55 protein-coding genes and 2 tRNA genes (1 of these 57 only partly in view) are annotated in these 56,673 nt (G+C 62.4%); 35 read left to right on the top strand and 22 right to left on the bottom strand.

Translation table 11 applies throughout. The annotated features are described in order from the left end of the window. Window positions 1–623, top strand: partial view of an aldehyde dehydrogenase family protein gene (locus OCK01_RS14385; RefSeq protein WP_263824528.1) — the 3' end only. 805 nt of this gene lie to the left of the window's left edge; 623 of the gene's 1,428 nt are visible here — the last part of the coding sequence; its start codon lies beyond the left edge, outside the window; it ends in the stop codon at window positions 621–623. Window positions 624–644: 21 nt separating this feature from the next. Here OCK01_RS14385 and OCK01_RS14380 read toward each other — a convergent pair whose 3' ends face one another. Continuing rightward, window positions 645–3,107, bottom strand: a complete 2,463-nt coding sequence (locus OCK01_RS14380) for a bifunctional diguanylate cyclase/phosphodiesterase (RefSeq protein WP_263824527.1) — start codon at window positions 3,105–3,107, stop codon at window positions 645–647. A 244-nt stretch (window positions 3,108–3,351) separates the two neighbouring features. Here OCK01_RS14380 and OCK01_RS14375 point away from each other — a divergent pair, with 244 nt between their 5' ends. The 3 genes from OCK01_RS14375 (at window position 3,352) to OCK01_RS14365 (ending at window position 7,230) form a co-directional block, all read left to right on the top strand. Continuing rightward, entirely contained in the window at window positions 3,352–4,395 is a 1,044-nt protein-coding gene (locus OCK01_RS14375; protein WP_263824526.1) for a LacI family DNA-binding transcriptional regulator, read from the top strand. A gap of 110 nt (window positions 4,396–4,505) precedes the next feature. Continuing rightward, window positions 4,506–5,699, top strand: a complete 1,194-nt coding sequence (locus OCK01_RS14370; RefSeq protein WP_263824525.1) for a CaiB/BaiF CoA transferase family protein — start codon at window positions 4,506–4,508, stop codon at window positions 5,697–5,699. 199 nt (window positions 5,700–5,898) lie between these two features. Beyond that, complete coding sequence (locus OCK01_RS14365; protein ID WP_182827357.1) at window positions 5,899–7,230, top strand: APC family permease; 1,332 nt, start codon at window positions 5,899–5,901, stop codon at window positions 7,228–7,230. An 18-nt stretch (window positions 7,231–7,248) separates the two neighbouring features. On the opposite strand, the gene OCK01_RS14360 is transcribed toward OCK01_RS14365, so the two are convergent. Beyond that, window positions 7,249–8,013 carry a helix-turn-helix transcriptional regulator gene (locus OCK01_RS14360; protein WP_263824524.1) on the bottom strand — a complete coding sequence of 255 codons (765 nt, stop codon included), beginning with the start codon at window positions 8,011–8,013 and terminating at the stop codon, window positions 7,249–7,251. Between the two features lie 59 nt (window positions 8,014–8,072). Here OCK01_RS14360 and OCK01_RS14355 point away from each other — a divergent pair, with 59 nt between their 5' ends. The 3 genes from OCK01_RS14355 to OCK01_RS14345 all read left to right on the top strand — a co-directional run bounded on the left by OCK01_RS14355 (window position 8,073) and on the right by OCK01_RS14345 (window position 11,624). Next, window positions 8,073–9,482: an amidase gene (locus OCK01_RS14355; RefSeq protein WP_263824523.1), complete on the top strand. Its 1,410-nt coding sequence runs from the start codon at window positions 8,073–8,075 to the stop codon at window positions 9,480–9,482. Between the two features lie 171 nt (window positions 9,483–9,653). Further along, complete coding sequence (locus tag OCK01_RS14350) at window positions 9,654–10,634, top strand: SIS domain-containing protein (RefSeq protein WP_263824522.1); 981 nt, start codon at window positions 9,654–9,656, stop codon at window positions 10,632–10,634. A 105-nt stretch (window positions 10,635–10,739) separates the two neighbouring features. After that, a complete protein-coding gene (locus tag OCK01_RS14345; RefSeq protein WP_263824521.1) occupies window positions 10,740–11,624 on the top strand; it encodes a DMT family transporter in 885 nt (294 codons plus the stop codon). 3 nt (window positions 11,625–11,627) lie between these two features. Here OCK01_RS14345 and OCK01_RS14340 read toward each other — a convergent pair whose 3' ends face one another. The 9 genes from OCK01_RS14340 to OCK01_RS14300 all read right to left on the bottom strand — a co-directional run bounded on the left by OCK01_RS14340 (window position 11,628) and on the right by OCK01_RS14300 (window position 19,781). Continuing rightward, window positions 11,628–12,284, bottom strand: coding sequence for a TetR/AcrR family transcriptional regulator (locus tag OCK01_RS14340; protein ID WP_263824520.1), 657 nt, complete (start codon window positions 12,282–12,284; stop codon window positions 11,628–11,630). A 576-nt stretch (window positions 12,285–12,860) separates the two neighbouring features. Further along, window positions 12,861–13,109 (bottom strand): hypothetical protein, encoded by a 249-nt coding sequence (locus OCK01_RS14335; protein WP_263824519.1) that lies wholly within the window; start codon window positions 13,107–13,109, stop codon window positions 12,861–12,863. Window positions 13,110–13,300: 191 nt separating this feature from the next. Then, window positions 13,301–14,719: a PepSY-associated TM helix domain-containing protein gene (locus tag OCK01_RS14330; RefSeq protein ID WP_263824518.1), complete on the bottom strand. Its 1,419-nt coding sequence runs from the start codon at window positions 14,717–14,719 to the stop codon at window positions 13,301–13,303. A 37-nt stretch (window positions 14,720–14,756) separates the two neighbouring features. Continuing rightward, window positions 14,757–15,386, bottom strand: a complete 630-nt coding sequence (locus OCK01_RS14325; RefSeq protein ID WP_263824517.1) for a helix-turn-helix domain-containing protein — start codon at window positions 15,384–15,386, stop codon at window positions 14,757–14,759. 89 nt (window positions 15,387–15,475) lie between these two features. Beyond that, on the bottom strand, window positions 15,476–15,856 hold the full coding sequence (locus tag OCK01_RS14320) for a hypothetical protein (protein ID WP_263824516.1): 381 nt from the start codon (window positions 15,854–15,856) through the stop codon (window positions 15,476–15,478). Window positions 15,857–15,935: 79 nt separating this feature from the next. Further along, complete coding sequence (nagA, locus tag OCK01_RS14315; RefSeq protein ID WP_412179013.1) at window positions 15,936–17,099, bottom strand: N-acetylglucosamine-6-phosphate deacetylase; 1,164 nt, start codon at window positions 17,097–17,099, stop codon at window positions 15,936–15,938. Beyond that, window positions 17,096–18,118, bottom strand: a complete 1,023-nt coding sequence (locus OCK01_RS14310) for an SIS domain-containing protein (RefSeq protein ID WP_263824514.1) — start codon at window positions 18,116–18,118, stop codon at window positions 17,096–17,098. Before OCK01_RS14310 ends, nagA begins: the two co-directional genes overlap by 4 nt. 21 nt (window positions 18,119–18,139) lie before the next feature. Then, window positions 18,140–18,904 carry a GntR family transcriptional regulator gene (locus OCK01_RS14305; protein WP_182827346.1) on the bottom strand — a complete coding sequence of 255 codons (765 nt, stop codon included), beginning with the start codon at window positions 18,902–18,904 and terminating at the stop codon, window positions 18,140–18,142. Then, a complete protein-coding gene (locus OCK01_RS14300) occupies window positions 18,897–19,781 on the bottom strand; it encodes a BadF/BadG/BcrA/BcrD ATPase family protein (protein ID WP_263824513.1) in 885 nt (294 codons plus the stop codon). The genes OCK01_RS14305 and OCK01_RS14300 overlap by 8 nt, the downstream gene beginning before the upstream one ends. Window positions 19,782–19,991: 210 nt before the next feature. Between OCK01_RS14300 and OCK01_RS14295 the strand changes: the two genes are divergently transcribed. From OCK01_RS14295 to OCK01_RS14240, 12 genes are all read left to right on the top strand, one after another. After that, window positions 19,992–20,888 carry an N-acetylmuramic acid 6-phosphate etherase gene (locus tag OCK01_RS14295; RefSeq protein WP_263824512.1) on the top strand — a complete coding sequence of 299 codons (897 nt, stop codon included), beginning with the start codon at window positions 19,992–19,994 and terminating at the stop codon, window positions 20,886–20,888. Window positions 20,889–20,936: 48 nt separating this feature from the next. Next, a complete protein-coding gene (locus OCK01_RS14290; protein ID WP_263824511.1) occupies window positions 20,937–22,196 on the top strand; it encodes an ABC transporter substrate-binding protein in 1,260 nt (419 codons plus the stop codon). A 221-nt stretch (window positions 22,197–22,417) separates the two neighbouring features. Then, on the top strand, window positions 22,418–23,359 hold the full coding sequence (locus tag OCK01_RS14285; protein ID WP_182827342.1) for a carbohydrate ABC transporter permease: 942 nt from the start codon (window positions 22,418–22,420) through the stop codon (window positions 23,357–23,359). 10 nt (window positions 23,360–23,369) lie between these two features. Beyond that, window positions 23,370–24,209 carry a carbohydrate ABC transporter permease gene (locus OCK01_RS14280; protein WP_263824510.1) on the top strand — a complete coding sequence of 280 codons (840 nt, stop codon included), beginning with the start codon at window positions 23,370–23,372 and terminating at the stop codon, window positions 24,207–24,209. After that, window positions 24,206–25,258 (top strand): Gfo/Idh/MocA family protein, encoded by a 1,053-nt coding sequence (locus OCK01_RS14275; RefSeq protein ID WP_263824509.1) that lies wholly within the window; start codon window positions 24,206–24,208, stop codon window positions 25,256–25,258. Before OCK01_RS14280 ends, OCK01_RS14275 begins: the two co-directional genes overlap by 4 nt. A gap of 13 nt (window positions 25,259–25,271) precedes the next feature. Continuing rightward, on the top strand, window positions 25,272–26,273 hold the full coding sequence (locus OCK01_RS14270; protein WP_263824508.1) for an ABC transporter ATP-binding protein: 1,002 nt from the start codon (window positions 25,272–25,274) through the stop codon (window positions 26,271–26,273). Between the two features lie 8 nt (window positions 26,274–26,281). Continuing rightward, complete coding sequence (locus OCK01_RS14265) at window positions 26,282–27,223, top strand: ROK family protein (RefSeq protein ID WP_263824507.1); 942 nt, start codon at window positions 26,282–26,284, stop codon at window positions 27,221–27,223. Further along, window positions 27,189–27,917, top strand: a complete 729-nt coding sequence (locus OCK01_RS14260; protein WP_263824506.1) for a copper homeostasis protein CutC — start codon at window positions 27,189–27,191, stop codon at window positions 27,915–27,917. Before OCK01_RS14265 ends, OCK01_RS14260 begins: the two co-directional genes overlap by 35 nt. Window positions 27,918–27,969: 52 nt before the next feature. Next, the gene (locus OCK01_RS14255; protein WP_182827340.1) at window positions 27,970–28,227 is read left to right on the top strand and encodes a DUF6894 family protein; all 258 of its coding nucleotides are present in this window, start codon (window positions 27,970–27,972) and stop codon (window positions 28,225–28,227) included. Window positions 28,228–28,290: 63 nt separating this feature from the next. Next, window positions 28,291–28,548: a DUF2171 domain-containing protein gene (locus OCK01_RS14250; RefSeq protein WP_263824505.1), complete on the top strand. Its 258-nt coding sequence runs from the start codon at window positions 28,291–28,293 to the stop codon at window positions 28,546–28,548. 148 nt (window positions 28,549–28,696) lie between these two features. Continuing rightward, on the top strand, window positions 28,697–29,866 hold the full coding sequence (locus OCK01_RS14245; protein ID WP_263824504.1) for a zinc-dependent alcohol dehydrogenase: 1,170 nt from the start codon (window positions 28,697–28,699) through the stop codon (window positions 29,864–29,866). Between the two features lie 11 nt (window positions 29,867–29,877). Continuing rightward, entirely contained in the window at window positions 29,878–30,675 is a 798-nt protein-coding gene (locus OCK01_RS14240; protein ID WP_263824503.1) for an SDR family NAD(P)-dependent oxidoreductase, read from the top strand. A 412-nt stretch (window positions 30,676–31,087) separates the two neighbouring features. Here OCK01_RS14240 and OCK01_RS14235 read toward each other — a convergent pair whose 3' ends face one another. Genes OCK01_RS14235 through OCK01_RS14225 form a run of 3 tightly spaced genes read right to left on the bottom strand, consistent with a single transcriptional unit; the run spans window position 31,088 to window position 32,187 of the window. Beyond that, window positions 31,088–31,273, bottom strand: a complete 186-nt coding sequence (locus OCK01_RS14235) for a hypothetical protein (protein WP_263824502.1) — start codon at window positions 31,271–31,273, stop codon at window positions 31,088–31,090. A 39-nt stretch (window positions 31,274–31,312) separates the two neighbouring features. Beyond that, entirely contained in the window at window positions 31,313–31,501 is a 189-nt protein-coding gene (locus OCK01_RS14230; protein WP_263824501.1) for a DUF3008 family protein, read from the bottom strand. Between the two features lie 47 nt (window positions 31,502–31,548). Next, a complete protein-coding gene (locus OCK01_RS14225) occupies window positions 31,549–32,187 on the bottom strand; it encodes a BON domain-containing protein (protein WP_263824500.1) in 639 nt (212 codons plus the stop codon). A 172-nt stretch (window positions 32,188–32,359) separates the two neighbouring features. On the opposite strand from OCK01_RS14225, the gene OCK01_RS14220 reads away from it, so the two are divergent. Continuing rightward, window positions 32,360–32,713, top strand: coding sequence for a hypothetical protein (locus OCK01_RS14220; RefSeq protein WP_263824499.1), 354 nt, complete (start codon window positions 32,360–32,362; stop codon window positions 32,711–32,713). A gap of 413 nt (window positions 32,714–33,126) precedes the next feature. Here OCK01_RS14220 and OCK01_RS14215 read toward each other — a convergent pair whose 3' ends face one another. From OCK01_RS14215 to OCK01_RS14190, 6 genes are all read right to left on the bottom strand, one after another. Beyond that, window positions 33,127–33,534, bottom strand: coding sequence for a hypothetical protein (locus tag OCK01_RS14215; protein ID WP_263824498.1), 408 nt, complete (start codon window positions 33,532–33,534; stop codon window positions 33,127–33,129). A gap of 24 nt (window positions 33,535–33,558) precedes the next feature. Then, window positions 33,559–34,392, bottom strand: coding sequence for a TIGR02587 family membrane protein (locus OCK01_RS14210; RefSeq protein ID WP_263824497.1), 834 nt, complete (start codon window positions 34,390–34,392; stop codon window positions 33,559–33,561). 78 nt (window positions 34,393–34,470) lie between these two features. Then, window positions 34,471–36,678 (bottom strand): 1,4-alpha-glucan branching protein GlgB, encoded by a 2,208-nt coding sequence (glgB, locus tag OCK01_RS14205; RefSeq protein WP_263824496.1) that lies wholly within the window; start codon window positions 36,676–36,678, stop codon window positions 34,471–34,473. Then, entirely contained in the window at window positions 36,675–39,953 is a 3,279-nt protein-coding gene (gene treS / locus OCK01_RS14200) for a maltose alpha-D-glucosyltransferase (RefSeq protein WP_263824495.1), read from the bottom strand. Before treS ends, glgB begins: the two co-directional genes overlap by 4 nt. A gap of 10 nt (window positions 39,954–39,963) precedes the next feature. Then, complete coding sequence (locus OCK01_RS14195; RefSeq protein ID WP_263824494.1) at window positions 39,964–43,197, bottom strand: maltotransferase domain-containing protein; 3,234 nt, start codon at window positions 43,195–43,197, stop codon at window positions 39,964–39,966. A gap of 27 nt (window positions 43,198–43,224) precedes the next feature. Beyond that, window positions 43,225–44,088, bottom strand: a complete 864-nt coding sequence (locus tag OCK01_RS14190; protein ID WP_263824493.1) for an SDR family oxidoreductase — start codon at window positions 44,086–44,088, stop codon at window positions 43,225–43,227. Window positions 44,089–44,199: 111 nt separating this feature from the next. Here OCK01_RS14190 and OCK01_RS14185 point away from each other — a divergent pair, with 111 nt between their 5' ends. Beyond that, window positions 44,200–44,337, top strand: coding sequence for a hypothetical protein (locus OCK01_RS14185; RefSeq protein ID WP_263824492.1), 138 nt, complete (start codon window positions 44,200–44,202; stop codon window positions 44,335–44,337). A gap of 3 nt (window positions 44,338–44,340) precedes the next feature. On the opposite strand, the gene treZ is transcribed toward OCK01_RS14185, so the two are convergent. Beyond that, complete coding sequence (gene treZ, locus OCK01_RS14180) at window positions 44,341–46,119, bottom strand: malto-oligosyltrehalose trehalohydrolase (protein WP_263824491.1); 1,779 nt, start codon at window positions 46,117–46,119, stop codon at window positions 44,341–44,343. A gap of 553 nt (window positions 46,120–46,672) precedes the next feature. On the opposite strand from treZ, the gene OCK01_RS14175 reads away from it, so the two are divergent. Both OCK01_RS14175 and OCK01_RS14170 read left to right on the top strand, forming a co-directional pair. Beyond that, on the top strand, window positions 46,673–47,734 hold the full coding sequence (locus OCK01_RS14175; RefSeq protein ID WP_263824490.1) for a porin: 1,062 nt from the start codon (window positions 46,673–46,675) through the stop codon (window positions 47,732–47,734). A gap of 329 nt (window positions 47,735–48,063) precedes the next feature. Further along, the gene (locus OCK01_RS14170; RefSeq protein WP_182827326.1) at window positions 48,064–49,113 is read left to right on the top strand and encodes a porin; all 1,050 of its coding nucleotides are present in this window, start codon (window positions 48,064–48,066) and stop codon (window positions 49,111–49,113) included. A gap of 252 nt (window positions 49,114–49,365) precedes the next feature. Here OCK01_RS14170 and OCK01_RS14165 read toward each other — a convergent pair. Next, window positions 49,366–49,440 (bottom strand) — tRNA-Thr (locus OCK01_RS14165). Between the two features lie 126 nt (window positions 49,441–49,566). Here OCK01_RS14165 and OCK01_RS14160 point away from each other — a divergent pair. From OCK01_RS14160 to OCK01_RS14105, 12 genes are all read left to right on the top strand, one after another. Further along, on the top strand, window positions 49,567–49,818 hold the full coding sequence (locus OCK01_RS14160) for a hypothetical protein (protein ID WP_263824868.1): 252 nt from the start codon (window positions 49,567–49,569) through the stop codon (window positions 49,816–49,818). A 165-nt stretch (window positions 49,819–49,983) separates the two neighbouring features. Beyond that, window positions 49,984–51,276, top strand: coding sequence for a UDP-N-acetylglucosamine 1-carboxyvinyltransferase (gene murA / locus OCK01_RS14155; protein ID WP_263824489.1), 1,293 nt, complete (start codon window positions 49,984–49,986; stop codon window positions 51,274–51,276). 91 nt (window positions 51,277–51,367) lie between these two features. Then, complete coding sequence (locus OCK01_RS14150; RefSeq protein WP_210275430.1) at window positions 51,368–51,805, top strand: DUF2948 family protein; 438 nt, start codon at window positions 51,368–51,370, stop codon at window positions 51,803–51,805. Between the two features lie 45 nt (window positions 51,806–51,850). Continuing rightward, entirely contained in the window at window positions 51,851–53,149 is a 1,299-nt protein-coding gene (gene hisD, locus OCK01_RS14145; protein WP_263824488.1) for a histidinol dehydrogenase, read from the top strand. 2 nt (window positions 53,150–53,151) lie between these two features. Beyond that, a complete protein-coding gene (locus OCK01_RS14140; RefSeq protein ID WP_263824487.1) occupies window positions 53,152–53,628 on the top strand; it encodes a UPF0262 family protein in 477 nt (158 codons plus the stop codon). 5 nt (window positions 53,629–53,633) lie between these two features. Continuing rightward, window positions 53,634–54,095, top strand: a complete 462-nt coding sequence (locus tag OCK01_RS14135) for a low molecular weight phosphatase family protein (RefSeq protein WP_263824486.1) — start codon at window positions 53,634–53,636, stop codon at window positions 54,093–54,095. A 153-nt stretch (window positions 54,096–54,248) separates the two neighbouring features. After that, window positions 54,249–54,467 (top strand): translation initiation factor IF-1, encoded by a 219-nt coding sequence (gene infA / locus OCK01_RS14130; protein WP_004435948.1) that lies wholly within the window; start codon window positions 54,249–54,251, stop codon window positions 54,465–54,467. Between the two features lie 27 nt (window positions 54,468–54,494). Continuing rightward, the gene (locus tag OCK01_RS14125; RefSeq protein ID WP_263824485.1) at window positions 54,495–55,118 is read left to right on the top strand and encodes a Maf-like protein; all 624 of its coding nucleotides are present in this window, start codon (window positions 54,495–54,497) and stop codon (window positions 55,116–55,118) included. Next, a complete protein-coding gene (yacG, locus tag OCK01_RS14120; RefSeq protein WP_246697332.1) occupies window positions 55,115–55,327 on the top strand; it encodes a DNA gyrase inhibitor YacG in 213 nt (70 codons plus the stop codon). The genes OCK01_RS14125 and yacG overlap by 4 nt, the downstream gene beginning before the upstream one ends. A 144-nt stretch (window positions 55,328–55,471) precedes the next feature. After that, window positions 55,472–55,547: transfer RNA gene (locus OCK01_RS14115), tRNA-Phe, on the top strand. 139 nt (window positions 55,548–55,686) lie between these two features. Then, window positions 55,687–55,914 (top strand): hypothetical protein, encoded by a 228-nt coding sequence (locus tag OCK01_RS14110; RefSeq protein WP_263824484.1) that lies wholly within the window; start codon window positions 55,687–55,689, stop codon window positions 55,912–55,914. A gap of 541 nt (window positions 55,915–56,455) precedes the next feature. After that, the coding region (locus OCK01_RS14105; RefSeq protein WP_263824483.1) for a dTDP-4-dehydrorhamnose 3,5-epimerase family protein at window positions 56,456–56,673 on the top strand (218 nt) is incomplete at its 3' end.

Here is a 56,673-nt window from a genome sequence, read left to right as displayed (position 1 = left end):
AAGGCTGCTTCGGCAACACCGGCCAGTCCTGCGACGCGCCGACCCGCATGCTCGTGCCGGCCGATCGCCATGACGAAGCGCTTGGTTTCGCCAAAGTCGCCGCCGAAGCCTTCAAGACCGGCGATCCCAAGGCCGCCGACACCGATCTCGGCCCCGTGGTCAGCCAACTGCAATATGACAAGATCCAGCGCCTCATCCAGGCGGGCATCGACGAAGGCGCGACGCTGGTCACAGGCGGAACCGGTCGTCCCGAACATCTCAACCGCGGCTACTACATCCGTCCGACCATCTTCGGCGGCGTGACCCGCGACATGACCATCGCCCGTGAGGAAATCTTCGGACCTGTGCTGTCGATCCTGCCCTACAAGGACGAAGCCGAAGCCATCGATATCGCCAATGACACGGTCTACGGCCTCGCAGCCTATATCCAGTCCGGCGATATCGCCCATGCCCGCGCCGTCGCCGCCGAAATGCGCGCCGGTTCGGTCTACCTCAATTATCCGGATTGGGACGTCTTCTCGTCCTTCGGCGGCTACAAGCAATCGGGCAATGGTCGCGAATATGCCGATTTCGGCATTCACGATTTCCTCGAAATCAAATCGATCATCGGCTACGGCGATTGATGATTGTTTTGCTGGCGGCGCTCAGCGCCGCCAGTCTTGCCGCGCGATGAAGCCGCGCAGGTCCGTATAGCTCATCGGCTTGGCGAGGGCGAAGCCCTGGAGCAGGTCGCAATTCATATCGCGCAGCAGATCGATATGAGCGGACGTTTCCACGCCTTCCGCCGTCACCTTCATGCCCAGCGAATGGCCGATCCCGATGATCGCCTCCACCAGTTGGCGTTGTTCCCGATTTTCGACGATCGGCTTGATCAAGGCGCGGTCGACCTTCAGCGTATGCGGCTTGACCTTGAGAAGACCGATGACTGAGGCGTGGCCGGAACCGAAGTCGTCGATTTCAAGGCCGAAGCCACGGCTGCGCAGCGCCTCGATATTGGCGGCGAGATCGCCTTCGCTTTCGTCGAGGAAGATCGTTTCCAGCAATTCGAACGAGATTTTCTCCGGCGGTATCGGCAACCTGTCCAGCTTGGTCATCAGTTCGGGATCGCTCAGCCGCCGGACGGAGATGTTGAAAGAGATCTTCGGCGCCGATGCGCCGAGCGCCTTCATATGGTCGAGCGCTTTTTCCATCACCATCGCATCGATCGCCGAAACAACGTCGAGCTCCTCGGCAATGGCCAGGAAGGAGGCCGGCGGCAAGATGCCCTCGAGCGGATGGGCCCAGCGCGCCAGCGTTTCGAGACCGGCGAGATCGAGGCTCCGCGCATCGAATTGCGGCTGGAAGTAGGGGATGAACTCACCACGTTCCAGCGAAGCGAGGATCTCGTCCGACACCCGCTTCTTGACCACGATCTGGTCCTGCAGTTCGATGGTGAAGAATTCGTAGCGGTTCTTGCCGTTGCTTTTGGCGCGATAGAGCGCCATGTCGGCGTTCTGCAGCAATTGCGTCGCGTCGCAATCCGACCGCGCGTCGAAGGCGATCCCGACGCTGGCCCCGACGCGGCAGGGCGTCTTGTCCACATGAACCGGCGCGCGCAACTGGTCGATGATCCGCGTCGCCATGGCCTGTAGCCGGCAGAGATTGCCTTCGAACGGGGAGACGATGACGAATTCGTCTCCGCCGATCCGGGCGACGAAATCGTCCGGCCCGGCCGTGGATCTGAGAACGGCGCTGGTATGGCCCAGCATGAAGTCGCCGGCGCGATGCCCGAGCGTGTCGTTGATCTGCTTGAAACGGTCGAGATCGATATGAAGGATGGCCAGGCCCGCGGTTCCCGAGCGACGCGCCAGCGTCTCGTCGAGGTAGCGCCGGTTCGGAAGCCCCGTCAGATCGTCGTGAAGCGCATTGAATTCCAGGCGGGTGCGAATGGTTTCGAGCTCGGTGTTGCGGGTCTCCGCGAGAACCTTGGCGCGCTCCAGCTCGTCGCGAACCGAAATGTCGTCGGTCACATCCCAATTGGCGCCGATGATCTTCTGCCGGCCATTGCCGTCCACGAAGCGAGCCGCCCGCGCTCGAATATGCCGCAGGGCTCCGTCGCTGGGGCGAATGATCCGGAAATCATTCGAGAAGTCGGTTCCGGATGCCGTTCCATCGTCAATGCGCTGCGTCGCTGCGACATGATCGTCGGGATGGATGATGTGCAGCCAGTCGTCTCCTCCCATGATGTTCGAGCCGGGAGGGAGCCCAAAAATCTCAAGAAGCGTGTCGTCGAATTGCACGGTCTGGTCGGCGATGTCGGCTTCGAAGACCCCGATTCGCGTGGCCTCCAGCGCCAGTTCGAAACGCTGTTTCAGCCTCTCGATCTGTCCCTCGGCTTCCTTTCGCGCGGTTATGTCGAGGTCGGTGCCGATGATGCGGGCGGCGGTCCCGTCGGAGAAAGTCTCGAAGCAGGCGCCACGGCATTCGATCCACACATATTCGCCGTCGGCGCGCCGCTCCCGATATTCGCAAGACGTGACCGACAGATCGCCCGCCGCCTGTTTTTCGATATAGCTGCGGACACGGTCGCGGTCGTCTGGATGGACGGCGCCGATCCAGGTTTCATAGTCCGCTTCGACGTCGCTATCGCGTTGAAGCCCGCGAATTTCTTTCCATTTGCCGGAATAGAAATAGATGCCGCGCCTAATATCGTGATCCCAGACGCCGAGATCGGAGCCGACCAGAGCCGCGTTCCAGCGTTCTTCCCAGTGGCGCGTTTCGATCTGCGTCGTCTTTGCGGCATGGATATCGAGGATCGTGACGACGAAAAAACCTTGAAATCCGGGGACCGGTTTGGCCTGAAGATTGCGCCACTTGCGCTCCGCGGCCGCCGATCCGAGTTTTAGATCGAGGCCCGCGGCGCTGCGGGGACTATCGAGGCACAGGATGACTAGGTTGCGCAGCTTGTCACCGTCTTCGACGGCCGCCTGGTCCAGAAGTGAAGACGATGCTGATATCGACGGCAGAAGCAGACGCGCCGCTTCATTGGCGCCGGATATTCGCAACCGCTCGTCGACCAAAACCGCAGGCGCCGGCAACAAGTCGAGCGCAGAGAGTATCTCCGTCACGATCCAATCGGGCAATGTGCGTGGCGCAGGCAGTGGTTTCACGCCGTCAACTCGCTGGTTTGTATTGTTCTGCTTGGCATCGAGTCCATTCCGCGCTTTGAAACATGGATCATCGCTGTGCGGCCTAAACAATCCGTTCACATCTTCTATGAAATCTTGGCGGACGCGCGTGAGGTGAGCATTGGCGTATCAATGCTGCATGGCTTGGATCGGTTAGGGAAACAGGACGAGGCGGGAGAACGGAATGGAGAAGGAGACGCCGCAACGCCGGCCGCGCCGCAAGAGCGAGGGCGCGACCATGGCCGATGTCGCCCGCGCCGCCAACGTGTCGATGCAGACCGTGTCGCGGTTTCTGCGCGCTCCCGACACGGTGACCGAAAAGACGGCCGAGGCGATCCGGGCGGCCATCGCCGGCACGCATTATGTGCACAATCTCACCGCCAGTCATCTCGCCTCACAGCGCAGCCATACGGTGGCCGCCATCATTCCCACCATCGCCGCCTCGGTATTCGCCGACACGATCCAGGGCTTTTCAGAGGTTCTCGACGCCGGCGGTTACCAGATTTTTCTCGGCGCCACCAATTACGATCTGGACATGGAAGAGAAAGTCATTCGCGGGCTTCTCGGCCGGCGGCCCGATGGCATCTTCATCGTCGGCGCGCGCCATAGTCGTCAAACTACCGCTTTGTTGAAACGTGCGGCCATTCCCGTTGTCGAGGGATGGGATCTCGTCCAGGATCCACTGGATGGTGTCGTCGGATTTTCGAACCGAGAGCCGATGGGGTTGCTCGTCGAGCATCTGACGCGTCGGGGACGGCGGCGGATCGTGTTCTGCGGCGTCATGACCCGCGGAGATACGCGCGCCGAAGAACGGCGCGCCGGCTTCGTCGAAGCGATGCAGGCGCTCTCGGCGCACCCACAGCCGATGTTGGTCGTAGAGCATGACCGCGGCGCGGACATGGATGCCGGCGCGCGTCTGCTCGAGCGGGCGCTCAAGGAAATTCCCGACGCCGACGCCCTGGTCTTTTCCAGCGATATTCTCGCTTCCGGCGCGTTGCTGGCCAGCCAGCGGAAGGGGATCGCCGTTCCCGAAAGGCTGGCGATTACGGGCTTCGGCGATTTCGAATTGGCGCGTCACCTCAATCCGGCCCTGACCACCATCCGCATCCCTGCCGGCGAGATCGGCCGCAGGGCCGGCAAAATGTTGCTTTCCGCGATGAGCGGACAGCTCGCCGCCGAAAAGCGTATCGATGTCGGCTACGAACTCGTCATCCGGCAGAGCGCCTGACGCCGAACACGAAAGAAAAATCCGATCCAAAATGTTAGCGCTCACTCTTGACCGGATCGGGAATGCGGGTAGGGTAAGGCCAAGCACAAATGCACCTGTGGGAGGAAGATGTGGGCGTACTCAGCGGTTATCGTGTTCTCGATTGCTCGATCGCCATGGCGGGGCCGTTCGCGGCGCAGCGCCTGGGCGATCTCGGCGCCGATGTCGTTAAGGTCGAACCCGTAACGGGCGAATGGCAGCGGCATGTCTCGGCCGGCGGGGCGGGCGGCAACCGGGTCAACGTGTCGTTCCTGTCGCTCAATCGCAACAAGCGGTCGCTTGCGGTGGACCTGAAAGCGCCCGAAGGCAAGGCTGTGCTGATGGACCTGGTGCGCGATTGCGACGTCTTCCTGCAGAACTATAGGCCTGGGGTCGCGAAGCGTCTCGGCGTCGATTACGAAAGCCTGTCTGCGATCAATCCGTCCATCGTCTACGTCTCGATGTCGGGTTATGGCGAGACCGGGCCCTATGTCGATCGTCCGGGCCAGGATCTCGTGCTGCAGGGCATGTCCGGCGCCATGCTATCGGCCGGCCGCGAAGGCGAGCCGCCCACGGCCGCCGGCCAATATCTGGTCGACGCGATCACCGCCTATACAGCCTTCGAGGGCGTGCTCGCGGCATTGCTGCATCGTGAGCGCACCGGCGAGGGGCAGTTGGTGCAGGTCAACATGCTCGACGCCATCACCACCATCCAGATGCAGGAGCTTTCCGTCTTCACGGTCGGCAAGAAGGAGCAGAAGCGCTCCGCCGAGCCGCATGCGCATGTCTATATTCGCGCGCCCTACGGCGCTTTCGCGACGTCCGACGGCTTCATCATCGTCGCTTTCCCCAAGCTCAAAACCTTGGGCGAGGTGATCGGCGAAGACAGCTTCCTGACCATGAACGACGAGGTCGACACCTGGAGCCGCCGCGATGAAATCTTCGCCAAGACGCGCGAGAAGCTGAAGACGAAGTCATCGGCGGAATGGCTGGAACTGTTGCGCGCCGCCGACATCTGGTGTGGCCCGGTCTATGGCTACGCCGATCTCGTCGACGACCCGCAGATCAAGCATAACGGCTCCTTCGTCGAATATGACCATCCGACCGAGGGACGCGTGAAGACGCCGGGCTTTCCGATCCGTTTCTCCAAGACGCCATCCACCGTCGAACGCGGCGCGCCGCTCGCCGGCGAGCACAGCCGCGAGATCCTCAAGGAAGCCGGTTATGACGAGGCGCGCATCGACCAGTTGCTGGCGCAGGGCGTGATCGCCGCGAGCGAGATCTGATCGCGGGCGCTCCTCTTCTCGCGCGTGCAGCGAAGACTGATCGCGTCTCGTGCCGGAATTTTCAGACGGCGACATAACCCCTTGGTGTTATGTCGCCGTCGCCGCATTTTCGACATCATCGTCGCCTGCCTCGCCTAGAAAGTGGCGAGGCCTCAAAGGAAAGCGTCTGACGGCGCCAAGAAAAACTCCGGAGGCGAAGATGAACCAGCCTATCAAACTCGAACGCGCGCTCGGCCTCTGGTCGGTCGTTCTGTTCGGCCTTGCTTACATGACGCCGATGATCGTGTTCGGCACGTTCGGCGCGCTCGCAACCACCAGCGGCGGCACCACGCCGATGGCCTATCTGATCGCCGCCGGCGCCATCCTGCTGACCGCCATCAGCTACGGCGTCATGGCGCGCGTCTATCCCGTTGCGGGCTCCGCCTATACCTATGCGCGCCGCTCGCTGAACGGCCATGTCGGCTTTCTGGTCGGCTGGGCTGTCCTGCTCGACTATTTCTTCCTGCCCATGGTCATCTGGCTGATCGGCGGCGCCTATCTCACCTCCGCCTTTCCCGATGTCCCGGCCTTCGTCTGGATCCTCGCCTTCATTCTCCTGACCACTTTGGTGAATGTCGTCGGCGTCGTCTTCGCGAGCCGCGTCAATCTCATCCTGATGGCCGTTCAGCTTCTCGTGCTCGTCGCCTTCGTGGCGCTGGCGGCGCGCTATGTCATCGCGGCGCAAGGCCCCGGCGGTCTTCTCTCCGTCGAGCCCTTCTTCAAGGCCGACGTGCCTTTCTCGGCCTCCATCGCCGGCGCGGCGATCGCGGCCTATTCCTTCCTGGGTTTCGACGCCGTCTCGACGCTGACCGAGGAGACGCGCGATCCCTCGCGCACCATGCCGAAAGCCATTCTGATAACGGCCGTTGCGGGCGGCGCGATCTTTGTGCTCTCCTCCTATGTCACGCAGCTCGCCCATCCCGGCGCAGTGTTCCAGTCGGTCGATTCCGCCGCCACCGAAATCGCGGCCAAGATCGGCGGCGACGCCTTCGTGGCGATCTTCCTCGCTACCCTCATCGTCGCACAGTTCACCTCGGGTCTCGCCGCACAGGCGAGCGTCGGACGGCTGCTCTTCGCCATGGGCCGCGACGATGTCCTGCCGAAAGCGATCTTCGCGCGGCTTCATCCGCGCTGGCGCACCCCGGTGATCAATCTGGTCATGGTCGGCGTTGTCGGTCTGCTGGCGCTGTTCATGGACATCACCACCTCGACCTCCTTCATCAATTTCGGCGCTTTCCTCGCCTTTACCGCCGTCAATCTCTCGGTGATCGCCCTCTATCTGCGCGGCGAAGCGCAGGTGCGCGCTTCGGGCGTTCTCGTCGGCTTGGTTGTTCCCGCCGTCGCGGCCGTGTGCGATCTCTATCTGCTCGGCAATCTCGACGGCAACGCCAAGATCCTCGGTCTCGTATGGCTAGCCGTCGGCGCCGTCTATCTCGTCTATCTGACGGGTGGTCTGCGCCGCGCCCCGCCGGAGATGGATTTCGCCGAATAATCCGGGATAAGGCTCCCGTCAGGCGAGAAACAGATGGAAAAGCTCGGCCTGACTGGAGATCTTGAGCTTCGCATAGATCTGCCGCCGGTGCACCTTGACCGTATTCGGCGACAGATCGAGAACGGCTGCAATCGAGAGGTTGGAATGGCCTTTGAGGATCAGGGTGACGATCTCCGTCTCCCGCTTGGTCAGAAGCGGATGTTCGATGCGCGCCGCGCCGGCCGCCGCCGCACGGTCTCCCGAACCTTGCCAGTGTCGCCGCGCGACCGCGCAGATCAGCGGCGCGAACAGGCTGAGAAGCCGGATGTCGTCGGCGTTGAACAGCGATTCGCCCTCCATGCGCGAGGCCGAGAGCACGCCGGTCGAGTTGGGACCGAGATCGAGCACGAAACCCACTTCGTCGATGATGCCCGTCGTCCGGTAATGGCGGCGGAAATATTCGCTGTCGAAAAAATCGTCCGGCGCGAGCGCGCGCATGGCCAGAAGCCGCTCGCCGCCATCGCTTCTGACCGCGTCGTAAAAGGGGTCGAGCACATAGGCGCCGTCGAGGTAGTGATCGACGATCACGCCGTGCCGCTCGCGGTCATGCAGATTGTGGAGATCGCCGGCTCCGCCGTCCGCGGTGTAATAGAAGCCGTTCATCATTCCGAAAGGCGAAAGCGCCCGCAAAGCCCTCGCCAGACGTTCTGGAAACGAAGTTTCGCCGATCGCGGTCACCGCCTCGGCGAAAGTCGCAGCGAAGGCGGCGAGCTTCGCCTCATTCATCGTCGCGGATTGATCCATCCGCTTCTCCCCCGACCTCAGAACGCGCTACCGCGTTCACGATGCTTTGGAACGCTCTCATGAAAAAGGCAATGGAAATCAGCTTCGATCGCCATGCGCTGGACCTGCCGGCTCTGGAGATTGCCGAGGGCGTGCGCTCCGGCCGCTTCAAGGCCGTCGACATCATGGTCGAGAGCCTGCGCCGGGCGCGCATCGCTCAAAAAGCTGCCAACTGCTTCGCTTTACTTCGCGAAGAACAGGCTATGGCGGCGGCTGTGGCCGCAGATGCCGCGGTCGCGCGCGGCGACGTCATGGGCGCGCTGATCGGCGTGCCCTTCGCCGCCAAGGATCTCACGCCGACCAAGGGCGATATAACCACGCTCGGCTCATGGTCTTCGGGCGACTGGACACCCGATGAAAGCGCTTTGGTGGTGCGCCGCCTCGAAGCCGCCGGCGCGATCCTGATGGGCAAGACCACGACGCCGGAATTCGCCTTTTCCAGTTTCACCGTGAGCCCGCGCTTCGGCGTCACCCGCAATCCCTGGGATCTTTCGCGGACATCGGGCGGCTCGTCCGGCGGCTCGGCGGTGGCGGTGGCCACGGGCGTCGTACCCTTTGCCGAGGGCACGGACATGGGCGGCTCGGTCCGCATCCCCGCCGCCTTCTGCGGCGTGGTCGGGCTGAAGCCGAGTTTCGGGCGCATTCCCATGACCATCCTGCCGAGCCAGTTGGACGATATCTCGCATTTCGGCCCGCTGGCCCGTCGCACAGAGGACGCCGTCGCCTTCATGGCTGCCGCGTCCGGCCCGAGCGATGAGGACATGTCCTCGGCGCCCATCGGCTTCGACGCCGCACAATGTCAGACGCTCGACCTGCGCGGTCGGCGCTTCGCGCTTTCTTACGACCTAGGCTATTACCGGATCGACGCCGGCGTCCGCCAGGCGATCGCCGAGACGGTGGAGCGCATGCGCCGCGCCGGCGCAATGATCGAAGAAGTGGATCTCGGCTGGACCCGCGCCGTCAATGATCGCTGGTACGATCTCTGGTGCGTGTTCATGGCCGCCTATTTCGGCGAACGGCTGGAAGCCTGGCGCGATCGGATGGATCCGGAAATCGTCAAGCTGATCGAGTGCGGCCTGAGGCTCGGCGCCGTCGACATCAAGCGCATAGAACTTCTGCGCACAGAGATGTGGCGGGGACTCGCGACGATATTGACAGGGCGCGAAGCCTTGCTCTGTCCGACCTGCGCTATTCCCGCGCCGAGCGTTGAGCGTATCGACGACGACTTTGTCGGCGACGACGAACACCACCGTTTTACCGGCCTCGATATGACGTGCCCCTTCAATCTCTTGCCGCAGAGCCCGGCTCTGTCGGTCCCCGCGGGCTTCACGCCCGATGGCCTGCCTGTCGGCCTCCAGATTGTCGGTCATCGTTTCCAGGACGAGCGGGTGCTGGCGATCGGCGGCGCGGTCCAGGCGCTGGGAACCTAGCAAGTCCGGAAAAACCTCGTGGAACCGCAGCCCGAACGGCTGCATTTCCTGCATATGTCACATGCGTCGACGCGCTTTGTGTTCGTCTCGGCTTTCCGCTATTTCTGGCGAAAGCTGGCGGCCCCCGCGTCTTGTCGCCGCTCATGCTCGATATGCAAAGGCCCCGTCTTCATGTCCAGAACGCCCAGAACCGTCGAACGCGATGTCCAGGATCAACCTCAGGCGCTCTCGATCGTTCTGGACCGAATGTTCGGCGAAGGGCGAATGGCGCTCGACGGCGCGCGGGCGACCGTGCTCAGCGGCCGTCCGGTGATCGTGACCGGCATGGGCGCGTCTTTTCATGTCGCCGTGCCGCTCGTCTATCACCTCTCGGCGATGGGCGTGAACGCCAATCTCATCGAAACGGGTGAACTCGTCCGGCATCGTCTCCTCCTTTGCCGCAATGCCGTCGTCGTCGTCATCTCCCAGTCCGGGCAGACGAACGAGACGGTCGAACTGCTGGATGCGATGACCGAGCTCAACGCCATCACCATCGGCGTCACCAACGAGGAGCCGGGCGCGCTCGCCCGCCGCGCGCATCTCCCCTTGATCGTCGGCAGCCCGCGCGACACTGTATTCGCCGTGCAGACCTATATGGGAGCGATGGCGGTGCTGCTGTCGCTGTCGGGGCGTCCCGGCCTGCTGGAGCGCGGCGATTTCGAGCCGGCGTCGCAGGCGGTGCAGGCGCTGGTGTCCGCGCCGATGGAAGGCGATTTCCCCAAGGACGACGGTCCGCTCTATGTGCTCGGACGCGGCCCCTCGGTCGGCTCCGCCCGCGCTGCGGCGCTCTGGTTTCATGAAATCGCGCATATGTCCGCCACGCCGATGACGGGCGGCATTTTCCGCCATGGTCCGATCGAGGCGGTGGGCCGCGCATTCCAAGTCATCGGCTTTGCCCCGAAGGATATCGATCTGACCGCCAATCTCGCCCTCGCCGAGGATATTCGCGGCGCGGGCGGCGCGGTGCGGCTGATCGGACCGGATCGCGACTGGGCTTATCCCGAGATATCGCCGCTGCTGGCCCCGCTGGTGGAAATCGTCCCGGCTCAGCGCGCAGCCCTCGCGGCGGCCCTCGCGCGCGGCGCGCCGCTGGGCGAAACGCGCTTTCGCTGATGCGTTCCCACCGGGGCTTGAGGCCTGGAAATTTTCGCTTGCACAGTCTGTGCCGCCGGGCGTTAATGACGCCCTGCATATGAAACGGGTTATTGCGAGGCCGTCGTGAACAAGACCGTGTTGTCCGGCGTGGCGCTGACCGTCTTCGCGTATTTCTTGTTCTCGCTGCAGGACGCTTCGGTCAAATTCCTGGCCGTCGGCCTGCCCATCGCCCAGATCCTGTTCGTGCGCAGCGTGGTTATCCTGGCGCTGTGTCTTGCTGTGGGCGGCAAGAACTTGCCGGTCGCCATGGCCCGGTCGCCGGTGCTCGTGCCGATGTTGTCGCGAAACGTGCTGCTGCTGCTCGCCTGGCTGACCTTCTACACCGCCTCGCGTGATCTCGGTCTCGCGCAACTCACCACGATCTATTACGCCTCGCCTGTCATCGTGACGCTGCTGGCCGCGCCGATGTTGAAGGAATATGTGCCGCCTCTGCGCTGGCTCGCAGTGGCGGTTGGTTTCTGCGGCGTCTTGCTCGCGAGCGACCCGTTTGCGGATGGATTGGGACTGTCGCGGCCGGTGGCGCTGGCTTTGTCGGCGGCGGTGTTCTGGGCGCTTTCGGCCATTCTGCTTCGCAAGACGGCGATGGCGGAGAGAACGCTGGTGCAGATGGCGATCTCCAGCGGCTTCTTCATCCTGATGACCGGCGCCGCCTGTATTTTTCTGTGGACGCCCGTCAGCCTGGGGCTCCTGGCCTTGCTGGCCGGCGTCGGCATATTTGCCGGCGTCGCGCAGTTCGCCTATTTCGAAAGTATCCGCCGCGCGCCCGTCTCCCTGCTCGCGCCGTTCGAATACACGTCTCTGGTTTGGGCGTTCATCCTCGGCTACGCGATCTGGGGCGATCAGCCGCAATGGCACGTCTTCGGCGGCGCGGCGCTGATCGCGGTTGCCGGCGCTCTGGCTTTGTTGTCGGAGCGTAAGAAGGGGGCGGCCGCGACGAGCCAGGCTTGACGATCAGGCGGCCAATTCGTGCTCGATGACATCCCTGGCCACGGAGAGATACGCCCGGACCTGATCCTTCATCACGATCTCCATGTCGGCCAGCGGCGGCATCTCGTAGATCGAAAACCGGATCCCCGCATAGATCAGCGACGAATGCATGCTCCAGACGAGTTCATATTCCCGTTCGGTCGCGGCGTGATCCGCAGTCGAGGGAAAACCAAACTGACGTCTCGCGCCCTCGACGATTTCGCTGAACAGCTGAACCTTGAATTTGTTGAGATAGGCCTGTGCGAAAGCTGGCTCCGAAAGCGACAGGAACATGAACGCCCGAAACCAGCGGGGCTTGTGAATGTTCGGCAGATAATATGCGTAGAAGGCTTCGAGCCGTTCAGGAAACGGCATGCCGGGGTCGACGAGAATCTCACGCCAGCGCGGATCCCAATGACCGTTCTGCACCACGTCTGAAATCGCCGTCAGCAGGTCCACCTTGGTCGGAAAGTAGCGGTGCACGAGCGGCTGGGTGACATGAACCCGGTCCGCCAGTTCCTGCACCGTGATCGCCATGCCCTTCTGCGCATAAATATCGATCGCAGCGTCCAGCAGTTCCTGCCGACGCTCATGCGCCGGAAGATTTCGCCGGGGACCGGATGGGTTTGGCTTCTTTGTCACTAATTTCGTCATGCGCCCAGCTTTGCACGGAATACCCGGAAAGGAAACTGACTTTTGGTTAGAGAAGGGCGCTCGCTATAGCAATGCGAGAAACAGGCCGATTGATTGAGTTTTTTCGGCTGTGGATAGCGAGTGAAAGCAAAAATATGCTCTTTATAGGTGGAGAGAACATTTCCATGATGCAGTCGTTCGCAGGCTCACTCGCTGGAAGCGGCCCGTCGCTGCTTCGGCTTGACTGCGCGGTAAGCTTAGAATTGTGATCGCGCCTGGAATAATATTCCGCTTCCGCGGAAGGCGGCGGAGCATCGCGCCTGCCGCGAAGCGATTGATGCGGCGTTTTGTCGCGATCGGCGTCTCCGCCACATATCGCTTTCGGGCGGAGCGCGCGCGGATGCCGGTCGCCGAACAGCTTGGCTGCTTATCCCTCGGCAATCTCTGCCGTTGCGCTTTCGCCCTTCATTTCTGCGGCGTCCGAGGAGCACGCGTGTGTATGTCCGACGGGACATACAGTCCCGTCGAAACTCCATCTTCAGTGTCGGTGGCGATGTAACGGCGCCGGCGCGGCGCCGACTTCGGTTAATTGCGATCGAACACGTCGTCGATCTCGTCGACCGGCACCTGCCGATTGGCGGCGTGGTCCTGATACTGATCTGATGCGATCGCCTTGCTGTCGAGCCCTCTTCCCTCGGAATGGCGAGACTTGTCGCGATTGGACAAGATGTCGTTCTCGCCGATCAGCTTCATGTTCATATGCGTCATTGCGCCGGAACCGTCGCCTTTGCCGCTGCTGCCTTCCCCGAAGTGCTTCTTGCTCGCATGGGCCATAATGGTCTCCTTTCGGTCATGCCCGTGTCCAACGGTGGCGTTCGATGAAGGTTCCCCTCTACAGGCAACCTCGCGGGATCGACCCAGGCTGCGGAAATAGCGAGAATACAGCCCGGTTGCAGGTGGGGGCGCGGCTGGGCGCGAGCATGTATCCGTCACGGGCCGGCAAGGACGGCCCGTGACGGCAACGGTCAGTTCAAGGCGGCCTTGAGCCGCGGGATGTTGCTGAGCACGATCACGTCGAGCGCCAGCACCGCAAGCAGGGTCAGGCCCGCGACGGGGAAGATGAAGCTCAGAGCCAGCATCACAAACACGGCGCCTTTCCACATCGGCATTCCTTCCGGCATCGGCGGCGCGCCGAGACGGAGGCTGCCCTGCGGACGACGCTTCCACCAAATGACGATGCCCGAAACGCAGATGGCGATGATGGCGAGACAGAAAAGGGCGTTGAGAGCCAAGTTCCATACGCCCAGTTGCCCTTCGTGAAGGGCGATGCCAACCGCCATCGCTTTTCCGGGAACCGAATAGTCGGCATAGCCCACCGTCGCCAGCACGCGTCCCGAATATTGGTCGATATGGATTGTCCTGTCCGAAGTCGGATCGATGCTGTCATAGCTCATCGAGTCCCGGCTCAGGGTCCAGACGCCGCTCTTATCTGCGGGCGCGTTGACCTGGAAGCGTCCGTCGAAGCCGATCGTCCTGGCATAGGCGACGATGTTCTGCAGCACCACCGGCACTCCTTCCGGCAGGCCCGCAACGCCTGACTGTCCATCCGACAGCGGCATAGGCGTCTGTTCGAGCGCCCAGGGAACATCCTTTTCCGCTCCATGATTCATCTCGGCATGGGTCTTGTCCGAGAGGGGAACGTTATCCCATTTCTCGGCCGGAAACGTGCTCCAGGCCTGCACATATTTGCCGCCCCAGACGCCGGCCCAGGAGAGCCCGGAGATCAGGAAGAACAACAGGATGATCGACATCCAGAAACCGGTCGTCACATGCAGCGACTTCCAGAAAGCGCGGCCGCGCGCCGCCAGATTCAGAACCAGCACATCGCGCCAGCTCTGCCGATTTCGAGGCCACCACAGATAGAGCCCGGTCGCCAGGAGAATGATGCCGAGCGAGGCGGCGATCTCGATCATAAAATCGCCGACGCCGCCGTCCGCGCCGATCAAGAGCGTGCCATGGATGTCGTTGGCGAGTTCATTCCATGTGCCGTCCTGAGCGCGATCCTGCACCACTTTTCCGGTATAGGGATCGAGCGCGACCATCCGGTTTCCGGTTTCGAGATCGACCTGAAACAGCGCCGGATTCGTGGGGCTGTAAGGAGCGATGTATTTGGCGATCCTGCCGTCGGGATGGCCCTGCAACGCCGCCGCGGCCTGATCGGTGACGCTGAGGGCGCGCTGACCGACAGGAATGGCGATGCGTTCGCCATATTCGGGCGCGATGGTGGTGAACCACAGCATGACCATGCCGGTGATCGCGAGCATGATCAGGAAAGGAACTACATAGAGGCCGGCGTAGAAATGCCATCTCCAGGCGGCGAAATAGAATTTTTGTGCGATGGCCCGGTCCTTGGGCGGCGCGCCGTCGAGTGTTCCGATGGTCATGGTGTCCCCTCTGTCTCCGATGGAAAGTTGGTTCCCCTCACGCGGCATGGCCCCCGGCCGTCCGTTCGAGAGCGATTTGGTTGAGAATGGTGATCCGTTCGGGTCGATCGAAGCCGATCAATCCCGTCCGTTTGAAGCTGTTCAGCGTCCGGCTGATCGTTTCGATCGTCAGGCCCAGCCAGTCGGCCAGGTCGGCGCGGGTCGGATAGAGAATGAAGGTGGCGCGCGACGGCCGCGAGGATCGGTCGCGCGGCGCGAATTGTCGCGCGAGATCGAGCACGGCGGTGGCCACCCGCTCTGCCGCAGTCTTCCGACCCAGCAGAAGCGCATGCGCCTGCATGCGCGCCAGCATCAGGCGGCCTTGAGAGGCGTAAGCGTCGCTCGCCATGTCGGCCGGCATGACCGAGCTGTAGGTGAGCGACTCGGCGCGGCAATCCGCCCCGATCGAGAACACGCGTCCGGGTCCGACGATATCGGATATCTGCCGCCGACCGTCCGGGAGATAGTGCGAAAGGGCGAGGCAGCCGCTTTCGAGGGTCAGCAACTCCGTCGTCGCATCGATGGGCAGCGTCTGACGCGGCTCTAGAAAATGATTGTGTTTCGACGCCGCGCGAAGGCGTCGGGTTGCTGGGCTTGCGCCCGGCGTGGCGATAGCGAGCATATGCATGGCTTCATCCGGCTTTGGATGCCGGATTGTGGGCCTAGGCCACGCTTCCGGATCCGAATCTCAGAAATCGGCGCAGAAACGCGCCGGGCTCAAACGAGATCGGATCGGGAAGGCGGTCCGCGCGGGGATGCGGAGGGAGGCAGGAGCAGGCGTTGAAACGCTTCGTCCCACGCGAAGACGGTGGCCTGCAGATCCGGCTTCGGAACATGCATGTCGACATCGACGACGGGAAGGATCGTGCTCGCGGCGAGACGACAGGCGTCGCATCCCTGGCCGAGAGCGTGTTTCTTGGCGCCATCTTCGTCATCGCCGTAGCAGATATCGGCGATGGAGCCGTCAGGCAGCGCATAAATCGCACCGGTGGGCGTCTCGCCGGCGATGGACGGCGCAGGCTTATGCGCAAAGCCGAGCATGACGAGCAGCAGCGCGCACAAAAGGCGCAGAAGCTTTCTCCCCGATCCCGACTTCATGAAATCAACCCGTGCTGTAACGAATTCGTACTGACTATCGCACAATATTTTTATTTGCAACCATGGTCGGCCGGTCGCTTCAGGTCACATGGACGCATGTTCCGGCTATCCATGTCGAGCTCAGTTGCGTGGCGGCGGCGTTCAAGATCACGAAGTCGGCGTCGCATCCGACAGCAATACGTCCCTTGTTTTCACGTACCCCCATGACCTCCGCTGGATAGACGCTCGCCATCCTGACGGCTTCCTCCAGCGACAGTCCGACACTGTCGATCAGAAAGCGGACCGAGGAGAACATGTCGATGTCGGCGCCTGCGAGCGTGCCGTCGGCCAGCGTCAACTTGCCGTCGGTCCGGTAGATCTGGCGGCCGTTCAGGGTGAAGCCCGTCAGGTCGGTGCCGATGGTCGACATTGCATCGGTAACCACGAAGATGCGGCCGGGGCCGCGCTTGGCCCTGAGCGCCGCCGACATCGCGCCCTTGTGGACGTGATGGCCATCGGCGATGATTCCGGCATTGAGCGCGCCGAGATCGAGCGCCGCGCCGACCAGGCCGGGGCTGCGATTCTCCATCTGGCTCATGGCGTTGAAGAGATGCGTCGCGCAGCGCGCGCCCGCCCTCGCATACCGCTCCGCCGTCTCGTAGCTGGCGTTGGTGTGGCCGAGGCTGACGGCGTAGCCGGCGGCCGTCAATCGCGTGACCTGATCTTCCGTGACATTCTCAGGCGCAATCGTGATCATGATGGCGTCGAAACGGCGGCCGACCGCTTCGAGCCGCGTCAGATCCTCTTCCGTCATCAGGCGGATGAGGTTTGGGTCATGGGCGCCCTTGCGTGCGACCGACAGATGGGGCCCCTCGAGATGCAGGCCGAGAAAGCCGGGCACATGCTCCGCCTTCGCTTGAAGACCCGCCTCGATGGCGGCTGCGGTAATGTCGGGCGTATCCGTGATCAGCGTCGGCAGCAGCGAGGTGGCGCCGAAGCGGGCATGGGCGGCGCAGATCCGGCGGATGCCCTCGACGCTCTGGTCGTCATTGAACATCGCCCCGCCGCCGCCATTGACCTGCAGGTCGATGAAGCCGGGAACGATCACGCCGCCCGCTGCGTCCATGCGCTCCGCGTCCGACGTCGCTTGGCCGTCCCCGCAAAAGCCTGCGAAGCGGCCGTCGCGGATGAGGAGCGTCTCGCCTTCATGCCAGGTTTCGCCGTCGAAGATCCGGGCGTTTTCGATCGCGGTCAGGGCCATCAATGGGTCTCCGTCACTTTTTTCAGCGCCGCCGGCGCATCGGGATTGAAGCCGCGCGAGCGTGAAAACGCCTCCACGAAACCGTAGAAGGGAATGATCAGCGCCAGGGCGTCGGTGAGCGGATGGCCGGTTCGCGCCGCCGGCAATTCAGCGGCTGCGTCGGCGCCGTCGCCGGTCACGAAGGCCGCCGCGCCCTTGCGCGCGAGATCGTCGAGGGTGGCGACGGTGGAGGCGGTGGCGGCGTCGCGGGAGGCGAAGCCGACGACCGGGAATTTCTTGCCGACCAGCGCTACTGGTCCATGCAGCACTTCGGCGCTGGAATAGGCTTCGGCGTGAATCTCGGATGTTTCCTTGAATTTCAGCGCCGCCTCCGAGGCGATGGCGAGCGCCGGTCCTCGGCCGAGCATATAGAGCGAATCAGCCCCGCCGAGCGCCGCCTGCAGCGGGCTCCAATCCAGCGCCAGCGCCCGGTTCAGCGTTTCCGGCAGGTCGCGGACGGCGCGGGCGAGATCGACGTCGTCGGTCCATTCACCGAGCACGGCCAGTCCGGCTACGATGGAGCTGACATAGGACTTGGTGGCAGCGACCGCGAGTTCGGGGCCGGCCTGGATGTCGATGGCGTGATCCGAGGCTTCCGACAGCGGCGAGGGCAGGGTGTTGGTGAGCGCGATCGTCACCGCGCCGGCGTCGCGCGCCGATTTGGTCATGGCGACGATGTCGGGGCTCTTGCCGGATTGCGATACGGCGATAGCGGCCGCGCCGTTCAGGCGCAGCGATTTGCCATAGATTGAGGCTAGCGACGGGCCGATCGACGCCACGGCGCGACCGGCATATTGCTCCACGGCATATTTGAGGAAATGGCAGGCATGGTCGGAGGAGCCGCGGGCGATGGTCACCAGGAAGGCGGGGTCGGCCGCCTTCAGCGCCAGTCCGGCGTCGCGCAGGCTCGGGCCCTGCCGGTCGAGAAGCCGGGAAACCGCAGTCGGGATCTCGTTGATTTCCTGGCGCATATGGGTCGTCATCGTGGTCATCCTGTTTGGGGCTCACGCGTCGGTGAGCGTCATTTCGGCGACGAAGTCATAGGCGTCGCCGCGATAGAGGGAGCGGGTGAATTCCACCACCCGGCCCGAAGCGAGATATGAGAGGCGCTCGATCGCAAGCCCGGCGGAGCCTTCCGGCACGCCGAGCAGGCCGGCTTCTTCGCGTCCGACATTGACGGCCCAGATGCGCTGCACGGCGCGCGCCGGGCTGGCGTTGAGCCGCTGCAGTTCGGCGTAGAGCGAGGTGGTCACCTGCATCGGATCGGGTAGAATGTCCGAAGACAGGCAGGCGCGCTCGATGGCGAGCGGCAATTCGTTGGCGATGCGAAGCCGCGCGAGCCGCGCCACCATCATGTCCACCTTGAGCCCGAGTTTCATCATCTCGTCGGGCGAGGGGTGGAAGAGGCCGCGCTCCAGCCATTCCGAGCGGGTGGAATAGCCGCGCCGCGCCATATCTTCCGAGAAAGAGGTCAGTCGCGACAGCGGCTGCTGCATGCGCGCCACCGGCTTCATCACGAATGTGCCGGAGCCATGCTTGCGGCTCAGGAGGCCGTCGCGCACCAGTTCGTCCACCGCCTTGCGCACCGTGACGCGGCTCACTTGCGCATAGTCGGCGAGATCGCGTTCGGGCGGCAGGGCCTGGCCGTGGGCGAGGCGGCCCTCATGGATCGCTTCCTCGAGCCATTGCCGCAGCTTGACGTATAGCGGGCCGGAACCCTCGTTCTGCAGCGCGCCGAGCGGCAGCAGATCCGCCAGTTGCTCACCCATGCGCCGCCTCCGCCTGGAAGCGCCTGACGGCCAGCGCCACGGCGCCGGTCAAAGCGTCCGCTTTGGGTTGGATGAGGCGATCACGATGGCGGGGCGCCAGATGATCCGCATAAAGCGCGGCCAGTCCGCCGAGCAGCGCCAGCCGGCCACCCCGGCTGATCTCGGCCTGCCGGTCGAGACCGGCGTCGATCTGGGCGGCGGCGTTGGCCAAGAGGCGGGACGCCGTCTCGTCGCCCAGTCTCGCGAATTCGAAGATGCGCGGCGCGAATCGGCCGAACTCGCCGGGACTCGCCGTCTTGGCGAAGGCCACCATTCGCGGCGGATTGTGGTCGAACTCAACCAGAATGGAGTTGGTCAGCGGCGAAACCGGCGCTATGCCGTCATAAGCGAGCAACGCTTCCTGCAAGGCTGCATGCCCGAGTCGCGCGCCGGAGCCGAAATCGCCGATCACGAAGCCCCAGCCGCCGAGATAGCGGATCTCCGTCCCGAGCCGGGTGATGAAAATGCTGCCGGTGCCGAGAATGGCGACCGAACCATCCCCCTCGCCGAGCGCGCCCTCGAGCGCGATCAGCCCGTCGGAATCGATCACCGAGCGCGCAAAAGGCAGGCGGGAGGATACTGCGACGACGGCGTCCTCGACATTGTTGCCGGCGAGGCCCAGAAAGGCGGAAGCGTCCGACATGGCGGCTTCCTTCAGTCCGGCGCTGGCGAAAGCTTCGCGGCTGGCGTTGGAAATGCTGGCCAAGGCGATGTCGGCCGAGGTCATGATGTTTGCCGAGCCGCTCTTGCCCATGCCGAGAATGCGGCCTGCCGCATCTGCGACCGCCGCACGGCAACTCGTCCCGCCTCCGTCAATTCCAACGAAATATCTGGCCATCGCTCGCCTCCTGAAGAGACAATACCAAAAAAATACCAATATCCAAGCGGGCTCGGCAAAAAAATCGGCCGTTAAAAATTAACCAAATGATTCAAAGGTGAAATCATGTGGACAGCTGACAGGAGAGCGTGAAATTTTACCTTTCGTAAATTCCTGCTGGACAATTGGTATTTTGTTGGCATTAATTGCCGGCACTGAGGAGACAATTGCATGGCTGAGCGGACGACAGAGGCGCTGCATGAAAAGGCGAATGGGATAGACACCCTTTCCCCGTTCGATGCGCTGTCGCTTCTCGCCGCCGCGCAGGCAGAGGCAGCCAAGTCTCCTGCAGGAGCGCTGGCGGCGATCGCCGAGGCGGCCCGTCTGGCCGCCGAGGCCCTGCGGGACGGGCGTCGTCTCGTCTATGCCGGCGCTGGCAGCTCGGGTTTGATGGCGATGGCCGATGCGCTCGAATTGCCGGGAACCTTCGGCATTCCGCGTGATCGGATAGAGGTGCTGCTGGCCGGCGGCGCCGAAAGCCTGCTCAATCTCGCCGGAGCGCCGGAGGATGATCTCGACGCCGCCCGCGCCGACGCGCGGCGGGCCGTGTCAGAAGGCGACTGCTTGATCTGCGTTTCCGCGAGCGGCTCGACGCCTTACACGTTGGCGCTGGCCGAAGAAGCAAAATCTCTGGGCGCGCGCATCGTCTCCATCGCCAACAATGCCGGCACGCCGCTCCTGGCGCTCGCCGACGCTGCGATCCTTCTGGAGACGCCGCCGGAGATGGTGTCGGGTTCCACCCGCATGGGCGCCGGCACGGCGCAGAAGATCGCGCTCAACATGATCTCGACGCTGATGGCCATTCAGCTCGGCCATGTGCATGATGGACGCATGGTCAATCTATTTGCCGACAACGAAAAATTGCGACAGCGCGCCGCCGGCATCGTGTCGGCCGTCGCCGGTGTCGGCGTCGTCGAGGCCACGGAGGCGATCAAGGCCGCCGGCGGCGCGGTCAAGACCGCGATCGTGCTCGCAGCCGGCGCGAAAGACAAATCTAAAGCCGAGGAAATCCTGAGCCGGACAAGCGCAAATGTGCGCGCCGCGCTCAAACTTCTCGGTCATGCTTAAAACTGGGTTCAAGAACGCCATGGTGGCGTGAAGAAGAGGGAGAACAATATGACCCGCACTGCAATCAAGGCTCTGCTCCTGAGCGCCAGCATTCTCGGCTATGCCGGGGCTGCGAGCGCCGAGGATGTCACGCTCACCATCGAGAGCTGGCGCAATGACGACCTGTCGATCTGGAAGGACAAGCTGATCCCGGCTTTCGAAGCCAAGAATCCCGGCATCAAGGTCGTCTTCTCGCCGATGGCGCCGACCGAATACAATTCCGCCATCAACGCCAAGCTGGAATCCGGCTCGGCCGGCGACCTGATCACCTGCCGCCCGTTCGACGCTTCGCTCGATCTCTACAAGAAGGGCTATCTGGCCGACATCACCAAGAATGCCGGCATGGAGAATTTCTCCGACGTCGCCAAGTCCGCCTGGACCACCGATGACGGCGCGGCCACCTTCTGCGTGCCGATGGCCTCGGTCATCCACGGCTTCATCTACAACAAGGACGCCTTCGACCAGCTCGGCATCACCCCGCCGAAGACCGAAGAGGAGTTCTTCGCCGCCCTCGAAAAGATCAAGGCCGACGGCAACTTCATCCCGATGGCCATGGGCACCAAGGATCTCTGGGAAGCCGCGACCATGGGCTACCAGAACATCGGCCCGAACTACTGGAAGGGCGAAGAAGGTCGTCTGGCGCTGATCAAGGGCGAGCAGAAGCTCACCGACGCCCAGTGGGTCGAGCCCTACAAGACGCTCGCCAAGTGGAAGCCCTATCTCGGCGACGGCTTCGAAGCCCAGACCTATCCGGACAGCCAGAACCTGTTCACGCTCGGCCGCGCCGCCATCTATCCGGCCGGCTCCTGGGAAATCGGCGGCTTCAACACGCAGGCTCAGTTCAAGATGGGCGCCTTCCCGCCGCCGGTGCAGAAGGACGGCGACAAGTGCTACATCTCCGACCACACCGACATCGCCATCGGCATGAACGCCAAGGGCCCGCATGCGGAACAGGCCAAGACCTTTCTGACCTGGGTCGCCTCGCCTGAATTCGCCGATCTCTACGCCAACTCGCTGCCGGGCTTCTTCAGCCTCAACAAGACGGCCGTGAAGATGCAGGATCCGCTCGCCCAGGAATTCGTCTCCTGGCGCGAAAAGTGCCAGTCGACCATCCGCTCGACCTACCAGATCCTGTCGCGCGGCACCCCGAACCTCGAAAACGAGACCTGGGTGGAATCGGCCAATGTGATCAACGGCACCGACATGCCCGAAGTCGCCGCCGAGAAGCTCCAGAAGGGCCTCGACAGCTGGTACAAGCCCGCGAAGTAAGCTTGAGACTGGCGGCTTCGCGCCGCCATCTTTGACGTCTGAGCTCCGCCCCTCATCCGGCTGCCGCCACCTTCTTCCCGCTCGCGGGGAGAAGGCTGATGGAGCGCCGGCCTTGCCACACCCTCTTTCTCCCCGCATTGGGGGAGAAGGTCCCGGCAGGGGGATGAGGGGCGAAGCACGGGCAACCATATCCCCTCTACACCTAGACCTGGACGAGCCAAATGGACGTCGACACACTTCCCGAAGCCCCGCCGCGGCGGCCTGTCCGTTGGCATATCGCCGTCTTTCTCATGCCGGCGGTGTTGATCTACACGGCGGTGATGATCATTCCGCTGGGGAGCACGCTCTGGCTGTCCTTCTTCAACGAAGTCGACGGGCAGAAGGCCTTCGTCGGTCTCGGCAATTTCGCGACGCTGTTCGGCGAGCCCAAATGGGCTGATGGCTTCTGGAACGCGCTGAAGAACAACGTCATATTCTTCATCATCCATATGCTGGTGCAGAACCCGATCGGCGTGGCGCTGGCGGCGCTTCTGTCGATCCCCAGGCTCAGATTCGCGAGCTTCTACCGAACCGCCATCTTCATGCCGACGCTTCTGTCCTTCGTGATCGTCGGCTTCATCTGGAAGCTGATTCTGTCGCCCATCTGGGGCGTCACGCCCTTCCTGCTCGACACGGTCGGCCTGAAATTCATGTTCGGTCCTTGGCTCGGCAAGCCCAACTCCGCGCTCATTGCCGTATCCCTGATCTCGGTCTGGCAATATGTCGGCATCCCGATGATGCTGATCTATGCCGCCCTGCTCAATATTCCGGACGAAGTGATCGAGGCCGCCGAACTCGACGGGATCACCGGATTCAGCCAGTTCTGGAAGATCAAGCTGCCTTTGATCCTACCGTCGATCGGCATCATCTCGATCCTCACGTTTGTTGGCAATTTCAACGCCTTCGACCTGATCTACACGGTGCAGGGCGCGCTTGCCGGGCCGGATGGATCGACGGACATTCTCGGCACTCTGCTCTACCGCACCTTCTTCGGCTTCCAGCTTCAGCTCGGCGACCGCTCGATGGGCGCGACCATCGCCACCGTGATGTTCCTGATCATTCTCGCCGGCGTCGCCTTCTATCTCTTCGCCATCCAGCGTCGCATGCGCCGCTATCAGTTCTGAGGAGATCACGATGTCGAAAACCCGCTCCTCCTTTGGTCGCGCCGCCGCCGCCCATGCCGTGCTGATCGCCTATACGGCCATTGCGCTGTTTCCGGTGGTCCTGACGATCATGAACTCGTTCAAGTCGCGCAACGCCATTTTTCGCAATCCCATGCAGCCGCCGCTGCCGGACACTTTCGATCTCATCGGCTACACCACTGTCTTGAGTGGCGGCAGTTTCCAGATCTATCTGATGAATTCGCTGATCGTCACCGTCGTGTCGATCGCGCTGGTCCTGCTGTTTGGAGCCATGGCGGCCTTCGCGCTGTCGGAATACCGGTTTCGCGGCAACACGTTGCTCGGCCTCTATATGGCGCTCGGCATCATGATCCCGATCCGGCTGGGCACGATCGGAATTCTCCAGGGCATGGTGGCTTTCGACCTCGTCAACACGCGGACGGCGCTGATCCTGGTTTACACTGCCCAGGGACTGCCGCTCGCCATCTTCATCCTGTCGGAATTCATGCGCACCGTGTCCGACGATCTCAAGAACGCCGGCCGCATCGACGGGCTCAGCGAATACAAGATCTTCTTCCGGCTGGTGCTGCCGCTGGTGCGCCCCGCCATGGCCACGGTCGCGGTCTTCACCATGATCCCGATCTGGAACGATCTCTGGTTCCCGCTGATCCTCGCGCCGTCTGAAGCGACCAAGACGATCACACTCGGCGCGCAGATCTTCATCGGCCAGTTCGTCACCAATTGGAACGCGGTGCTCGCGGCGCTGTCGCTCGCCATCGCCCCGGTTCTCGTCCTTTATGTCATCTTCTCGCGCCAGCTCATTCGCGGCATCACGGCAGGAGCAGTCAAATGAACAAGATCAAGGTTCTCGTCGCCGGCCTCGGCAATATGGGGCTCAGCCACGCGCAATCCTACGCTAAGAATGACGGCTTCGAGATTGTCGGCCTCGTCAATCGCTCGCAAGTCGAGCTGCCGGAGCTTCTGGCCGGCCATGCGATCAGGCCGAACTTTGACGACGCGCTGGCCGAGCTGAAGCCCGACCTCTGCTCGATCAACACCTATTCCGACAGCCATGCCGCCTATGCGATCAAGGCGATGGAAGCGGGCTGCCACGTCTTCCTGGAAAAGCCGCTCGCCACCACGGTCGCCGACGCGGAGCGCGTCGTCGCCTGCGCCCGCGCCACCGGCAGAAAACTGGTGATCGGCTATATCCTCCGCCATCACCCCTCCTGGATGAAGCTGATCGAACTCGCCCGCGAGATGGGACCGCCTTACGTCTTCCGCATGAACCTCAACCAGCAGTCCTCCGGCAAGGCCTGGGAAACGCACAAGGCGCTGATGCAGACGACGTCGCCGATCGTCGATTGCGGCGTGCATTATGTCGATGTGATGTGCCAGATCACCGACGCCAAGCCCGTCAGCGTGCGCGGCATGGGCGTGCGGCTCTCGGACGAGATCGCGCCGGACATGTATAATTACGGCCATCTTCAGGTGACCTTCGAGGACGGCTCGGTCGGCTGGTATGAAGCGGGCTGGGGCCCGATGATGTCGGAGACGGCCTTTTTCGTCAAAGACATCATCACCCCCAAGGGCTGCGTCTCCATCGTCATGGATCCCAACGCCAAGTCCGACGATATCGACACCCACACCAAGACCTCGGTCATCCGCCGCCACCCCGCCACGACCGGTCCGGATGGCCGTTTTGTCAGCGGCGACGAATTCCTGCAGATGGCGGGCGAACCCGGCCATCAGGACCTTTGCGATCTCGAACAGGCTTTCGTGCTCAAGGCGATCCGCGAGGATCTCGATCTCGATCGGCATATGCAGGACGCGGTGCAATCGCTGCGCATCTGCCTCGCCGCCGACGAGAGCGTGCGCACCGGCCAGCAGATCGCGCTTTGAACGGAGACTTCCAGTGGGTAATCTGAAACTGAAATCGGTGCGCAAGGCCTATGGCCCGCTCGAAGTGCTCAAGGGCATCGATCTCGATGTCGCCGACGGCGAATTCGTGATTTTCGTCGGCCCCTCCGGCTGCGGCAAGTCCACGCTTCTGCGCTCCATCGCCGGCCTCGAGGATATCTCGTCCGGCCAGATCCTGATCGACGGCAAGGATGTGACGGTGACGCCCCCCGCCAAGCGCGGCATCGCCATGGTCTTCCAGTCCTATGCGCTCTACCCGCATCTCACGGTGCGCGACAACATGGCGCTCGGCCTCAAACAGGCGGGCGTCGAGGCGGGCGTGATCGCCGAGCAAGTCAAAAAGGCCTCGACGATGCTGTCGCTCGAGCCTTACCTCGAACGGCGGCCGGCGGAACTGTCGGGCGGCCAGCGCCAGCGCGTCGCCATCGGCCGCGCCATCGTGCGCGAGCCGAGCCTTTTCCTGTTCGACGAGCCGCTGTCCAACCTCGACGCCGCTTTGCGCGTGCAGACCCGGCTCGAAATCGCCGCGCTCCATCGCCGCCTCAAGGCGACGATGATCTATGTCACGCATGACCAGGTCGAAGCGATGACGCTGGCCGACAAGATCGTGGTGTTGAGCGCCGGCGCGGTCGAGCAGGTCGGCTCGCCGATGGAGCTTTACAATAGGCCTGCCAATCTGTTCGTCGCCGGTTTCATCGGCTCGCCGCAGATGAATTTCGTCGAGGCCGGCAGATTGGGCGAGAGCGGCTATCAGACTCTCGGCGTCCGACCCGAGCATATCACGCTGTCCCGCGACAGTGGGACGTGGTCCGGCAAGGTCGTGCATGTCGAGCATCTCGGCGCCGACACGATCGTCTATATCGAATCCGATGCGGTTGGCATGATCACTGTCCGGATGTTCGGTGAACATCCCTATTCCCCCGACGAGATCGTCCATATGACTCCGGACGCCGCCGCGCTGCATCGCTTCGACGCGGCCGGCAAGGCGATGAGGTAGGCGGGGGCATGATCCTCGCCCTCGATATCGGCGGCAGCTTCATCAAGGCGGCGTGGTCTTCGGCCCCGGGTAGCCTCGCGCCTCTCGGTCGGGTCGCAACGCCGTCGAGATCGCTGGACGCTTTCATCGCCGCACTGGCGGAACTGGCGGCCGCCGCGCCGGCGCGACCAAAGGCTCTGGCGATCTCGCTCACCGGCGTCGTCGATCGCGACAGCGGGCGCTTGACCTGCGCGAATATCCCGGCGCTGCACCAGACCATCCTCGCTCCTGCGCTGGAAGCGGCGCTCGGACTGCCCGCGCTGATCGCCAATGACGCCGATTGTTTTGCGCTCGCCGAAGCGGCCGAGGGCGCGGGTCGCGGCCGTCATGTCGTGTTCGGCGTGATTCTGGGCTCCGGCGTCGGCGGCGGCCTGGTCAGCGGTGGACGCTTGGTCAACAGCGCCGGCGGTTTTGCCGGCGAATGGGGCCACGGCGCCTTTCTGCCGGCCGTCGCGGGCGATCCGCCGGTGCTCATTCCCGCCTTCGAGTGTGGCTGCGGTCGCGAGGGCTGCCTGAACACGGTTGGCGGCGCGAGGGGGCTGGAGGCGCTGCACCGCCATCTTCATGGCAAGGAAGCCGACAGCCATGCGATCCTGTCCGCCTGGGAGGCCGCCGACGTCGCCGCCGGGCGGACGGTGGACATCTATAGCGATCTCGTCGCCCGTCTTCTCGCGCTCGCCATCAATATCACCGGGGCCGAAATCGCGCCCGTGGGCGGAGGCCTTGCAAATTCCGAAAAGCTCCTATCTAACATCGATCGGAAAACGAAACCCGGGGTTCTCGGCGTTTCCCACCGACCGCTGGTTGTCAGGGCCCAATGCGGACCCGATGCGGGCTTGATCGGCGCGGCGGCGTTGGGATGGAGTGAAGGCGCGTATGAGCGAAATTCTGCTGGAAGTGTGCGTGGATGATCTGGCGGGACTGGAATCCGCCATTTCCGGGGGAGCCGACCGCATCGAACTCTGTAGCGCGCTTTCAACCGGAGGTTTGACGCCTTCAGCCGGCCTGATGAGCGCGGCCGCGAAATCGCCCATTCCCGTCTACGCCATGATCCGCCCGCGCATCGGCGCGTTCGTCTATACCCAGCGCGAGCTCGACCTGATGTGCGAGGACATCCAGTTCGCCGCCTCCGCCGGGATTGCAGGCGTGGTGATCGGGGCAAATCTCGCGACCGGCGCGCTCGACGCAAAGGCTCTGCGCCAACTCTCCAACGCGGTCGGCCGCATGCCGCGCACGCTTCATCGCGCCTTCGACTTCGTGCCGGATATGGCCGCCGCGATCGAACTCGCGGTGGATTACGGCTTCGAGCGCATCCTCACTTCCGGACGAGCGAAAACCGCGCCTGAAGGACTCGATGATCTCGCGGAAGCCGTCCGGCTCGCCGATGGCCGCATTTCCATCATGCCGGGCTCCGGCGTGACGCCCGCCAGCATAGGCGAAATCCTCGACCGGCTGCCGGTCCGCGAGGTTCACGGCTCTCTTTCGACCACGGTCGAAGAGGCGGATGACCGCGTCGTGTCGCTGGGCTTCAGCCCCCGCCAGAACCGTCGTACGGACGAAGCAACCGTGCGGGCGCTCAAAGCGGCGCTCGCGGCGCGGAAATAACGGAACCGCCTTCAAGGTCATGTGTTTACGGGCGATACCAGGAGTGTCGCCCATGCCCAAATATTTCTTTTCCGTGTTGGACCGCGACGGCGCGTCGCCGGCCGAAAAGGCCTACGAGTTCGACAACGACTCCCAAGCCGTCGAAGAGGGCCGCAAGGCGCTCGCCGAGATGGCTTTGGATGGATTGCCGGGCGAGCCGCTCAACATGATCGCGGTCGAGGTGTTCGACGAGATCCGCCGCCCGATCGTCGAGATCCGGCTGACGCTCGAATTCATTCCCAAGAATGGCGGCCGTCCCACCATCATCTGACCGGATTGGATCTAAACGAGCCGTTCCGCGTTTTCCTGATGCGAACCATCAAGGAGAACGATCATGGCAATTCACGACATCAGAGAACATGCGGAAGTGATCGGCAAAGACGGCCGGCATGTCGGCACGGTCGACCGCGTCGAAGGCGATCGGATCAAGCTCACCAAGGCTGACAGCCACGGCGCCGGACATGAAGGCCACCACCATTTCATCGAAATGTCGCTGGTCGAGACAGTCCAGGAAAACCGTGTTCATCTGTCTGTCTCCGCCGACAAGGCGATGATGCAGGAAGAAGAACAGTCGGGCTCCCGCGTCCACTGATCCGTTTCCAGCTCAGCCTGCAAAAGCGCGCCGTTCCCCCGGCGCGCTTTTTCGTATCGGCATGATGCTGATCTCGATGGGAACGCTTTCACGATTGCCCGGTTGGACCGCCTTGAGCCTTCGCCGCTCATCAACCGAGGAGAAGATGATGAAAGCCCTGACCTGGCATGGGAAATCCGACATTCGCTGCGAAAGCGTGCCCGACCCGAAAATCCAGCATGGCCGCGACGCCATCATCAAGGTCACGGCCTGCGCCATCTGCGGCTCCGACCTGCATATCTTCGACGGGATGATCCCCGATATGCATAGCGGCGACATCGTCGGCCACGAGACCATGGGCGAAGTCGTCGAGGTCGGCAAAGACAACACCACGCTCAAGGTCGGCGATCGCGTCGTCGTGCCGTTCACCATTTCCTGCGGCGAGTGTTTCTTCTGCAAGCGCGGCTATTTCTCCGCCTGCGAACGCTCCAATCCCGATCACGAGAAGGCGCGGACCATGTGGGGCAATTCGCCCGCCGGCCTGTTCGGCTATTCTCATCTGCTGGGCGGCTATTCGGGCGGCCAGGCCGAATATCTGCGTGTGCCCTATGCCGATGTCGGACCGATCAAGGTGCCGGACGGGCTGACGGACGAGCAAGTCCTGTTCCTTTCCGACATCTTCCCCACGGGCTATATGGCCGCCGATTTCTGCGACATCCAGCCGGGCGACACGATCGCGATCTGGGGCTGCGGTCCTGTCGGCCAGATGGCGATCCGCTCGGCCTTCCTGCTCGGCGCGGAGCGCGTCATCGCCATCGACACCGTCGCCGAGCGCCTCGAGCTTGCCCGCGCCGCCGGCGCCGTCACGCTCAATTTCATGGATGAAGACATCTATGACCGGATCATGGAACTGACCCGCGGTCGCGGCGCAGACGCCTGCATCGACGCCGTCGGCACGGAAGCCTCGCCGGTGGCGAGCTTCGACTCGGTCGTCGACCGCATCAAGGTCGCCACCTTCATGGGCACCGACCGGCCGCATGTGCTGCGCCAGGCCATTCATTGCTGCCGCAATTTTGGAACCGTGTCGATCGTCGGCGTTTATGGCGGCTTCCTCGACAAGATCCCGTTCGGCTCGGCGATCAATCGCGGCCTGACCTTCCGCATGGCCCAGACGCCGGTGCAACGCTATCTGCCGGAATTGATGCGCCGTATCGCCGAGGGCGAGATCGACCCGTCCTTCGTAATCACCCATCGCGGTTCTCTCGAAGACGGCCCCGAACTCTACAAGACGTTCCGAGACAAGAAGGATGGCTGCATCAAAGTCGTCCTCAAGCCATAAGGAGAACGAACATGGCTATGAGCATGGGTAAACTCGCTGTCGTCACCGGCGCATCCACCGGCATCGGGCTGGAACTGGCCCGGGTCGCCGGCCGCGAAGGCTATGACTTGCTGATCGCCGCCGATGAGGAGGCGATTCACACCGCAGCCGAAGATCTCCGCGCCAGTGGCGCGACCGTCACCTCCATCATGGCAGATCTCTCGACCTCGGCCGGCGTGGCGCAACTGGTGGACAAGATCGCCGCCAACCGCGCTGAGCCGGAACTCCTGATGGCCAATGCCGGCTGCGGCCTGGGCCATGCCTTTCTGGATCAGGACATCGTCGATATCAGGCATGTGATCGACACCAACGTCACCGGCACGCTCGAACTCCTCCACGCCGTCGGCGGCATGATGCGGGCGCAGCGACACGGCCGCATCCTGATCACCGGGTCGATTGCCGGCTTCATGCCCGGATCCTTCCAGGCGGTCTACAATGCGTCGAAGGCGTTCCTGAACAGCTTCTCTTTCGCGCTGCGCGAAGAGCTGAAGGACACCGGCGTCACCGTCACCTGCCTGATGCCGGGAGCCACCGAAACGCGGTTCTTCGAGCGTGCGGGATTGCTGGACACGAATATCGGCCAATCCGAGAAAGACGACCCCGCCGACGTGGCGGAGACCGGTTTCCGCGCCATGATGAATGGCGAGGGCGATATTGTCAGCGGCGTCAAGAACAAGTTGCAGGCGGCGATCGCCAACGTCACGCCGTCGGGCGTGCTGGCGAGCGCCCATCGCAAGATGGCAGAGCCCGGATCGTCCAGGAAGTCATAGTCCTGCGTCCAGTGTTCTTCCTCGCGCGCGAGGAAGTTGGAATGGAGAAAACCCTCAAAATGCAGGGGGCTAATATTTGCTATTTCATTTGCGACATAAATGAGCCACAAATACGAAGCGCCGCTGTAGCATGTTTCGCCTGATGCGGTGTGGGAGGACGATGAATGTCGCTACACACCCAGATCCATAGCCCAGGCGTTTTTGCCGGCTCGGAAGTTTCCTTCTTGCGCAGCGTCATCCGAGAGTTGGAGACGGAGCAATGGTATCCGGCATGCAGGGAGCGGCAGGAAAAATTTGTGTCGCTGCTGATCCGCGCCTATGATCGCGGGATCGTCTGTCGCGCCCGGCTCAAAACTTTCGCTTGGGTCGCGGCGCGTTTCTACTTTCCCGAAAATCGCGAAATGCTGTCGGTTCAGCCGGCGACACGGATTGCGTCGGCCTCACGCCGCATGTGACGGCGGCAATAGGTCTCTGCCGCGCGAATGCCGTCTTCTCGGTTCCGAAAACGCTCGCGCAGGTCGACGACGCGATCGCCATCGATGATGGTGATGCTGCGATCGATGACGTCCCAGATGATTTGGGGATACAGGCCAGTCATAATGTTTCCTTCCCGACGTTACGCACAACTTGTCGCGGGTCAATCTTTGGACACATGTTCCGGCTTCCCCTTCCGTGGGGTGGACGCCAGATCTTCAAGCTCTTTCACGGACATGGAGGCCGCCATACTCTTCGAGGCCCCGCGCAGTTGGCTTTCACGCGCGTCGCCCCTTTTGGCGGCGAGGGCGGCACCGGCTGCCTTCTGCTGGGCTTTCGATCTTGCGGGCATGTCTCGCTCCTGGGAGGCGGGCTCGTTGAGCCCGCCGAACAAACGCCTCAACTCACGATATTGGCGATTGTTCCCGTTTTGACACGGATGTTGTTCTGGACATGCGCGACGCCGGAGACGGAATCGGCGAGATCTTCGGCCCGGCGCTTGTCCTGGCGGCTTTCCACAGTGCCGGTCAGCGTCACCTCAGCCTGAGCGACCATCACCTCGATCTCGGACGCATCGAGGTAGGGATCCTGCATCAGACGGTCGTTGACGTCTTCCAGGATGCGCTCGTCGCGGCGTATATAGCCTTTGGGGCCCTTGCCGCGATGCTTGTCCTGTTCGCGACGACGTTCGGCGTTTTCATCGCCGAACCATGAGGCGACCTCGTCCGAAGCGCGATCGATGAAATCGCGCTTTTCCTCGCGATCGCCATAGCGGCGGCCGTTATCGTCTCTATCCCGTTCCCGATAGCGATATTCGGGTTGCGCGTAGCCTGCGTCGTTGCGGCCGAAGCCGGGAGATTTCTGGCGCCAATCGTCAGCGAAATTCACATCCTCGCGCTCGCGTTCACGGAAGGAGCCGGTGCGATCCCAATCGGGATAGCCACGGGCCCCGTAGAACGGGTCGACGTCGAAGCGCTCACGGTCTCGATAGGTCCGTTCGCGATTTCGGTCGTTTCGAAAATCGTCTTTGCTCGCCATAGGATTTCCTCTTTCTCATCGAGACCGTCGTCGGCGCGGTCTTTCCATAGGTAAAACCGCTTTGCCTCCTCTTCGGTTCCCGCCAGATCGCCTCCTCCGGAACTTCGAAAATCCTACGGAGTTGATGTGGCAAAAGGAGAGGCAAATGACCAAAGACTTGAATGAAAGGCGCATGAGGGCGCTGACCGGGGCGTTCGATCGCGCGATCCAGACAATGATCGCCAATGCCAACGCCGCCGGATGGAGCACGGACGAGGCCCTCGGCGCGATCGACGGCGTGGTGGCGCAGTTGAAGATGCAAAACGCTGTAGATCCTGACCCCGCCGACGACCCAGAGGTCGATGAAGACGTCGATCAGGCGATTGCGGTGCAGGCGGATGATCCGTCCCAGGCCGAACTCGTGACGCAGTCGGAGGCCGAAGACGAATCGAGAGTGCAAGACGACGATGAATACCTGTTCGGTCCGGTCGACGATATCCCGAGCCAGGTCGAGCAGGATGCGCCAAGGCGCGCGGCGGGACAATGATTAAAAAATAAACTGGATTAATCGCCATATTCTCGCGGCGCCGGGGAACCTTTCCTGTTCGATCTCGTTGAGCCCCCGCAGGAAGTGGACTGCCCCCCTTGTTCCCCCCGAGCTTCCTGCTTGCTGATCGTTCTCCCGCGCGTAGATTGCGGATCTTGGCCGGGTTTGGACTCCCCCTGGCCCGGCGCGAGGGAGAACGATCCTTCCTTTCCTTCACCTCCAATGGCGTTGCAGTTAGAACCCGACGCGTTCCGTATAGCCCTGGGAGGCGAGGTAGCGAGATGATCCCTATTAGCCGCGCCTTTCCAATCCGACAGGTGCTCCGGAGCCAATCGTCTCTCAGGGTTCCATCAGACACGATGCGGCCTTCGGTATCGAGGCAATCGGCTGCGCCCGCTGCGGCATGTTTCACTCTACGGTTCGTTGAAGCCTTCGGTCGTGATGCGAAACTCGAGCCCCCGGATGTCGCGGTAGAATGCCAAGCTCCCCTGAACGCTAGAGCCCTCGGGCGCATAATCGATCACGGCATGGCTCTCCTCCGCCACCGCGCCGTTCTTCTCCAGCACCTGACCCTTGACCTGAACCTGCGCCGCCGTCTTTTGGCCCATGTTGACGAGGGTGAAATCCACCCGACGCGGATCCTGCTGGGCCAACATATGCACGATCCGGAGATCAGCCGGGCCATCGCCGCCGGCAACCCCATGGGCGACGAGATAGGCGAAGCCGCCGATGAACAATAAGGCCGAAATTGCGGCGAGCAACCATTCCGCGAAAGGCGTGTCGTCGGGCAGGTCTTCCTGATCTTCAGACTTATCCGTCATGATGTCGATCTCCTTTGAACTCGTCTAGAGCACGAGGCGCGCCGCCGCCGCGCCGATGGAGGCGGGAAACCCGAGCACCAGCGCGGCGCTCAGGAAAGAATAGAAGCTCAAGCCGTCGCTGCGTCCGAAGATCCACAACATCGCCATGCTGATCAGAAGCGACAGCACGTAGCCCGTTAGGCTGAAGCGCAGGAACATCGAGAGATGCGAGGCTGCGCCGCGCTCATCGCCGCCTTTGAAGTTGGAGACGTAGACGAAGACGTGCATGAGGAGCAGCGACGCCAGCGCGAGCGCCGCCTCCCGCCAGGCGTCCATCTGAAAGGCGATGAGGATAATCTCTTCGGTAGGCGCGACGTTGAACGAGAGGAAGAGCGCGCCCGTCGCCATCATGAAGAGCTCGCCCCAATAGGACGATCTTTCGCGCCGGAGATCGTCGGTCGCGGAATCCCCGCCGAACTGGCTGCGCGCCAGCATGGCGCCGATGCCGCCGGGCACGACTTGAACGGCGATCTTGCCGATAGCCTCCCGGAGCGAAGTTTCCAGAGTCAGGACGCCGAACAACCACAACACGAAGGTCGACATCAGTCCGGCGATCAACATGCCGACAAAGACGTCCGCGAGATCGTCCTTCAACGAAAAAGTACGCCGGAAGCCGCCATAGTAGGACAGGCCGAGCAGAAGCGGGATCGTGGCGACCAGCAGCAGGCAAAGCTTCCAGACGTCGAGCGTAAAGCCCAGCGCCCACATCTCCATGGTCATCAGCATCGGCAGTGCAAAAATGATCGCGCCGCCTGCCGCCCGGCCGAGGCCGGTTAGGAAGTGCCGGAGACTGGGCTCCGAAGCCGTCCTGATGCCCATGAAAACCGCGTCTCCCCTTGCATTTCCGCGCTCGCGGAAAAACAACGGAATCCGTTCGGTTTTGTTCCCGCTTCGCCGTCAGCTTTCGGGCGATCCCTTCAGATATACGGTCGCCAGCGGCGGAAGCGTCAGCACGATCGAGAAGTCGCGCCCATGGCTCGCTTCCTGATCCGCCCAGGCTTCGACGACGCCCTGGTTCGATCCGCCATAAATTTCCGCGTCGCTGTTGAAGACTACAGTCCAACGGCCTGGGAAGGGAACGCCGATGCGGTAGCCGGACTTTGGCGTTGGCGTGAAGTTCGACACCGCGAGCACCGCCTCGTTTCTATCTTCCGAGTAACGCAGCATGGCGATGACGGAGTTCTTCGCATCGTCGGTGGCCGCCCATTCGAAGCCGCGACTGTCGAGGTCGCCGAACTGCAGCGCCGGCTCCTGCGCATAAATGCGGTTGAGATCGGCAACGGCGCGCTGAAGGCCGCCGTGACCGCGCTCGTCGAGGAGATCCCAATGCACCGAGCCATCATGGCTCCACTCGGTGCGTTGACCGAGTTCGCCGCCCATGAACATCAGTTTCTTGCCGGGATGCGCCCACATGAACCCGTAATAGGCGCGAAGATTGGCCAGCTTCTGCCAGTCGTCGCCGGGCATCTTGCCATAGAGCGAGCCTTTGCCATGCACCACCTCGTCATGCGACAGCGGCAACACGAAATGCTCGGTATACTGATAGACCATGCCGAAGGTCATCTGCCCCTGATGATAGGCGCGATAGATCGGGTCCTTCTGCATATATTCGAGCGTGTCGTGCATCCAGCCCATGTTCCACTTGAAATCGAAGCCGAGGCCCCCTTGGTCGACCGGCGCCGTCACCCCCGGCCAGGCGGTCGATTCCTCGGCGATCGTGATCGCATGCGGCGCGCGCTGTCGGATGATGCTGTTGAGATGCTTGAAGAATTCAACGGCTTCGAGATTTTCGCGCCCGCCATATTGGTTTGGAATCCATTCGCCGGCGTCGCGCGAATAGTCGCGGTAGAGCATGGAGGCGACCGCATCGACGCGCAGTCCGTCGATATGGAAGCGATCCAGCCATTCCAGCGCCGAGGCGATGAGGAAACCTTTCACTTCGTTGCGGCCGAGATTGTAGATCAGCGTGTTCCAGTCGCGATGAAAGCCTTCGCGCGGATCTTCGTGCTCATAGAGCGCGGTGCCGTCGAAGCGCGCCAGGCCCCAGACATCGGTCGGGAAATGCGCCGGCACCCAATCGAGCAGAACGCCGATGCCCGCCTCGTGGCAGCGGTCGACGAAGAAGGCGAAATCTTCCGGCGTTCCATGTCGGCCGGTCGGCGAAAAGAGCCCGAGCGGCTGATAACCCCAGGAGCCGCCGAAGGGATGCTCCATGATCGGCAGCATTTCGATATGCGTGAAGCCGAGATCCTGAACATAGGGGATCAGCCGTTGCGCCAGCTCGATCCAGTTGAGCGAGCGATTGCCCTCCTCGGCGACCCTGAGCCAGGATGCGAGATGGACTTCATAAATCGACATCGGCGCGTTGAGGTCGCGATGTTCGCGCTTGTTGCGCATCCATGCCTCGTCAGTCCAGGAAAAGGGAGTGCTGGAGACGACGATCGAGGCCGTGGCGGGCGCGGCTTCGCTGGAACGAGCGATCGGATCGGCCTTTTGCGGCAGGACTTCGCCCGAGGGGGCGATGATCTCGTATTTGTAGCGGTCGCCCGGACCGAGGCGCGGCACGAACAATTCCCAGATCCCGGCGTCGCGCCGCAGCCGCATCGGATGACGCCGTCCGTCCCAGCTGTTGAAATCGCCGACCACGGAAACGCGTTGCGCATTGGGAGCCCAAACGGCGAATCGCACGCCGGGCACGCCGCCCACATCGGTGACCGTCGCGCCGAGCGTCCGCCCAAGATCGTAATGCGTGCCCTGGCTGAGGAGATGCAGGTCGAGCTCGCCGAGCAGCAGGCCGAAGGAGTAAGGGTCTTCGGTTTCCTGCACCGCATCCGGCCAGTGAATGCGCATGACATAGCGATTGACCGGCTGCATCGGTCCGGCGAAAAGTCCCCCAGGGTGAACGATCTCCGCCTGACCCACTTCCGCGCCGGTGTCGGCGTCGAGGATATCGACACGCATCGCACCGGGCAGCAAAGCCCGCAGCACGGTTTGCTCGCCGACCTTGTGTTTGCCGAGAATGGAAAACGGGTCGCCATGACGGCCGTCGACCAGCGCTGCGATCGCATGCGGATCGATCGCGCCGAGAAAGTTCTGCGCTGTCATCGATGCGCCTCCATCAGTCTGTTGGCAATGGCCGAGAAGCCCTTGAGCGGAATGGGAAGCCATTGGGGCCGGTTGCGGGCCTCATAGCCGATTTCGTAGGCCGCCTTTTCGAGCAGAAACAGGTCGATCAGGCGGGCTCGCCGTTCGGGCGACAGCGCGAGCGCCTCGTTGCCTTCGAGCGCAGCGGCGTAATGGTCGAAGAATGCGGTTTCCGCTTCACGTTCAAACTGTTCGGTCAGCTTGGTCCGGTGATCCTCGCTGGTTTCCGCCGCCGTGTCGCGGTCCGATCCGGCCGAGGCGGCGAGATAGCTGATCGAGCGCAGAAGTCCCGCGACATCGCGGAGCGGATTGGTTTTGGCGCGCCGTTCCGAAAGCGCCCGCGCCGGTTCGCCTTCGAAGTCGATGATGTAGACATCGTCTTCGGCGACGAGCACCTGGCCGAGATGGAAATCGCCATGCACTCTCGTCTCGAGCGCCCCGACGAGGGAGCGTGACAGAGCGGACGCCGCCTCCATCAGCCTATCCCGTTGTTCCAGCAGCGGATCGATATATTGGGCGCAGGCCGGATCGAGATGCGGCCTGACATCCGACAACAGATCAAGGCAATCGCCGAGTTCCTTCTGCAGCGTTTTCCGCCAGGTTTCCGCCTCGGCTTCGCTCGCCGTCGTTGGCGCAAAATCCGGGTCGTCGCTCGGCAGCGCCAACGCCGCATGCAGCTCGCCCAGCCGCTTGCCGACGACGGCGGCCACGGCGATCAAGCCGCTGAACGGATCTCGCTCCTCGTCACTGGTCTCCTCTTCGCCGGAAGCGTTGACGATCACGTCCTCCAGGCGATGCCGGAGTTCGTTCAGCATCCAGGTCCAGGCGTCGCCCTGATTTCGAATGGCGCCTTGGACGATCATCAACGTGTAGCGCTCGCCCTCGGCGTCGATGCGCGCGACCTCGCCGAGAAGCGGCGGCGTGTTGGCGTAGCCGATCTTGGTCAGATGCCTGGTCATCTCGACTTCGGGGTGGATGCCCGGAAAAATATGCCGGATGAGCTTGATCATCGCCATGTCGCCGAGGATCAGAGAACTGTTGGATTGCTCTGCCGACAGCCAGCGGATCGGCATGTCGTCGACGAGACTCATGCAGTCGAGCGCTTCGGTGCCGAGAAATTCCAGAGAGCCCGTCTTGCTCGACAGCACGGAGCGCTCGCACAAGCCACGAACCACGCCGCGCGCCAGGGCCTCGGCGGCGAAACCATCGGTGAGGAAGCCGACCCTTCGGACATGGCGCACGCGGGCCAGCGCCAATTGCTGGGCCAACGCCTGCGGCTGCGTATCGTCCCAGGCCAACGCCAGCGGCAGAAGATAGGTCTCCGCATGACCTTCCAGCTGTACGCGCAGTTCCGCCAGCACGAGGTCGTTGGAGAACGGCATTTCGCTGGCGGCGACGATTTCGGCGCTCACCATCCGTTCGCCCTTGGAGCCGAACCAGCGCCGTTTGCCGAGATAGGCGGGCAGGATGTCGCGGCTCAGAGCCGTCATGCTCTTTTGATCATCGAGCAGGTCGACCAAATTGCGGCGCATCACCAATGTGGTGAAATCGGGCAATTGTTCCGGTGGCTCGGTCCGCCACACCGGTCCTTCGGCCTCTGCCGCGAGCTGGAACCAATAGAAACCATAGGGCGGCAGCGTCAACAGATAGGTCAGTTGGCCGATCGGCGGGAAGGGCGACATCCCCGTCAGCTCCACTGGAACGCGCCCCTGGAAGGCGGAGAGGTCGAGCTCCACCGCTTGCGGCAGCCGCGACAGATTGTTGACGCACAGAATGGTCTCGCCTTCATGTTCGCGCAGATAAGCCAGTACGCGGCGATTCTGCGGCGTCAAAAAGGTCAGCTTGCCGCGCCCGAAGGCATTGTGCTTGCGCCGCAAGGCCAGCATCCGCCGCGACCAGTTGAGCAGCGAATGCGCATCGACGCTCTGGGCCTCCACATTCAGCGACTCGTAGCCGTAGAGCGGGTCCATGATCACGGGCAACACCAGACGCGCCGGGTCGGCCCGCGAGAAGCCGCCGTTGCGGTCCGGCGACCATTGCATCGGCGTGCGCACGCCGTCCCGGTCGCCGAGATAGATGTTGTCGCCCATGCCGATCTCGTCGCCGTAATAGATGACCGGTGTTCCCGGCATCGACAGCAGCAGCGCGTTCATCAGCTCGATGCGGCGGCGATCGCGTTCCATCAGCGGCGCAAGCCGTCGGCGAATGCCGAGATTGATGCGGGCGCGGCGATCGGCGGCGTAGATGTTCCAGAGATAGTCGCGCTCGGCGTCGGTCACCATTTCGAGCGTCAGCTCGTCGTGATTGCGCAGAAAGATCGCCCATTGGCAATTGTCCGGAATTTCCGGCGTCTGGCGCATGATGTCGGTGATCGGAAAGCGGTCCTCCTTGGCGATCGCCATATACATGCGCGGCATCAGCGGGAAGTGGAACGCCATGTGGCACTCGTCGCCTTCGCCGAAATAGTCGCGCGTGTCCTCCGGCCACTGATTGGCCTCGGCCAGCAGCATCACGCCGGGATGGGTGGAATCGAGCGCAGCGCGAATGCGGCGCAGGATGTCATGGGTTTCCGGCAGGTTCTCGTTGTTGGTTCCCTCTCGCTCGACGAGATAGGGGATGGCGTCGAGGCGGAAACCATCGATACCGGTCTCCAGCCAGAAGCGCATGACGCTGAGAAGCTCTTCCATCACCAGGGGATTGTCGAAATTCAGATCCGGCTGATGCGAGTAAAAGCGGTGCCAGTAATAGGCGCCGGCCTGCGTGTCCCATGTCCAGTTGGACTTTTCGGTGTCGAGAAAAATGATCCGCGTTTCCGGGAATTTCTGGTCGGTGTCGGACCAGACATAGAAATCGCGTTCGGGGGAGCCCGGCGGCGATTGTCGCGCCCGCTGGAACCAGGGATGCTGATCGGATGTGTGGTTGATGACCAGTTCAATGATCACCTTCAAATCGCGCTGATGCGCAGCGTCTACGAAGGCGCGGAAATCCTCCATCGTTCCGTAGTCGGGACTGACATTTCCGTAATCGGCGATGTCGTAGCCATCGTCGCGGCGAGGCGAGGGGAAGAATGGCAGGAGCCAGATGGCGGTCGCGCCGAGCGATGCGATATGGTCGAGTTTCTGGTTCAGGCCGGCGAAATCGCCGATGCCGTCGCCATTGCCGTCGCAGAAGGATTTGATGTGCAACTGGTAGATGATTGCGTCTTTATACCAGAGCGGATCGAGATGTTCGTCCATAGGCGTCTCCTCACCTTACGCGCCAGATCGAGAAGGGCAAAGCTTGCGGGTCGAGCCGCAGCCGTTGCCATTTTCCGCGCCATGCGAAGCGATGGCCGCCGATCAGGTCCTCCATCGAAAGCGCGCCATCGTCCGGGAGGTTCCACTTCCAGAGGGGTATTTCGACATCCGCTTCCTGGACCGCATGCGGATCGAGGCTCACGGCGATCAGCAGGACGTTTTCGCGGCCTTCTCTGGCTTTTTCGAAAAACATCACATTGTCGTTGGAGGAGGCCAGCAGGCTCAGGCCGAGATGCGAATGCAGCGCCGGGTTCTCCCGCCGGATGCGATTGAGCATGGCGATCTCACGTTTGATGTTGCCGGGCCGGTCGTAATCCCAGGCGCGGATTTCGTATTTCTCGCTGTCGGCATATTCCTTGCGCTTGGCGTCGGGGCGGCCCTCGCAGAGTTCGAAGCCGTTATAGACGCCCCAGAGCCCGGAGAGCGTGGATGCGAGCGCGGCGCGGATCAGATAGGCCGGCCGCGGCGCGTTCTGGAGAAAATCCGGATTGATGTCATGGGTGTTGACGAAGAAGTGCGGGCGGAAGAAGTCGCGCGGCGGTTTCTCCGTCAATTCGCGCATATAGTCTTCCAGCTCCCATTTCAGGTTTCGCCAGGTGAAATAGGTGTAGGATTGCGAAAAGCCGATTTTCGCCAGCCGATACATCACCTTCGGCTTGGTGAAGGCTTCGGAGAGAAACACCGCCTCGGGATGGCGATTGCGGATGTCGGCGATCAGCCATTCCCAAAACGGAAAAGGCTTGGTGTGTGGATTGTCGACGCGAAACAGTGTGACGCCGTTGTCGATCCATTTCTGGACGATGTCGCGCAACGTGGTCCACAGCGAGGGCACGGCGTCTGGGCCATAGAAATCGACATTGACGATGTCTTCATATTTCTTCGGCGGGTTTTCGGCGTAACGCACGGTTCCGTCGGGCCGCCAGTCGAACCAGCCGCGATGCTCTTTGAGCCATGGATGGTCCGGCGAGGCCTGGATGGCGAGATCGAGCGCGATTTCCAGCCCATGATCCCGCGATGCCGCAACGAGACGACGAAAATCATCGAACGTGCCGAGTTCGGGATGGATGGCGTCATGACCTCCATCCAGCGATCCGATGGCGTAGGGGCTGCCGGGATCGTCTGGGCCTGCGGACAGCGAATTGTTGCGGCCCTTGCGGTTGGTCGCGCCGATCGGATGGATCGGCGGGAAATAGAGGACATCGAAACCCATGTCGCGGATGGCGGGCAGGCGTTTGATCACATCGTCGAATGTGCCGTGCCGATGCGGATCGCCGCTCTGCGATCGCGGAAAGATCTGGTACCAGCTTGCAAAAGCCGCCTCGCGACGCTCGGCGTCGAGCGGAATGACGGCCGACCGAGTCCGGAAGGGGCGGGCATCCGCCTCCGCCATCAGCTTGAACGCATTGTCCGACAGCAGGAGCGATACACGTTCGCCGCTCTCGGCCTGAGCGAGGCGCTCTATGAAGGCGCGCAGGCGGGATTTCAGCGGATCCTCCGCCTGTTCCTCCGCCTTGCGGATCAATGTGGCGCCTTCCTGCAGCTCGAGAGTGAGATCCAATCGCGCCTCGTGCTTCTTCTGAAGTTCGTAACGATAGATCGCGAAGGGATTGCGCCAGGCCTCAATCATGAATTCGTGCCGGCCCAGGCGTTGCGGGGTGAATTCAGCAGTCCAGCGATCATTGACCACGAGCGTCATCGGCGTCTCCCGCCACTCCGCATCATCCGCGGCGCGCCAAAGCAGCGCGGCGGACAACGGATCGTGACCATCGCCGAAAATGTCCGCCTCGACATGGACGAGCGAACCGACGATGCGCTTTACCGGAAAACGACCGCCGTCAACGCTCGGCGTCACCGCCTCGATCGCCAGTCGCGGATCGTCGCCCGCCGCGAGCGCGCCCTTCGCGGCAACCGCGTCACGGATCGGCTGACCGCGCTGTCCGACATAGATGCGGAGGTCGCCGGGCCGAAGCCGCGCAAGCGCATTCAGCGCCGGGCCGTCACCGCCGCCGGACTTCAGCGGAAGAAATCCGGACGAAGCTTCGCGCAGCGCATGGAACGGCGCGGAAACGCCGCGCCGGAGATCGCGATTGACCACGATCGCCGTCAACATGTCCGAGGCGGAAAAGCTCGGGCCGTCGGTTCTGAGCAGCGTCAGGCACGGGGTTCCCGACGCGGCGAGAAACTGCAGCGGACCTTTTGATTTGCCGAGGGATTGTTTGGCCGTATGATTCAAGCCGCGCAGATCGGCCGTTAGATTGAAGCAGGCGGAGCGTTCTGCGCTCGTTAGGTCGGCGCCGACGCCGCTCAAGGGGTCGAGCGGTCGTGTCGCGCCATATTCGAACCCCATAGGGATCATCAGCCCATCGCCGATCTGGTCTGCGAGCCGTAGCGCGCGCAGCGCCGATCGCTCCAGGATTTCACGGCTTTCAGCGCCATGCGCGAGGCGTCTTCCATAAGGCGCTTCCGGAAATGCGATCTGCCAGCCCAGGGCGCGTTGAAGTTCGTACTCCTCGGCGAACCAGGGCGACTCGAGATCCCACCAGGCGAAAGACGAAAAACACCCGTCGAAACCGGTCTGCCGAAGATTGCGGCGGATCTCGAAATCCGTTCCGGGCGTCCAGGCTAGGAACAGGGCGTCGTCGCGACTGGCGCGGACACGATCGATGACCTCTCGCCAGAACAGCGCGCTCGACCGGCCTAGACCCATGCAGCGAAAACCGGAAATACCGGCCTCGACGAAGCGAGCCAATCGTTTGCTCCACTGCGCCGCCGCTTCACTTTCGTCGAGCGCCGCCTCGTGTCCGCCGCGTCGCATTGGACCGAGCCTGGGGTCGAAGGGTCTTGGTCCGCGCGGGTCCGGCTCCACGTCGACGGCGATGTCGATCATCAGCCGCACGCCTTCTTCCGCCGCCGCCTCCGAAAGATGCTTCAGCGCCGCATCGGCGTCGTCGCCGAGCCTGAGCGCAGGATCCACACGGCCGAAATCGGCAGACACGAACACGCTGCCGCCATCGGGGCGCGTAAAGATCGGCGCAGTCAGCACCGTGTCGAAGCCGAGCGCCCGGGCATGGGCGAATACGCCCCGCCACTCGTCGAGTCCGCTCAACGCCAGGGGATGGACGAAATAGATTCGCGGCGGAGCCGCCGCCTCACGGGAAGCGGATATGGAAGTCGCGTGTGTCATGGCAAGTCCAAACTGTCGGGGTGGACGTCAGATCATCATTTCGCCGCCGGTGACGGGAATGACGGCGCCGGTCATGTAGCTGCCCAGATCGGAGGCGAGCAGCACATAGGCGCCGGCGAGTTCCGCCGGTTGGCCTGCCCGACCCAGCGCCGTCTGCTTGCCGAAATTCTCGACCTTTTCCTGCGGCATGGTCGAGGGAATGAGAGGCGTCCAGATGGGCCCCGGCGCCACCGCATTGACACGAATGCCCCTGTCGGCCACCATGGCGGACAGGCCGGCGGTGAAATTGAGGATGGCGCCCTTCGTGGACGCATAGGCCAGCAGCTGTGGCGATGGTTGTTTGGATTGGATCGACGTCGTGTTGATGATCGACGAACCCGGCTTCATGTGCGGGATCGCGGCTTTTGAAAGAAAGAACGGCGCGTAGATGTTGGTGCGGAACGTCGTGTCCCACTCCTCCGCCGTAATATCGGCGATATCGGCATAGGTGCGCTGGAAGGCGGCGTTGTTGACCAGAATGTCGATCCCGCCCAGTTCCTCGACCACCTTTGCGACCACGCCGGCGCAATGGTCTTCCTTCGACACATCGCCGGGAATGGTCAGCGCCTTGCGTCCCGCTTCCTCGATCAGGCGCGCAGTGTCTTCCGCATCTCGATGCTCCTGAAGATAGGAAATCGCCACGTCGGCGCCCTCGCGAGCGAAGGCGATGGCGATCGCACGGCCGATTCCAGAATCTCCGCCGGTGATCAGTGCGATCTTGCCTTCAAGTCGCCCATTTCCGCGATAACTGTGTTCACCATGATCCGGCGGCGGATCCATCTTCGGCGTCACGCCGGGCGGGGCCTGTTCCTGCTTGGGATAGGGAGGCTCGGGGCGGCGGGTGTCGGACATCTTTTCGCTCCTGTAATTCCTGCCTACCTTGAACCTTTCGCCGCCCGGAATGTTCCGCAGAAGAGCCGCTCGGTGGCTGGGACGATGAGGACGGAGACAGGTGCAGAACGAATGACGCGACGGATGGGCTATCTGATCCTGGCGGTTAACCTGTCGCTGCTCGTCTGGGCGGGCGTCATCTACGGCCTTTCCAGCCTCATCGGCGGCGACCCCGCCATCGATCCGGAGCCGACCGCCAGCACCGAGTAAGATTCAAGCGGCCTCGATCGTCCAGATGACCGACCAAGGTGCCCGCAATCCGTCGGTGTCTCGATGGCTTCGCCAGAGGATGTCGCCCCTTGTTTCTTCGCGCGCCGGCACGGCGTCGGCGCCGAGATTGACGCTCAAGCTTAGAACGGCGTTGTCATAACGCCACGAGACGTCGAGCCGTGTCGCCTCGGTCTGATAGCTCGCCGTCTGGAGAGTCTGCTTGAGAAGAGGGATCACTTTTTCTCGCCGGATCGCCAACAGAGTTTTGTAGAAGTCCAGGGAGTTTCCGGCGAGGTCGTCCGCGCATTCCTCCCAATCCACCTTTGCCGACAGAAACGTCTCTTCCGATGTGGGGTCGGGGATCTTGTCGGCATGTTCAGGCTCGAATCCCGGCAGCCGCGACATCTCCTTGCCGCGACCTTCGCGCACCTTCTGGTTCAGATCGTCATCGAAATCGCAGAAATAGGGAAACGGGCGGGCGGACGCCCATTCTTCGCCCATGAACAACATCGGGATCTGGGGCGACAGAAGATAGATTGCGGAAATGGCGCTGAGGGCATTGTCTTCCGCGAAATCGACCAAACGGTCGCCGAAGGCGCGATTGCCGATCTGGTCGTGGTTCTGAATGAAGGCGATGAAAGCCTGCGCGGGCAGATGCGCACTCGCGCCGCCTCTCGTCGAACCTCGGTAGGGCATCTCCTGCCCCTGATAGATGAAGCCCTCGGTAAGCGCCCGACCGAGATCCTGGGGCAGCGCCTGATAATCGGCGTAATAGCCGACCGTCTCGCCCGTCGCCGCGACATGCAGGGCGTGATGGATGTCGTCATTCCATTGCGCGGTGTAGGCGAGCGGCATCCCGGTGGCGTCCCGTTCGAGAAGGGTGGGATCGTTATGCTCGTTTTCGACGACGAGGTGGACGATCCTGTCGCCCGCGGCTGCGCGCACGCGACGCGCCAGTTCGGCAAGAAGATGCTCGTCGCTGGTGTCGTCGATTGCGTGGACCGCGTCCAGCCTCAGCCCGTCCATGCGGAATTCATCGATCCAATATATCGCGTTCTGGATCACATAATCGCGCACCAGTTTGGAATCGGTGTCGTCGTAATTGATGCCGGCTCCCCATGGAGTGTGATGTCGCTCGGTGAACAGCGGCGCGTAGAGACCCATATAATTGCCGTCCGGTCCGAAATGGTTGTAGACGACATCGAGCATGACGGAGAGCCCGTGGCGATGGGCTTCGTCGACGAAGGCCTTGAGATCGTCCGGCGCGCCGTATCCGGAATAGGGGGCGTAATGCAGCACGCCGTCATAACCCCATCCCCAGCGACCTGGGAATTCGGCGAGCGGCATCAGCTGAATGACGGTGACGCCGAGATCGGCGAGATAAGGCAATTTCGCCGCCGCCGACTTGAACGTGCCCTCCGGCGTGAACGCGCCGACATGCAACTCGTAGACGACACTGTCCTCCCATGGCCGACCGCGCCAATCCGGCGTACGCCAAAGGTAGTGCGAGGGGTCGACGACTTCGCTCGGGCCCTTCAGCCCGTCGGGCTGATGACGCGATGCAGGGTCCGGTATCTCCAGGCCGTCCTCGAGCACAAATCGATACCGTGTTCCGGCCCCCGCATCCTTCACATCCAGAATGCGCCAGCCGCCATCCGCCGCGGTCATCGGCAGCAGAGGCCCGTCGTCGATCCGGAGCCCGATCTTTTCCTGAAGCGGCGCCCAGAGCCTGAAGAGGACGCCCTGTTCGTGAATGATGGGACCAAAGGCGAAGTGGGACAATGGTTCATGCCTCCTTGGGTGAGCAACCGAGGGTGAAACGTTCGGCCGGCGCGCCTGTTCCTACGCATATCGCTCCTCTGATCTAGAAGCTTAGCGGTCGATATTTTTTCGACGCCGGCTTCGACATCACCCAAGGAAGAACGAGTGATGAATGAAAGAGGGATGTGGGGCGACCAGGCCGCGACAATGAGATAGAAGGGCATATATAAGCAATAATTGAACATATCGAAAAATAAGATTCGAAGACTGGTTCGGGCGGCCGGGGAAGCGGCAAGGCCGCTCATTCTCGTCACGGAACTGTCATATATCTTTCATATTGTTAGAGAAAATCCTGATCGGCTTCAAGGATTGTTGCATCCGCGCCACAGCGGTCTCGGCAACTCCTGTCACAAAAAACCAAGTTGAGATTTGTGATATTTTGCCTTCCGAAAAGCTGGGTAAGACATGCCCCGAGAGGACGGGAAGCCGTTCTCTTTACATCGGGGTGGCCAGGTCTCAGGGGAATGCCTTTAGGCGGCCTGGCCGAAATTGAAAAGTTTGACTGGAGGTCAACATGTCTATCAAGAGCCTTCTCCTCGGCTCCGCCGCCGCTCTCGCGGTCGTTTCTGGCGCTCAGGCCGCCGACGCTGTCGTCGCCGCCGAGCCGGAACCCATGGAATATGTCAAGGTCTGCGACGCCTACGGCACGGGCTACTTCTATATCCCCGGCACCGAGACCTGCCTCAAGATCGGCGGCCGCGTCCGCTTCGACCTCAAGGCCGCCAATTCCTACAAGCTCGACAGCGACAAGGGCTGGAACTCGCGTTCGCGCGGCGAAATCTACATGGACTCGGCTTCCGACACCGAATACGGCGCTCTGAAGACCAAGTTCGTCGGCCGCTTCGACTTCGACAACACCTATAATGACGGCGCGCACACGACCACCAAGCTGATCCAGGCGAACATCTCGCTCGCCGGCTTCCAGATCGGTCTCGCCGACACGCTGTTCAGCTCCTTCACGGGCTATGCCGGCGACATCATCAACGACGACGTGGTCTCCTACGGCCAGTTCGAAGTCAACCAGATCAACTACACCTACGACTCGGGCGCCGGCTTCAAGGCCGCGATCGCCGTGGAAGCCGACGATACGCTCAACGACGCCGAAACCAAGGTCGTCAACGGCGAAGACTACATCCCGAACCTGGTCGCAGGCCTCGCCTACAGCACCGACGCTTTCGGCGTGTCCGTGGTCGGCGGCTACGACGAGCGTCGTGACGAAGGCGCGGTCAAGGGTCGCGTCGACGGCGAATTCGGCGCTTTCTCCGCCTTCGTGATGGGCGCCTGGTCTTCTTCGGGCAAGAACGTCAACAACTTCGCGCCGGGCGATGGTTCGGGTGCCGCCTGGGGTGACTGGGCTGCTTGGGCCGGCGTCGGCTACAAGGTCTCCGACGACGTCAAGCTCAACGCTCAGGTCGCCGGCACCGACAAGGACACGCTGGCGATCGCCGCCAACGTCAAGTGGAACCCGGTTGCTGGTCTCCTGATCCAGCCGGAAGTCACCTACACGTCGTTCGACAACGAAAAGGCCGACGGCGATCAGTGGAACGGCATGATCCGCTTCCAGCGCACGTTCTGATCTCATCGATGAGATTCGAAGGGGGCCGCGAGGCCCCCTTCACTGCATTTGAAGTCATTTTCTTGGTTTCTTGCATCTTTCGATCAGACTCGATCAACCGGTTTGATCTGATCCGATTAAAGAAGTGGCGCATTCGCCACGGCTTTGCGGAGCGAAGCTTAGCAGGCCCAGCAATTTCTCACTTTCATATTTTGTCATTCGCGATCGCCGGGTAAGGTTTTTCTCGAAGGGGCAAGACACCTCGCTTCTTCGAAAAAGGGGCGGTTGGGCGTGGTTTTCCGCGATAGTGGCCCTGACCTAAAGATAACAACGAACTGGAGTTCACACTCATGAACATCAAGAGCCTTCTTCTCGGCTCCGCAGCTGCTCTGGCGGTTGTTTCCGGCGCTCAGGCTGCCGACGCCGTGGTTGCCGCCGAGCCGGAACCCATGGAATATGTCAAGGTTTGCGACGCGTTCGGCACCGGCTATTTCTACATCCCGGGCACCGAAACCTGCCTCAAGGTCGGCGGTCGCGTTCGCTTCGACGTTCAGGCTGCTGACTCCTACTCTGTGAAGAGCCAGGAAGGTTACAACACCCGCACCCGCGGCGAAATCTACATGGACTCCGCTTCGGACACCGAATACGGCGCTCTGAAGACCCAGTTCATCGGCCGCTTCGATTTCGACGGCACCTACAACGATGGCCAGCACACCACCACCAAGCTGATCGCGGCGAACATCTCGCTCGCCGGCTTCCAGGTCGGTCTCGCTGACTCGGTGTACAGCTCGTTCACCAACTACGCCGGCGACATCATCAACGACGACGTGATCTCCTACGGCGGTTTCGAAGTCAACCAGATCAACTACACCTACGACTCCGGCGCTGGCTTCAAGGCTGTCGTGGCTGTTGAAGCCGACGATACGCTGAACGGCGCTGGCCGCGTCGTCAACGGCAAGGACTACGTCCCGAATTTCGTCGCTGGCGCTGGCTACACCATGGGCTCCTTCGGCGTGACCGTCGTCGGCGGCTATGACGAGCGTGCTGAAGAAGGCGCTGTCAAGGCTCGCTTGGACGGCAACTTCGGCGCCGTTTCGGCCTTCGTGATGGGCGCCTGGAACTCGGGCGGCGTCAATGCCTACGCTCCTGGCGACCAGTATGTTGGTTGGGGCGACTGGGCTGCATGGGCTGGCGTTGGCTACAAGGCCGCCGACAACCTCGCTGCAAACCTCCAGGTTGCCGGCACCGACAACGACACGTTCGCTGCCGCCGCCAACCTCAAGTGGAACCCGGTTTCCGGTCTCCTGATCATGCCGGAAGTGACCTACACGAAGTGGGACAACAAGGTGGTCGACAACGACCAGTGGAACGGCATGCTCCGCTTCGAGCGCACGTTCTAATCCAATCCGGATTGCGGAAAGGGGGCTTCGGCCCCCTTTTTTGCGTTTGCGGCGACGCATTGTCGATCGTCGAACAGCACGGAGCAGTCTTGACTGCGCCATTCTTCGGATCTGCAAATATCGGAATTGGGTCGGCGCGGCGTGCGACGACAGTCTGACCGATCCAAGGCGCTGAACGGGAACGCTTATTCGCCTGAGGACCAGCGATCCTCGCCCGGATATCAAATCAACCTGATATGTCGCCTGAAAAAATGGTGCTGCCGAGTGGGATTGAACCACCGACCTCACCCTTACCAAGGGTGTGCTCTACCACTGAGCTACGGCAGCATGACCATGAAAACGCTTGATGTTTCAGCGTTTGAACCGAAGCGGCGCGTTCGTCGTCCGGTAGGCGGGCTATTGCCATAGACTCAGGGGGCATGCAAGCGCCGATTTCCATTTTGCGAAAGTTTTTTGGCCGCCTGCTCTCGGAAGCTTGGCGAACAGGCCTTTCCGCGTTACATCTTCACCATGCAGAATGAAGACGATCACATGGAAAAGCGCCGCCAGCCGGCCGCGCCGCGGCAGAAGCGTGAAGACAGGCTCAAGGCCGAGTTGCGCGCCAACCTCGCCAAGCGCAAGCTGCAGGCGCGCGCACGCCGCCAAGGGGCCGAAGACGCCCGCCCGGGCGCGTTGATGCCAGGGACTGACGACGAAACAGGCTGACCATTTGCCGGCGCCGGCGACGCAAACGCTTCGCCTCACTTTTCCCCCATTTGCGCGATTAACCGCCCTTGGCGGCGTTCCTTGAATGTCTAGGATCAATCCGCTAAAGGGGCCTAGGTTTTTTAGCGGGCGCGCAACAGGCGGCTCCGCAGGGGATAGGATTTCATGGATCGCATCAGGATCGTCGGCGGCCGGCCGCTCAATGGCGTCATTCCGATTTCGGGAGCAAAGAATGCGGCCCTGCCGCTGATGATCGCGTCTCTGATGACCAGCGACACGCTGACTTTGGAAAATGTGCCGCATCTCGCCGATGTCGAGCAGTTGATCCGCATTCTCGGCAATCACGGCGTCGACATTTCGGTGAATGGCCGCCGCGAGCATCAGGATGGGTCCTATGCGCGCACGGTGCATTTTACCTGCCGCACCGTGGCCGATGTCATTGCGCCTTATGAACTCGTCTCCAAGATGCGCGCGAGCTTCTGGGTGATCGGCCCGCTTTTGGCGCGCGAAGGCAAGGCGCGCGTGTCGCTGCCCGGCGGCTGCGCGATCGGCACCCGCCCCGTGGACTTGTTCATCGAGGGCCTGCGGGCGCTCGGCGCCGAGATCGAGATCGACAGCGGCTATGTCAATGCGACCGCGCCCAAGGGCGGCCTCATCGGCGCGCGCTACACCTTCCCGAAAGTGTCCGTCGGCGCCACGCATGTGATGCTGATGGCGGCAAGCCTGGCGCGCGGCGTAACCGTGATCGGCAACGCTGCCCGCGAGCCCGAAATCGTCGACCTCGCCAATTGCCTGAACGCCATGGGCGCCAAGATTTCGGGCGCCGGCACCTCCACCATCACCATCGAAGGCGTCTCCGCCCTTTCGGGCGCGCGGCACCGAGTCATGCCGGATCGCATCGAAACAGGCACCTACGCCATGGCCGTCGCCATGGCCGGCGGCGACGTCGAGATCGTCGACACCAATCCGGCCTATCTCGACACCGCGCTCGAGGCGATCCGCCGCGCCGGCGCCGAAATCACCGCCACCGAGCGCGGCATTCGCGTCGTGCGCAATGGCGGCGGCATCAAGCCGGTCGACATTGTCACCGACCCTTATCCGGGCTTCCCGACGGATCTTCAGGCGCAGTTCATGGGCCTGATGACCCGCGCAAACGGCGCGGCGCACATCACCGAGACGATTTTCGAAAATCGCTTCATGCATGTGCAGGAACTGGCCCGTCTCGGCGCCAAGATCACCCTCAACGGCCAGACGGCCCGCATCGAAGGCGTCGAGCGTCTCAAGGGCGCGCCCGTCATGGCGACCGACCTTCGCGCCTCCGTGTCGCTGGTCATCGCCGGCCTGGCGGCTGAAGGCGAGACCATGGTGTCGCGCGTCTACCACCTCGATCGCGGCTTCGAACGGCTGGAAGAGAAGCTCACGCGCTGCGGCGCGCTGGTGGAGCGCATCAGCGATTGATCCGCCGGTTGCGGAGCGGGCGGGTCGCTCTTATCTGAGGCAGTAAGAGAGGCCCGCCGCAGGATGCGGGCCACAATACTGGACAGACATCATGACATTGAAACTGCTCGCCCTCGACGAAGAAGACCTGACCGTGATCTCGGCGCAGATGCAGGACGCCGTCTTCAAGGTCGGCGACATCGATTTCAAGCCGCGCGCCGGCCATTTCATGCTGGCGGCCAACCGCTTCGCCTGGGAGGCCGGCGACCGCGGCGAGAAGGGCTTCGAGCGCAGACGCGCCGCGCTCTGTTTCAAGCAGGTCAAATCGGTCCGATCGATCGGCTTCGACCGCAAGGCGTCCGACACGGTGCTGTCGCTTCTGGCCATTCTCTTCGACAAGGAAGGCGAGGGGCCGGACGGTTCGGTCGAACTGGTGCTTTCCGGAGGCGGTTCGATCCTGCTACATGTGGACTGCATAGAAGCCCAGCTTGCGGATACCGGCGGGGCATGGGAAACCGCCATGAAGCCCCGGCATCCCGGGGCGGCGTGAGGCGCGGGCTCACCGGCCCGGGCATGGGGTGAAGAGGGCATTGCATTGGCGATTTGGCTGGACAGCAGCGATCAGGATTTCGAGACGCGGTTCGCCGCCTTCCTGACCACGAAACGGGAAGTCTCCGAGGATGTGAATGCGACCGTCAAGGCGATCATCGCCGATGTCGTCGCCCGTGGTGACGATGCGCTCGCTGATTATTCTCGACGCTTCGACCAACTCGATTTCACCCAGGTCTCCATGCGCGTCGAGGCGCACGAACTCGACGCCGCCTATACTGCCATCGAACCGAAGGTTCGAGACGCCCTGCATCTCGCAGCCGAACGCATCGAAAAGCATCACCGCCGCCAGTTGCCCAAGGACGATGTGTATGAGGACGCGCTCGGCGTCACCCTCGGTTCGCGCTGGACCGCCATCGAGGCCGTCGGCCTCTATGTGCCCGGCGGCAGCGCCAGCTATCCGAGCTCGGTGCTGATGAACGCCATTCCGGCCAAGGTCGCCGGCGTGCCGCGCCTGGTGATGGTCGTGCCCGCCATGCGCGGGGAGATCAATGCGGCGGTGCTTGCCGCGGCCAGGATCGCCGGCGTCGACGAGATCTACCGGATCGGCGGCGCCCAGGCCATTGCCGCGCTCGCTTACGGCACCGCCACAATCGCGCCCGTCGCCAAGGTCACCGGCCCCGGCAACGCCTATGTCGCCGCCGCCAAGCGGCAGGTGTTCGGAACCATCGGCATCGACATGATCGCCGGCCCCTCCGAAGTGCTCGTCATCGCCGACAGGGACAATGATCCCGACTGGATTGCCGCCGATCTTCTCGCCCAGGCGGAACACGACACCGGCGCGCAATCCATTCTGGTGACCGACGACGCCGAGTTCGGCCGCGCCGTGATGGCGGCGGTCGAACGTCAGTTGAAGCGCCTGAGTCGCGCGGAGACGGCGGAAGCCTCCTGGCGCGATTTCGGCGCCGTGATTCTCGTGCCGCATCTCGACGCCTCGGTGAAGATCGCCGATCGCATCGCCGCCGAACATCTCGAAATCGCTACAGCCGACCCCGAGTCGCTGATGAACCGCATCCGCAACGCCGGCGCCTTCTTCCTCGGACGTCACACGCCCGAAGTGATCGGCGATTATGTCGGCGGGTCCAACCATGTGCTGCCGACGGCGCGCTCGGCCCGCTTCTCGTCCGGCCTGTCGGTGCTCGATTATATGAAGCGATCGTCGATCCTCAAACTGACGGCCGATCCGCTTCGCGCGCTCGGGCCGGCGGCGATTGCGCTGGCCGAATGCGAGGGGCTAGACGCCCATGCGCGCTCCGTCGCCATCCGGCTCAATCCCGAGGCGTGATCATGGCGGGAGCGAGGGCGTTTCGACTGTCGGATGTAACGCTCGATGAATCAATCGGGCGGTCGACCCCCGATGTCGAACATGAACGCGCCGTCGCCATTTTCGACCTGCTGGAAGAAAACAGCTTCCGGCCCGAGGGCCACGCCGGCGGTCCCTACAGGCTCAAGCTTTCCCTCATCGATCACAAGCTGGTGTTGGCGATCGCCACAGAGGGCGGCGAGGCGGTGGCGACGCATATCCTGTCGCTGACGCCGCTCAAGCGGATCATCAAAGACTATTTCATGATCTGCGAAAGCTATTACCAGGCGATCCGATCGGCTTCGCCGAGCCAGATCGAGGCCATCGACATGGGCCGGCGCGGCATCCACAACGAGGGCTCGCAGACGTTGGAAGACCGGCTGAAGGGCAAGGTCGCGATCGACTTCGATACGGCCCGTCGTCTGTTCACTTTGGTCTGCGTCCTCTACTGGCGGGGCTGATCGGGATGCAGAGCCACACTGCCGCGCCATCGAGACAACCGGGCGCCGTGCTGTTCATGTGCGGCATGAACTCCATCCGCTCGCCGATGGCCGAGGCGATCGCCCGTCACCATCTGCCGCAGGTCTATGTCGCCTCCGCCGGCGTCCGCCGCGGCGATCGCGATCCCTTCGTGGACATCGTGCTCGACGAGGTCGGCCTGTCCTTGGGTCGGCGCCAGCCGCATCTGCTCGACGACCTCGAAGACGATTACTTCGATCTGATCGTGACGCTCGCGCCGGAAGCTCATCACGCCGCACTCGACTTCACTCGCTCTTGGGCGGCTGATGTGATCTACTGGCCCACGCCCGATCCGACCGCGACGACGGGGTCGCGTGAGCAGATCCTCGCCGCCTATCGCGAGGTGCGGGATCATCTGACGCGCCTGATCCGCGACAGGCTCGCAGTCAAAAGTCCGGCATCGGAGTAAAAGCCTTGAGCCTTCTTGCTTCGCAGGCGTTTTCGGCCTAAAAACCGCCGCCCGGCCTGTTCACAAAGCCCAAGCTTTTGTGTAGGTTCCGCGCCAATTCAAAGGGGGCGAGCTCTCTGCCGCCCGCCAAACCATCTAGGAACACACCCAAATATGGCGAAAGAAGAAGTACTGGAATTTCCGGGCGTCGTGACCGAATTGCTCCCCAACGCCACTTTCCGCGTGAAGTTGGAAAACGAGCATGAGATCATCGCCCACACTGCGGGCCGCATGCGCAAGAACCGCATCCGCGTTCTGGCCGGCGACAAGGTCCTGGTGGAAATGACGCCTTACGACCTCACCAAGGGCCGCATCACCTATCGCTTCAAGTAAGCCCGGCCGCCAGGGGAGACGCCTGTCATGCTCAATCAGCGGCTGATATTGGCGTCCGGCTCGCCGCGTCGCCTCGATCTTCTGGCGCAGGCGGGCATAACGCCCGATCGCCTCTTACCCATGGATCTCGACGAAACCCCCAAACGCGCCGAGCATCCACGCTCGCTGGCGCGCCGGCTTTGCCACGAGAAGGCGGAAGCCGCATTTCAGGCGGTGCGCACCGACCCGGCCTGGGCCGGCAGCTATATTCTCGCCGCCGACACCGTGGTGGCCGTGGGGCGCCGCATTCTCGGCAAGCCCGATTATGTCGAAGAGGCCTCGGCCTCGCTGCATCTTCTGTCGGGACGCAGTCACTGGGTCTATACCGGCCTCTGCCTTATCACGCCGGCCGGCCAGGCGCGCATCAAGGTCGTCGAGACCAAGGTGCGCTTCAAGCGCCTGACCTCGCAAGAAATCATGGCTTATATCGACTCGGGCGAATGGCGCGGCAAAGCGGGCGGTTACGCCATCCAGGGCTTCGCCGGCAGCTTCGTCCAGAAGATCGCCGGCTCCTATACCGGCGTCGTCGGCCTGCCGCTCTACGAGACCACGCAGTTGCTTATCGGCGAAGGCTACGAATTCCTGGAGAAATGGAGCGAGGGCGCGCCATGACCGCCTCCAACGTCGCGCCGCTGCGCAAGGCGCGCCCCTGTCCGGAATGCAACAGGCCCTCGACGCGGGACTGCTACCCGTTTTGCTCGGAGCGTTGCCGCAATCTCGATCTGTCGCGTTGGCTTTCAGGTTCGTATGCGATCCCGGTGGCGGAGGACGAGTCCAAAGCGGAGGACGACTACCGGCTCCCCCGCAGCGACGAAGGCTGAAAATACCAGTTTTTAAAAGCACTTACGAAAAACCGAAAAAAAACTGTCACAGGGGTTGCGCCCAAAAAATTAGGTGTTATAACCCCGCTCGCTTCCGGAGAAAACCAAGCTCCGGCGGAGACGAAAGCCTCCTAACAGCGCGTTGCCCGGGTAGCTCAGTTGGTAGAGCAGCGGATTGAAAATCCGCGTGTCACTGGTTCGATTCCGGTCCCGGGCACCATTTCAATAAATGTCAATTCTCGCGCAGTATCGCTTGACGCCTTGCGGCAAAAGCATCCATGACGTCTAAAGGCAAGTTCGCGGCTTTTTGACCAGCGTTTTTATCGAAGCGCTTTCCGCCAGGCGGCGTCGCACGCCGCTTGCTTGCTACAAAACCAGCGTTCACCGTCAAGCATGTTGATGCGGGTTGCGGCGTAACTTTGTTGTCCCAGGGAATGAAAGATCCTCTCGCCGGTATCGTGGGAAATATTGCCTTTTACGTCGCAACGGACGAGAGGCGGCGTATGTTCGGCGCCGACCACCGTCAGCGACACGCCGATCGCAAGAACGCCGCCGAGGATTTTGGATATGTCGTGGTCCTCGATTGACCTCGAAGAATAGGAGAAGAGAAAAGTTCTCCGGTCAAATCGTTCGCCAAAATTTCAAGATTGTCCCTTTGATGGTGATTTGGCGGCTTCCTTTCGGGCATGTCATCCGGCAAACAGCGCTTCGTCATCGCTGCGAAGTCGATCAGGGAGAAGGCGCCTGCCCGAGCGGCCGGCGATCCTCACGGGTTTCCCCAAGACGGCTTCGGAAGGCGGTCGAACGGTTGGATAGGGGCGCTCTGCTCGTGATCCGCCGATCCCAGCGGCGTGGCCGTCGGGAGCAACTATCATACGCTTTCAAATCCGGACGCTCCATATGCGGAGGGTTCGCTTTGAGGCGCTCGTTGGCGCGACGACGATCGATCCAGGCGTCACAAAGGAAATGTTCGATAGTCGCTGGGGCGAAAATCAAGACAAGAGCAACCGATCCAAGGGACGTGATATCCGGAGTCGCCAATTGTCGCCTCCTCATCGTAAAGCGCCATTGTGCACTTGCAATGATCGGATGAGTCCGAATATTGCTAGCTCGATCAGGAGATTGTCGATGCAGTTTGAACGTCTAGCTATTTCTGATGTTGTAAAAATCACGCCTACCCGGTTCGGCGATCATCGCGGATACTTCTCGGAAGTATTCAAGGACGCCTGGTTTCGCGACAACATCGCCGATGTAAGCTTCGTGCAGGATAATCAATCTCTCTCCGCAACGCCCGGCACCGTGCGCGGCCTGCATTTCCAGCTGGAGCCCTTCGGCCAGGGAAAGCT

The organism is Rhizobium sp. TRM95796 (assembly GCF_025779995.1).
In the GTDB taxonomy this organism is placed as follows: Bacteria; Pseudomonadota; Alphaproteobacteria; order Rhizobiales; family Rhizobiaceae; genus Rhizobium_E.
Note: the sequence above shows the minus strand (reverse complement) of the source record. Positions and strands in the feature narration are given on the sequence as shown.

Excerpts from the sequence above, each read along its gene's own strand:
- OCK01_RS14175 (WP_263824490.1), top strand. The coding sequence starts at position 46,673 with ATGTCTATCAAGAGCCTTCTCCTCGGCTCCGCCGCCGCTCTCGCGGTC.
- OCK01_RS14240 (WP_263824503.1), top strand. The coding sequence starts at position 29,878 with ATGGCTATGAGCATGGGTAAACTCGCTGTCGTCACCGGCGCATCCACC.
- OCK01_RS14195 (WP_263824494.1), bottom strand. The coding sequence starts at position 43,197 with ATGACACACGCGACTTCCATATCCGCTTCCCGTGAGGCGGCGGCTCCG.
- OCK01_RS14215 (WP_263824498.1), bottom strand. The coding sequence starts at position 33,534 with ATGACGGATAAGTCTGAAGATCAGGAAGACCTGCCCGACGACACGCCT.
- OCK01_RS14235 (WP_263824502.1), bottom strand. The coding sequence starts at position 31,273 with ATGACTGGCCTGTATCCCCAAATCATCTGGGACGTCATCGATCGCAGC.
- OCK01_RS14335 (WP_263824519.1), bottom strand. The coding sequence starts at position 13,109 with ATGGCCCATGCGAGCAAGAAGCACTTCGGGGAAGGCAGCAGCGGCAAA.
- murA (WP_263824489.1), top strand. The coding sequence starts at position 49,984 with ATGGATCGCATCAGGATCGTCGGCGGCCGGCCGCTCAATGGCGTCATT.
- OCK01_RS14320 (WP_263824516.1), bottom strand. The coding sequence starts at position 15,856 with ATGAAGTCGGGATCGGGGAGAAAGCTTCTGCGCCTTTTGTGCGCGCTG.
- OCK01_RS14170 (WP_182827326.1), top strand. The coding sequence starts at position 48,064 with ATGAACATCAAGAGCCTTCTTCTCGGCTCCGCAGCTGCTCTGGCGGTT.
- OCK01_RS14275 (WP_263824509.1), top strand. The coding sequence starts at position 24,206 with ATGAACAAGATCAAGGTTCTCGTCGCCGGCCTCGGCAATATGGGGCTC.
- OCK01_RS14305 (WP_182827346.1), bottom strand. The coding sequence starts at position 18,904 with ATGGGTGAGCAACTGGCGGATCTGCTGCCGCTCGGCGCGCTGCAGAAC.
- treS (WP_263824495.1), bottom strand. The coding sequence starts at position 39,953 with ATGGACGAACATCTCGATCCGCTCTGGTATAAAGACGCAATCATCTAC.
- OCK01_RS14190 (WP_263824493.1), bottom strand. The coding sequence starts at position 44,088 with ATGTCCGACACCCGCCGCCCCGAGCCTCCCTATCCCAAGCAGGAACAG.
- OCK01_RS14365 (WP_182827357.1), top strand. The coding sequence starts at position 5,899 with ATGAACCAGCCTATCAAACTCGAACGCGCGCTCGGCCTCTGGTCGGTC.
- OCK01_RS14225 (WP_263824500.1), bottom strand. The coding sequence starts at position 32,187 with ATGGCGAGCAAAGACGATTTTCGAAACGACCGAAATCGCGAACGGACC.
- OCK01_RS14150 (WP_210275430.1), top strand. The coding sequence starts at position 51,368 with ATGACATTGAAACTGCTCGCCCTCGACGAAGAAGACCTGACCGTGATC.
- OCK01_RS14135 (WP_263824486.1), top strand. The coding sequence starts at position 53,634 with ATGCAGAGCCACACTGCCGCGCCATCGAGACAACCGGGCGCCGTGCTG.
- OCK01_RS14330 (WP_263824518.1), bottom strand. The coding sequence starts at position 14,719 with ATGACCATCGGAACACTCGACGGCGCGCCGCCCAAGGACCGGGCCATC.
- glgB (WP_263824496.1), bottom strand. The coding sequence starts at position 36,678 with ATGACAGCGCAGAACTTTCTCGGCGCGATCGATCCGCATGCGATCGCA.
- yacG (WP_246697332.1), top strand. The coding sequence starts at position 55,115 with ATGACCGCCTCCAACGTCGCGCCGCTGCGCAAGGCGCGCCCCTGTCCG.
- OCK01_RS14125 (WP_263824485.1), top strand. The coding sequence starts at position 54,495 with ATGCTCAATCAGCGGCTGATATTGGCGTCCGGCTCGCCGCGTCGCCTC.
- OCK01_RS14295 (WP_263824512.1), top strand. The coding sequence starts at position 19,992 with ATGGCTGAGCGGACGACAGAGGCGCTGCATGAAAAGGCGAATGGGATA.
- OCK01_RS14255 (WP_182827340.1), top strand. The coding sequence starts at position 27,970 with ATGCCCAAATATTTCTTTTCCGTGTTGGACCGCGACGGCGCGTCGCCG.
- OCK01_RS14355 (WP_263824523.1), top strand. The coding sequence starts at position 8,073 with ATGAAAAAGGCAATGGAAATCAGCTTCGATCGCCATGCGCTGGACCTG.
- OCK01_RS14185 (WP_263824492.1), top strand. The coding sequence starts at position 44,200 with ATGACGCGACGGATGGGCTATCTGATCCTGGCGGTTAACCTGTCGCTG.
- OCK01_RS14310 (WP_263824514.1), bottom strand. The coding sequence starts at position 18,118 with ATGACGACCCATATGCGCCAGGAAATCAACGAGATCCCGACTGCGGTT.
- OCK01_RS14210 (WP_263824497.1), bottom strand. The coding sequence starts at position 34,392 with ATGGGCATCAGGACGGCTTCGGAGCCCAGTCTCCGGCACTTCCTAACC.
- OCK01_RS14280 (WP_263824510.1), top strand. The coding sequence starts at position 23,370 with ATGTCGAAAACCCGCTCCTCCTTTGGTCGCGCCGCCGCCGCCCATGCC.
- OCK01_RS14265 (WP_263824507.1), top strand. The coding sequence starts at position 26,282 with ATGATCCTCGCCCTCGATATCGGCGGCAGCTTCATCAAGGCGGCGTGG.
- OCK01_RS14285 (WP_182827342.1), top strand. The coding sequence starts at position 22,418 with ATGGACGTCGACACACTTCCCGAAGCCCCGCCGCGGCGGCCTGTCCGT.
- OCK01_RS14230 (WP_263824501.1), bottom strand. The coding sequence starts at position 31,501 with ATGCCCGCAAGATCGAAAGCCCAGCAGAAGGCAGCCGGTGCCGCCCTC.
- OCK01_RS14350 (WP_263824522.1), top strand. The coding sequence starts at position 9,654 with ATGTCCAGAACGCCCAGAACCGTCGAACGCGATGTCCAGGATCAACCT.
- infA (WP_004435948.1), top strand. The coding sequence starts at position 54,249 with ATGGCGAAAGAAGAAGTACTGGAATTTCCGGGCGTCGTGACCGAATTG.
- OCK01_RS14245 (WP_263824504.1), top strand. The coding sequence starts at position 28,697 with ATGAAAGCCCTGACCTGGCATGGGAAATCCGACATTCGCTGCGAAAGC.
- OCK01_RS14360 (WP_263824524.1), bottom strand. The coding sequence starts at position 8,013 with ATGGATCAATCCGCGACGATGAATGAGGCGAAGCTCGCCGCCTTCGCT.
- OCK01_RS14375 (WP_263824526.1), top strand. The coding sequence starts at position 3,352 with ATGGAGAAGGAGACGCCGCAACGCCGGCCGCGCCGCAAGAGCGAGGGC.
- OCK01_RS14300 (WP_263824513.1), bottom strand. The coding sequence starts at position 19,781 with ATGGCCAGATATTTCGTTGGAATTGACGGAGGCGGGACGAGTTGCCGT.
- OCK01_RS14220 (WP_263824499.1), top strand. The coding sequence starts at position 32,360 with ATGAGGGCGCTGACCGGGGCGTTCGATCGCGCGATCCAGACAATGATC.
- OCK01_RS14325 (WP_263824517.1), bottom strand. The coding sequence starts at position 15,386 with ATGCATATGCTCGCTATCGCCACGCCGGGCGCAAGCCCAGCAACCCGA.
- OCK01_RS14140 (WP_263824487.1), top strand. The coding sequence starts at position 53,152 with ATGGCGGGAGCGAGGGCGTTTCGACTGTCGGATGTAACGCTCGATGAA.
- OCK01_RS14260 (WP_263824506.1), top strand. The coding sequence starts at position 27,189 with ATGAGCGAAATTCTGCTGGAAGTGTGCGTGGATGATCTGGCGGGACTG.
- OCK01_RS14250 (WP_263824505.1), top strand. The coding sequence starts at position 28,291 with ATGGCAATTCACGACATCAGAGAACATGCGGAAGTGATCGGCAAAGAC.
- OCK01_RS14290 (WP_263824511.1), top strand. The coding sequence starts at position 20,937 with ATGACCCGCACTGCAATCAAGGCTCTGCTCCTGAGCGCCAGCATTCTC.